Source organism: Nostoc sp. CMAA1605, assembly GCF_021596505.1.
In the GTDB taxonomy this organism is placed as follows: domain Bacteria; phylum Cyanobacteriota; class Cyanobacteriia; order Cyanobacteriales; family Nostocaceae; genus Trichormus.
Window position 1 is genome coordinate 1 of record NZ_PJIZ01000039.1, and the last position, 57,208, is coordinate 57,208.

59 protein-coding genes and 1 pseudogene (1 of these 60 cut by a window edge) are annotated in these 57,208 nt (G+C 40.5%); 28 read left to right on the forward strand and 32 right to left on the reverse strand.

Annotation, left to right across the window (positions count from 1 at the left end):
- Positions 1-67: 67 nt before the first annotated feature.
- Entirely contained in the window at positions 68-724 is a 657-nt protein-coding gene (locus CV014_RS14900; protein WP_236142750.1) for a hypothetical protein, read from the reverse strand.
- Positions 725-897: 173 nt separating this feature from the next.
- On the opposite strand from CV014_RS14900, the gene CV014_RS14905 reads away from it, so the two are divergent.
- Together CV014_RS14905 and CV014_RS14910 are read left to right on the forward strand one after the other, a co-directional pair.
- Positions 898-1,539 carry a PAP/fibrillin family protein gene (locus CV014_RS14905; protein WP_236142751.1) on the forward strand — a complete coding sequence of 214 codons (642 nt, stop codon included), beginning with the start codon at positions 898-900 and terminating at the stop codon, positions 1,537-1,539.
- A 129-nt stretch (positions 1,540-1,668) separates the two neighbouring features.
- Positions 1,669-1,908 carry a hypothetical protein gene (locus CV014_RS14910; protein WP_103136049.1) on the forward strand — a complete coding sequence of 80 codons (240 nt, stop codon included), beginning with the start codon at positions 1,669-1,671 and terminating at the stop codon, positions 1,906-1,908.
- Positions 1,909-1,976: 68 nt separating this feature from the next.
- On the opposite strand, the gene CV014_RS14915 is transcribed toward CV014_RS14910, so the two are convergent.
- Complete coding sequence (locus CV014_RS14915) at positions 1,977-2,846, reverse strand: PD-(D/E)XK nuclease family protein (protein ID WP_236142752.1); 870 nt, start codon at positions 2,844-2,846, stop codon at positions 1,977-1,979.
- Between the two features lie 107 nt (positions 2,847-2,953).
- On the opposite strand from CV014_RS14915, the gene CV014_RS14920 reads away from it, so the two are divergent.
- The 5 genes from CV014_RS14920 to CV014_RS14940 all read left to right on the forward strand — a co-directional run bounded on the left by CV014_RS14920 (position 2,954) and on the right by CV014_RS14940 (position 6,405).
- Complete coding sequence (locus CV014_RS14920; protein ID WP_236142753.1) at positions 2,954-4,378, forward strand: phosphoglucomutase/phosphomannomutase family protein; 1,425 nt, start codon at positions 2,954-2,956, stop codon at positions 4,376-4,378.
- A gap of 68 nt (positions 4,379-4,446) precedes the next feature.
- A complete protein-coding gene (locus CV014_RS14925) occupies positions 4,447-4,719 on the forward strand; it encodes a lipopolysaccharide assembly protein LapA domain-containing protein (RefSeq protein WP_103140585.1) in 273 nt (90 codons plus the stop codon).
- A 2-nt stretch (positions 4,720-4,721) separates the two neighbouring features.
- The gene (locus CV014_RS14930; RefSeq protein WP_236142754.1) at positions 4,722-4,931 is read left to right on the forward strand and encodes a BrnA antitoxin family protein; all 210 of its coding nucleotides are present in this window, start codon (positions 4,722-4,724) and stop codon (positions 4,929-4,931) included.
- Positions 4,932-4,972: 41 nt separating this feature from the next.
- The gene (locus CV014_RS14935) at positions 4,973-5,143 is read left to right on the forward strand and encodes a hypothetical protein (RefSeq protein ID WP_329608392.1); all 171 of its coding nucleotides are present in this window, start codon (positions 4,973-4,975) and stop codon (positions 5,141-5,143) included.
- A 206-nt stretch (positions 5,144-5,349) separates the two neighbouring features.
- Complete coding sequence (locus CV014_RS14940) at positions 5,350-6,405, forward strand: serine/threonine-protein kinase (protein WP_236142755.1); 1,056 nt, start codon at positions 5,350-5,352, stop codon at positions 6,403-6,405.
- A gap of 21 nt (positions 6,406-6,426) precedes the next feature.
- On the opposite strand, the gene CV014_RS14945 is transcribed toward CV014_RS14940, so the two are convergent.
- On the reverse strand, positions 6,427-7,218 hold the full coding sequence (locus CV014_RS14945) for an IS5 family transposase (RefSeq protein WP_236142756.1): 792 nt from the start codon (positions 7,216-7,218) through the stop codon (positions 6,427-6,429).
- Between the two features lie 182 nt (positions 7,219-7,400).
- Between CV014_RS14945 and CV014_RS14950 the strand changes: the two genes are divergently transcribed.
- Both CV014_RS14950 and CV014_RS14955 read left to right on the forward strand, forming a co-directional pair.
- Positions 7,401-7,631, forward strand: coding sequence for a DUF433 domain-containing protein (locus CV014_RS14950; protein ID WP_103136055.1), 231 nt, complete (start codon positions 7,401-7,403; stop codon positions 7,629-7,631).
- Positions 7,628-7,960 (forward strand): DUF5615 family PIN-like protein, encoded by a 333-nt coding sequence (locus CV014_RS14955; protein ID WP_236142757.1) that lies wholly within the window; start codon positions 7,628-7,630, stop codon positions 7,958-7,960. Before CV014_RS14950 ends, CV014_RS14955 begins: the two co-directional genes overlap by 4 nt.
- Before the next feature lie 20 nt (positions 7,961-7,980).
- Here the strand turns inward: CV014_RS14955 and CV014_RS14960 are convergent, their stop codons facing one another.
- Positions 7,981-8,661, reverse strand: coding sequence for a hypothetical protein (locus CV014_RS14960; protein ID WP_236142758.1), 681 nt, complete (start codon positions 8,659-8,661; stop codon positions 7,981-7,983).
- Positions 8,662-8,853: 192 nt separating this feature from the next.
- Positions 8,854-9,573, reverse strand: a complete 720-nt coding sequence (locus CV014_RS14965) for a Uma2 family endonuclease (protein ID WP_236142759.1) — start codon at positions 9,571-9,573, stop codon at positions 8,854-8,856.
- A gap of 161 nt (positions 9,574-9,734) precedes the next feature.
- Here CV014_RS14965 and CV014_RS14970 point away from each other — a divergent pair, with 161 nt between their 5' ends.
- Positions 9,735-9,881, forward strand: a complete 147-nt coding sequence (locus CV014_RS14970; protein ID WP_236142760.1) for a hypothetical protein — start codon at positions 9,735-9,737, stop codon at positions 9,879-9,881.
- A 269-nt stretch (positions 9,882-10,150) separates the two neighbouring features.
- The gene (locus tag CV014_RS30060; protein WP_268964709.1) at positions 10,151-10,273 is read left to right on the forward strand and encodes a hypothetical protein; all 123 of its coding nucleotides are present in this window, start codon (positions 10,151-10,153) and stop codon (positions 10,271-10,273) included.
- A gap of 64 nt (positions 10,274-10,337) precedes the next feature.
- On the opposite strand, the gene ndhD1 is transcribed toward CV014_RS30060, so the two are convergent.
- Complete coding sequence (gene ndhD1 / locus CV014_RS14975; protein ID WP_236142761.1) at positions 10,338-11,915, reverse strand: photosynthetic/respiratory NAD(P)H-quinone oxidoreductase subunit D1; 1,578 nt, start codon at positions 11,913-11,915, stop codon at positions 10,338-10,340.
- A 265-nt stretch (positions 11,916-12,180) separates the two neighbouring features.
- Here ndhD1 and CV014_RS14980 point away from each other — a divergent pair, with 265 nt between their 5' ends.
- Entirely contained in the window at positions 12,181-12,432 is a 252-nt protein-coding gene (locus CV014_RS14980) for a hypothetical protein (protein WP_236142762.1), read from the forward strand.
- An 11-nt stretch (positions 12,433-12,443) separates the two neighbouring features.
- Positions 12,444-12,770, forward strand: coding sequence for a type II toxin-antitoxin system RelE/ParE family toxin (locus CV014_RS14985; protein WP_236142763.1), 327 nt, complete (start codon positions 12,444-12,446; stop codon positions 12,768-12,770).
- 87 nt (positions 12,771-12,857) lie between these two features.
- Here CV014_RS14985 and CV014_RS30640 read toward each other — a convergent pair whose 3' ends face one another.
- The 4 genes from CV014_RS30640 to CV014_RS15000 all read right to left on the reverse strand — a co-directional run bounded on the left by CV014_RS30640 (position 12,858) and on the right by CV014_RS15000 (position 16,922).
- Positions 12,858-12,992: a pentapeptide repeat-containing protein gene (locus CV014_RS30640; RefSeq protein ID WP_442946915.1), complete on the reverse strand. Its 135-nt coding sequence runs from the start codon at positions 12,990-12,992 to the stop codon at positions 12,858-12,860.
- A 105-nt stretch (positions 12,993-13,097) separates the two neighbouring features.
- Entirely contained in the window at positions 13,098-15,188 is a 2,091-nt protein-coding gene (locus tag CV014_RS14990) for an NAD(P)H-quinone oxidoreductase subunit 5 (protein ID WP_236142794.1), read from the reverse strand.
- 250 nt (positions 15,189-15,438) lie between these two features.
- On the reverse strand, positions 15,439-15,825 hold the full coding sequence (locus CV014_RS14995) for a thioredoxin family protein (RefSeq protein WP_236142795.1): 387 nt from the start codon (positions 15,823-15,825) through the stop codon (positions 15,439-15,441).
- A gap of 380 nt (positions 15,826-16,205) precedes the next feature.
- Positions 16,206-16,922 (reverse strand): NnrU family protein, encoded by a 717-nt coding sequence (locus CV014_RS15000; protein WP_236142764.1) that lies wholly within the window; start codon positions 16,920-16,922, stop codon positions 16,206-16,208.
- Positions 16,923-17,121: 199 nt separating this feature from the next.
- On the opposite strand from CV014_RS15000, the gene CV014_RS15005 reads away from it, so the two are divergent.
- From CV014_RS15005 to CV014_RS15015, 3 genes are all read left to right on the forward strand, one after another.
- Positions 17,122-18,135, forward strand: a complete 1,014-nt coding sequence (locus CV014_RS15005) for a LysR family transcriptional regulator (protein ID WP_103136066.1) — start codon at positions 17,122-17,124, stop codon at positions 18,133-18,135.
- Positions 18,136-18,292: 157 nt separating this feature from the next.
- A complete protein-coding gene (locus tag CV014_RS15010; RefSeq protein WP_236142765.1) occupies positions 18,293-19,639 on the forward strand; it encodes a serine/threonine-protein kinase in 1,347 nt (448 codons plus the stop codon).
- A gap of 26 nt (positions 19,640-19,665) precedes the next feature.
- Positions 19,666-20,679, forward strand: a complete 1,014-nt coding sequence (locus CV014_RS15015; protein WP_236142766.1) for a PstS family phosphate ABC transporter substrate-binding protein — start codon at positions 19,666-19,668, stop codon at positions 20,677-20,679.
- A gap of 149 nt (positions 20,680-20,828) precedes the next feature.
- Here CV014_RS15015 and CV014_RS15020 read toward each other — a convergent pair whose 3' ends face one another.
- Genes CV014_RS15020 through ndhC form a run of 3 tightly spaced genes read right to left on the reverse strand, consistent with a single transcriptional unit; the run spans position 20,829 to position 22,439 of the window.
- Positions 20,829-21,356: an NAD(P)H-quinone oxidoreductase subunit J gene (locus tag CV014_RS15020; RefSeq protein WP_236142767.1), complete on the reverse strand. Its 528-nt coding sequence runs from the start codon at positions 21,354-21,356 to the stop codon at positions 20,829-20,831.
- Positions 21,349-22,086, reverse strand: coding sequence for an NADH dehydrogenase subunit K (locus CV014_RS15025; protein ID WP_236142768.1), 738 nt, complete (start codon positions 22,084-22,086; stop codon positions 21,349-21,351). The genes CV014_RS15020 and CV014_RS15025 overlap by 8 nt, the downstream gene beginning before the upstream one ends.
- Positions 22,077-22,439 carry a photosynthetic/respiratory NAD(P)H-quinone oxidoreductase subunit C gene (gene ndhC / locus CV014_RS15030; RefSeq protein ID WP_010997983.1) on the reverse strand — a complete coding sequence of 121 codons (363 nt, stop codon included), beginning with the start codon at positions 22,437-22,439 and terminating at the stop codon, positions 22,077-22,079. Before ndhC ends, CV014_RS15025 begins: the two co-directional genes overlap by 10 nt.
- A 327-nt stretch (positions 22,440-22,766) precedes the next feature.
- Here ndhC and CV014_RS15035 point away from each other — a divergent pair, with 327 nt between their 5' ends.
- From CV014_RS15035 to CV014_RS15060, 6 genes are all read left to right on the forward strand, one after another.
- Positions 22,767-23,102, forward strand: a complete 336-nt coding sequence (locus CV014_RS15035; protein ID WP_236142769.1) for a rubredoxin — start codon at positions 22,767-22,769, stop codon at positions 23,100-23,102.
- 160 nt (positions 23,103-23,262) lie between these two features.
- A complete protein-coding gene (locus CV014_RS15040) occupies positions 23,263-24,285 on the forward strand; it encodes a photosynthesis system II assembly factor Ycf48 (protein ID WP_236142796.1) in 1,023 nt (340 codons plus the stop codon).
- Between the two features lie 120 nt (positions 24,286-24,405).
- Positions 24,406-24,651: a cytochrome b559 subunit alpha gene (gene psbE, locus CV014_RS15045; protein WP_236142770.1), complete on the forward strand. Its 246-nt coding sequence runs from the start codon at positions 24,406-24,408 to the stop codon at positions 24,649-24,651.
- Positions 24,652-24,660: 9 nt separating this feature from the next.
- Complete coding sequence (psbF, locus tag CV014_RS15050; protein WP_236142771.1) at positions 24,661-24,798, forward strand: cytochrome b559 subunit beta; 138 nt, start codon at positions 24,661-24,663, stop codon at positions 24,796-24,798.
- Positions 24,799-24,818: 20 nt separating this feature from the next.
- Positions 24,819-24,938, forward strand: a complete 120-nt coding sequence (locus CV014_RS15055) for a photosystem II reaction center protein L (protein ID WP_071989460.1) — start codon at positions 24,819-24,821, stop codon at positions 24,936-24,938.
- A gap of 58 nt (positions 24,939-24,996) precedes the next feature.
- Positions 24,997-25,119, forward strand: a complete 123-nt coding sequence (locus CV014_RS15060) for a photosystem II reaction center protein J (RefSeq protein ID WP_103136073.1) — start codon at positions 24,997-24,999, stop codon at positions 25,117-25,119.
- Between the two features lie 279 nt (positions 25,120-25,398).
- Here CV014_RS15060 and psaI read toward each other — a convergent pair whose 3' ends face one another.
- The 6 genes from psaI to CV014_RS15090 form a co-directional block, all read right to left on the reverse strand.
- Positions 25,399-25,509, reverse strand: a complete 111-nt coding sequence (gene psaI / locus CV014_RS15065) for a photosystem I reaction center subunit VIII (protein WP_103136074.1) — start codon at positions 25,507-25,509, stop codon at positions 25,399-25,401.
- Between the two features lie 110 nt (positions 25,510-25,619).
- Positions 25,620-28,145 carry a hypothetical protein gene (locus CV014_RS15070; protein ID WP_236142772.1) on the reverse strand — a complete coding sequence of 842 codons (2,526 nt, stop codon included), beginning with the start codon at positions 28,143-28,145 and terminating at the stop codon, positions 25,620-25,622.
- 475 nt (positions 28,146-28,620) lie between these two features.
- Positions 28,621-28,866: a hypothetical protein gene (locus CV014_RS15075; protein ID WP_236142773.1), complete on the reverse strand. Its 246-nt coding sequence runs from the start codon at positions 28,864-28,866 to the stop codon at positions 28,621-28,623.
- Positions 28,867-28,869: 3 nt separating this feature from the next.
- On the reverse strand, positions 28,870-29,718 hold the full coding sequence (locus CV014_RS15080) for a hypothetical protein (protein WP_236142774.1): 849 nt from the start codon (positions 29,716-29,718) through the stop codon (positions 28,870-28,872).
- A 154-nt stretch (positions 29,719-29,872) separates the two neighbouring features.
- Positions 29,873-30,649, reverse strand: a complete 777-nt coding sequence (locus CV014_RS15085; RefSeq protein WP_236142775.1) for an RNA polymerase sigma factor SigF — start codon at positions 30,647-30,649, stop codon at positions 29,873-29,875.
- Between the two features lie 1,155 nt (positions 30,650-31,804).
- Entirely contained in the window at positions 31,805-32,638 is an 834-nt protein-coding gene (locus CV014_RS15090) for a photosystem II manganese-stabilizing polypeptide (RefSeq protein ID WP_236142776.1), read from the reverse strand.
- 383 nt (positions 32,639-33,021) lie between these two features.
- On the opposite strand from CV014_RS15090, the gene CV014_RS15095 reads away from it, so the two are divergent.
- Positions 33,022-33,378 (forward strand): hypothetical protein, encoded by a 357-nt coding sequence (locus CV014_RS15095; RefSeq protein WP_236142777.1) that lies wholly within the window; start codon positions 33,022-33,024, stop codon positions 33,376-33,378.
- Between the two features lie 68 nt (positions 33,379-33,446).
- Here the strand turns inward: CV014_RS15095 and CV014_RS15100 are convergent, their stop codons facing one another.
- Positions 33,447-38,438 carry an nSTAND1 domain-containing NTPase gene (locus tag CV014_RS15100; protein ID WP_236142778.1) on the reverse strand — a complete coding sequence of 1,664 codons (4,992 nt, stop codon included), beginning with the start codon at positions 38,436-38,438 and terminating at the stop codon, positions 33,447-33,449.
- Positions 38,439-38,640: 202 nt separating this feature from the next.
- Entirely contained in the window at positions 38,641-39,972 is a 1,332-nt protein-coding gene (locus CV014_RS15105) for an ATP-binding protein (protein WP_236142779.1), read from the reverse strand.
- Positions 39,973-40,514: 542 nt separating this feature from the next.
- On the opposite strand from CV014_RS15105, the gene CV014_RS15110 reads away from it, so the two are divergent.
- The 3 genes from CV014_RS15110 to ftsZ all read left to right on the forward strand — a co-directional run bounded on the left by CV014_RS15110 (position 40,515) and on the right by ftsZ (position 43,370).
- On the forward strand, positions 40,515-41,357 hold the full coding sequence (locus CV014_RS15110; RefSeq protein WP_236142780.1) for a cell division protein FtsQ/DivIB: 843 nt from the start codon (positions 40,515-40,517) through the stop codon (positions 41,355-41,357).
- Between the two features lie 235 nt (positions 41,358-41,592).
- Complete coding sequence (locus CV014_RS15115; protein ID WP_236142781.1) at positions 41,593-41,898, forward strand: hypothetical protein; 306 nt, start codon at positions 41,593-41,595, stop codon at positions 41,896-41,898.
- A 188-nt stretch (positions 41,899-42,086) separates the two neighbouring features.
- Positions 42,087-43,370 carry a cell division protein FtsZ gene (gene ftsZ, locus CV014_RS15120; protein WP_236142782.1) on the forward strand — a complete coding sequence of 428 codons (1,284 nt, stop codon included), beginning with the start codon at positions 42,087-42,089 and terminating at the stop codon, positions 43,368-43,370.
- 368 nt (positions 43,371-43,738) lie between these two features.
- On the opposite strand, the gene gshB is transcribed toward ftsZ, so the two are convergent.
- The 8 genes from gshB to CV014_RS15160 form a co-directional block, all read right to left on the reverse strand.
- Positions 43,739-44,707 carry a glutathione synthase gene (gene gshB, locus CV014_RS15125; RefSeq protein ID WP_236142783.1) on the reverse strand — a complete coding sequence of 323 codons (969 nt, stop codon included), beginning with the start codon at positions 44,705-44,707 and terminating at the stop codon, positions 43,739-43,741.
- A gap of 116 nt (positions 44,708-44,823) precedes the next feature.
- Positions 44,824-45,084, reverse strand: coding sequence for a glutaredoxin 3 (gene grxC / locus CV014_RS15130; protein ID WP_236142784.1), 261 nt, complete (start codon positions 45,082-45,084; stop codon positions 44,824-44,826).
- A gap of 302 nt (positions 45,085-45,386) precedes the next feature.
- Positions 45,387-46,484, reverse strand: coding sequence for a PEP-CTERM sorting domain-containing protein (locus tag CV014_RS15135; RefSeq protein ID WP_236142785.1), 1,098 nt, complete (start codon positions 46,482-46,484; stop codon positions 45,387-45,389).
- 828 nt (positions 46,485-47,312) lie between these two features.
- Positions 47,313-47,966 (reverse strand): 2OG-Fe(II) oxygenase, encoded by a 654-nt coding sequence (locus CV014_RS15140; RefSeq protein ID WP_236142786.1) that lies wholly within the window; start codon positions 47,964-47,966, stop codon positions 47,313-47,315.
- Positions 47,967-48,357: 391 nt separating this feature from the next.
- Positions 48,358-48,978: a TenA family protein gene (locus CV014_RS15145; RefSeq protein ID WP_236142787.1), complete on the reverse strand. Its 621-nt coding sequence runs from the start codon at positions 48,976-48,978 to the stop codon at positions 48,358-48,360.
- Between the two features lie 83 nt (positions 48,979-49,061).
- Positions 49,062-49,832, reverse strand: coding sequence for a pentapeptide repeat-containing protein (locus tag CV014_RS15150; protein WP_236142788.1), 771 nt, complete (start codon positions 49,830-49,832; stop codon positions 49,062-49,064).
- Positions 49,833-50,015: 183 nt separating this feature from the next.
- Positions 50,016-51,218, reverse strand: a complete 1,203-nt coding sequence (locus CV014_RS15155) for an AAA family ATPase (protein ID WP_236142789.1) — start codon at positions 51,216-51,218, stop codon at positions 50,016-50,018.
- Between the two features lie 134 nt (positions 51,219-51,352).
- Positions 51,353-51,793, reverse strand: coding sequence for a hypothetical protein (locus tag CV014_RS15160; protein ID WP_236142790.1), 441 nt, complete (start codon positions 51,791-51,793; stop codon positions 51,353-51,355).
- 750 nt (positions 51,794-52,543) lie between these two features.
- On the opposite strand from CV014_RS15160, the gene CV014_RS15165 reads away from it, so the two are divergent.
- A complete protein-coding gene (locus CV014_RS15165; protein ID WP_236142797.1) occupies positions 52,544-52,999 on the forward strand; it encodes a response regulator in 456 nt (151 codons plus the stop codon).
- A gap of 117 nt (positions 53,000-53,116) precedes the next feature.
- Here the strand turns inward: CV014_RS15165 and CV014_RS15170 are convergent, their stop codons facing one another.
- The 3 genes and pseudogenes from CV014_RS15170 to CV014_RS30065 form a co-directional block, all read right to left on the reverse strand.
- On the reverse strand, positions 53,117-54,220 hold the full coding sequence (locus CV014_RS15170) for a hybrid sensor histidine kinase/response regulator (protein WP_236142791.1): 1,104 nt from the start codon (positions 54,218-54,220) through the stop codon (positions 53,117-53,119).
- Positions 54,221-54,302: 82 nt separating this feature from the next.
- A pseudogene (locus CV014_RS15175) lies at positions 54,303-55,606 on the reverse strand (ATP-binding protein).
- Between the two features lie 436 nt (positions 55,607-56,042).
- Positions 56,043-56,165, reverse strand: a complete 123-nt coding sequence (locus CV014_RS30065; RefSeq protein ID WP_268964710.1) for a hypothetical protein — start codon at positions 56,163-56,165, stop codon at positions 56,043-56,045.
- A gap of 489 nt (positions 56,166-56,654) precedes the next feature.
- Between CV014_RS30065 and CV014_RS15180 the strand changes: the two genes are divergently transcribed.
- A protein-coding gene (locus CV014_RS15180) for a response regulator transcription factor (protein ID WP_236142792.1) crosses the window boundary here: on the forward strand, positions 56,655-57,208 show its 5' portion. The gene runs 169 nt beyond the window's last position; 554 of the gene's 723 nt are visible here — the first part of the coding sequence; its start codon is at positions 56,655-56,657; its stop codon lies beyond the right edge, outside the window.

Below are 57,208 nucleotides of genomic sequence, written 5' to 3' on the forward strand. Positions count from 1 at the left end.
TTAAAAATTAGTCATTAGCTATTTATATTTTTCTCCCTTGTCTCCCTTGTCCCCCTTGTCCCTTACCCTACCTATTCACTGTTGTGCGTGCTTGCACATCCAAGGCAATCTGCAATACTTGATTTAAAAGTAGAGAATATTCACTAGCTTGAGTATTAGCTTGTAAGGCTTGGATATTGGTCAAATTATTGACAGATAAATCTTCGTGATTAGCAAACAGTTGTTTATTATCCCGCAAAAGGCGATCGCTTTTGAAAGCGCGGACTAAATCTTCTCTCAGGAGTTGCAAACCAGTAATCACTCTATCTCTATCATTGAGACTATCATCTAGTTCCCCTGAGACTGCTAACTGATCATTGACATCGACAGCGACAATCAAGGCGTGATATTGATCAACTGCATCAAATAACTTGGTGAGATTTTTGGGAATCTTGAAACGTGAAAAGAGCAATCGCCCCAGGATGACCACAAAAAATACTATGATGAAGAGAATGATGCCCTGGGGAATCGCTGAACCGATGGTGGGCAAGATAATTAAACCATACACTAAACCCACAACCACAGCAGCGATAATCAGTGATGTCAAAATTTCATTTTGCCAAAATTTTAAACGTTGTTGAGGACTGGCGATCGTTGCAAGTCGCAAAACTTTATCGGGAGACACCCCACTCAAGCGTCTCAATTCTCCCTTGCTAATTTCCAACCCTATCAAATCCGGCTGCACAACTGGAAACTCCTGATAAAGTGCTAGTTGCGTCTTTATTTTAGTGCGGTTTGGGGTTGATGTTGATGCTTCCCAAAGACAATTTAGCCCACATGGGAATTAGTTAGGACGGGATTGTCATAGATGCAATTATCCCCTCAAAATGAATCCAAGTGATAATTGTGCTACGCCAAATGAATAATCGACTCTTATTAAAAGAACAATTACAAACCAAACTTGATCAGATACAAACTAAAAGTGATGGATCTCCTGTCACCAATTTACAGTTAGATCAATCCCTAGTCGCAGAACTAGAACAACTCACCACAGAGTTAGAAAACTGCAATCCCAATCCTCGCCCCCTATTGTATGCTACAGATTTGTTAGCAGGAGCTTGGCAACTCAAATATTCCACCGCCAGAGAAATCCGCGCTTTAGCTTCCCTACCGTTGGGATTAACAGTAGGTAAGGTATACCAAGTAATTAATGTTACCAACAAACAATTTTTTAATTTAGCTTTGGTTAAACATTCATTAGGTTTAATATCAGGATATGTCAAAGTCACAGCTAGCTTTGAGCCGGCGATGGAAGACGTATCACCCCCACTGAATAGACGTATCAATGTGGATTTTGACAAACGCTATCTAGCCATTGAAAAGATTTTGGGAATAAATACGCCACAACTCAACCCATTTAAGACTGTTACAGCGAATAATCCTCAAGGTAGAACTGCTACCCTTGACATTACTTATTTAGACGAAACCTTGAGAATTGGTAGGGGAGGCGATGAGAGTTTGTTTATTTTGAATAAATCTGCGGATATACCTGATGTGTGAAAATCCGTAGTTTACTGCTATCAGCATCGCCTCAAAAATCTTTGTACTTTTTTCTACGCTTTTGGGTGGATGAATGACTCCGTAAGGATGAGTAGAAATGAATTAAAAGCTTAACAAGAGGATAAATTCATGACTCAAGGTAATGGACATTCCCAAGAACCTATTAGCAACTTAGAATACGACTTTTTGACAGTTTTACATAACAAGGCGGAAGCAGTTAGAGCTTATGAAACTTATATTGAAGATGCAAAAGCAGTTAACTCTCAGCCTTGTGTAGACTTATTTCAAAAGTTGCGTCAGTCGGAAATTGAGCAAGCACAAGAAATCCGTCGTCATCTGCAAGCTGTAATGGAACGCGGCAAAATGTAATATTAAGTTTGTAGTAAGCACTTTAGTGCTGAGGTACTTGATAAAAGGACTAAAGTCCTTACTACGAATTAGGGAGTTTTGAGAGTTTTTCCGTGGGCTAATTTGATTTCTCCAGTATTTGGTGTTCCTGCATTGGCAAAATCACAGATTGATTGAAATGGACAAAACCGACAGTGATGTCCAGGATTTGGGGGAAATATTTCACTGAAACTTTGAGATGATTCTTGATATCTCTGGATATCTGATTGATGTTTTTGGGCAATTTTTACTAAGTCAACTTTCAAGGATTCTAATTCATTATTTTTGAGTTGAATTAATTCTGACTCTTGCCGCAGTTCTAAATTATAAAATGAGGCGACGGCTTCCCTACCAGGATATAAATAACTAGCAGCTAATAAATAAACTAATGCTTGTCTTTTATCAAAATTAGACTTGCCAGTTTTAAAATCTACAATATGTAAAGTTTGGGCATCTGATTCAATAAAAACACAGTCCATTGCCGCATATAAGCGAAAACTGTAATTTTTTTCCTCAACTAAAATTGGTTTAGGAAAACCTTCATCGCCGCGAGTTAATTGCAGAATTCTTTTCCCTAAAAGTAAGGGTGCTTCATAGTATTTTTTGAGAATTTGTAGGACGCGCTGTTGCACTTGCACAGCCGAATTACTCAATTTTAAAAGTTTAGCAACCTGTTCTACTCCATCGGAGCGCGTTAGCAGATGTCGATTATGATGAAACTCATAAACACCTTTTTGCGCTAGTAACCCGATGCGCTGGGGTGGAGTAGCATTCGCTAATAATGCTTTAACCTGTGGTTCGTGTTGACGCGCTTTAATGAACCCCCGTCTCATATGGCAGTGCCAACGTTCTTGCCCCCTCGCTGGGGCAACTAAAGACCAGAGGTGATAACTAACAAAAAGTCGTTCGGGGGTTGACATTGGTCAATCGCAGTGAGAAATAATACGGTGGAAGACGCTTGCAGCTACGCACGCTTTGCGGGAAGCTTCCTAATAGAGTTCACAAGATATGGGAGAAAGTGGCAAACATGAGTGGTAGCAATTCTAGCAAGATAAAATTTGGTACTGACGGATGGCGAGGAATTATCGCCGATGATTTTACTTTCCCCAATGTGCGGAAAGTAACAAGAGCGATCGCAAGTTATTTAGAAACAGCCTACTCAAAAGATAGACCAGTTCTGATTGCTTACGATACGCGCTTTTTAGCTGACCAGTTTGCCCAGACAGCAGCCCAAGTCTTAGCTGATTTAGGATGGAATGTTAAAATCACTGATCGGGATTGCCCCACACCAGTAATCGCTTATAATGCCCGTCACCTAAATTCGGCGGGGGCGTTGATGTTTACTGCTAGTCACAACCCAGCACCATACTGTGGGATTAAATATATCCCTGACTATGCTGGCCCTGCCACTCCAGAAATTACTGATACTATTGTGGCAAATATAGAAACTGCATCGGATGAATTGCCAAGTAGCAAACCATCAGGTTCTATTTCTATTTTCGATCCCAAACCAGACTATCTCCAATTTATCTATACATTGCTTGATGTGGAGCGAATTAAGAGCGCGCAGCTAAAAGTCAAGTATGATGCGTTATATTCTACATCCCGTGGCTATTTAGATGAAGTTTTGCAACAAAGTGGCACACAATTAGAAAGTTTCCACACTTGGCGCGATGTGCTGTTTGGCGGTGGAATGCCAGAACCCAAAGGGGAACAGCTAGTTGAATTAGTGGAAGCAGTGCGTCGAGATCATGCAGATTTGGGTTTAGCGACAGACGGCGATAGCGATCGCTTTGGTATTGTGGATGAATTAGGCAACGTCCTCACCCCTAACACGGTGCTTTTAGTTTTAGCGAGACATTTAATAAAAAACAAAGGTAAAAGCGGCGCAATCGTTCGCACAGTGGCAACAACACACCTATTAGATAACTTTGCGGCAAAATACGGTTTACCTCTTTATGAGACAGCCGTAGGCTTTAAATATATCGGTGAAAAAATGCGGGAAACCACTGTTTTAATCGGTGGTGAAGAATCCGGCGGTTTAAGCGTAGTTGGGCATATTCCCGAAAAAGACGGCGTTTTAGCTGATATGCTAATCGCAGAGGCGATCGCCTACGAAGGTAAACCCTTGAGTCAATTAGTCAAAGAAGCGATCGCAGAAGCTGACGGCCCGCTTTACAACAACCGTTTGGACTTACACTTAACAGAAGCCCATAAGAATGCCGTCATTGACTCCTACACCAAAAATCCGCCCTCTGAGGTAGCTGGAATTGCTGTGAAAGAAGTCGGACGCAAGGATGGGATTAAACTGTATTTAGCCGAAGGTAGCTGGGTGTTGCTGCGTCCTTCCGGTACTGAACCACTGGTACGCGTTTATTTAGAAACCAACTCACCTGAGAAACTTAGCCAACTCGCCCAAGAAATGGAAAGTGCGATCGCTAAGTTAGCATAGAAATTTAGACCGCAGATGCACACTGAGACATTTAGTGTACATCTGCATCTATCTATGGTTATATTTTTATGAAAAGCTTTGCTAATTTTTTGATATCTTTAATTGTGGCGATTTGGGTAGTAGCGATCGCCATTCTTTCCGTCCAAAATTTCGAGCCAGTATCGTTAAAATTCTTAACATTTCAATCAATTAAAATCCCAGTCGGTATAGTGCTGGCGTTTAGTGCTGGTGTGGGATTTGTTGGGGTGTCGATTCTACAACCCCTCTGGAATCTAGCCGATTCGGGTAACTCCCGTTTGGAAGAAGACGCAGAATTTTTCGTTGATGATGAAGATTTTTAACTATGGAAACTGAATATGATTTTAGCCAGGGTAAGCGCGGAGCAATTGAACCAAAAACAACAAACAAAACTCAAATTACAATTAGTCTAGATGATGAAATATTAGTATGGTTTCGTGAGAAAGTTCACCTAGCAGGTGGCGGAAATTACCAAACGTTGATTAACGATGCTTTACGCGAGTATATTCAGCAAAAGCGTGAATTGAGTCAATGAAATTTGAGACATCAAAAACAGATTGGAGTAGAATCGATGCGATGAGTGACGAAGACATCGATACTTCAGATATTCCACCATTGTCAGATGAATTTTTTGCTAAAGCACAATTGCGAATGCCTAAATCACCTGTAAAAGTCACATTTCATATCCTGAAACCAAGCAAAGGTTTCAGGCACAAGGGGAAATTGCGGAACAACAAATGGCTGTAGCATTGAAGATTTATACAGAAGCACACAAAGTTTATCTTAAATAATGAAATAAAACCAAACTTTGTAAAGAAAAGTAAATAAGGCTCAAACTCTTTCTCCCCCTGCTCCCTGCCACCCTGCTTTATCCCAACAATAATTATTTACATTGACCTACTTATGTATATTTTTTAATTAAACTTGAGATAAGCATATCTGGAGTTTATGAGATGGCGTGGGCATCTGGGCAGAAGTTGTATGGCGATCGCTATATCATTGAAAAAAAACTAGGTGAGGGTGGATTAGGTGTAACCTATCTTGCTAAAGATAAGAAAGGTAATCGAGTTGTCATCAAAACTTTGAAAGATGAAATATTCTCACGTCCCAATGTCAACTGGTATCAGGAAAAATTCTTCCAAGAAGCCGTACAGCTAGCTGTATTCCGCCACGCCAATATTGTAAGGATTGAAAATGTTTTTAAACAAGAACAACTACCGTGCATAGTCATGGACTACATTGAAGGGGAAGACCTGGAAAAGCTAGTTCTCAAGCGGGGTGTCCTTTCAGAAGTTGAAGCACTGCATTACATTAGGCAGATTGGTGAGGCATTAACAGTAGTCCACGAAAAAGGCTTGCTACATAGGGATATCAAACCATCTAATATCATGGTGCGTTCTGCCAATTATGAAGCCATTTTGATTGACTTTGGTTTAGCGCGGGGTTTTATCCCGGATTTTACCCAGCAGTTGACTGTGGGACTTACCCACGGCTTTGCGCCGCCAGAACAATACTATCAAGAAGGCAGATGGGGTGAATATACTGATGTTTACGCTCTAGCTGCAACTCTATATTACCTTCTTACTAAAACTAACCCTATTGCAGCTCCTATTAGAGCTTTAAATGCACCTTTCAAACAACCCAAAGAGATCAATAGCAGTCTTAGCAGCAAAGTTAATCAGGCAATTTGGCAAGGTATGGCTTTAGAAGCCACAAAGCGTCCCCCAACAATACAGCAGTGGTTAGAATTACTAAGTATTACTACACATACTGTTCAAACTCCTTTACAATCAACTAGAGGGATGTCAAATGATGCGGCAACACTCTACTGTCCCAATTGTCAGGCTGCTAACCCCCTGACTAATAAGTTTTGCCAGCAATGCTCCACACCCTTACCTCAACGTTATTTGTGGGTGGTTGAAGACGTTTCAGGTGTAGGTTCTCCTGGAGACTTATTAGCCGGTCGCTATTTAATCATTAATCCGTCCGTTGTTTTAGAGGGTGTTTGAAAAGTTTTGAAGGGTGAAAATTTATGCCAGTCGCTTCGCCATGACGCGAATCATGGCAAGATAAATAAAAGTCTCCGATGTTTCGGGTAATAGCTCATAGTCTCTAACTAATCGCCGACATCCCATCAACCATCCAAAAGTTCGTTCTACTACCCAACGTTTTTTGAGTACGGTAAAGCCCTTAGTTTGTTGTGGTCGCAGAACTACCTGCACAATCCAACGGCAAAAGTCCATTACCCACTGCATGAATGGCTCGCCATCAAAACCACCGTCCACCCAAATAGTGGTCAATCGACAGACTTGGTTGTGAGATTTTTTAACCTGTTTGAGAACTTGTTTGCCTCCTTCACGTTCACCGACATTGGCCGCAGTAACCAAGACCCGTAACACTAACCCCAAGGTATCAACTGTGATAAATCGCTTGCGCCCCTTGATTTTCTTACCTGCATCGTAGCCTACGGCTTTCTGCACCATTGCAGCAGTTTTCACACTTTGACTGTCGATAATTGCCTCGGATGGACTCGGATGACGTTCAATATCAATTCTCGTCCACTCTCGTAAACTATCATGGATGTTCAACCAAGTTCCGTCTTTACGCCAGTTGCGGAAATATGTATAAACTGTCTGCCAGGGGGGAAAATCACCAGGTAAGGCTCGCCATCGTATTCCTTCTACCAGGATATAAAAGATGGCATTCAAAATTTCCCACATATCAACTTCGCGAGGACGGCCACCTCTTTTTGCTTCTGGAATTAAATCAGTAATAAGTTCATATTGAACACGGCTCAGGTTACTGGGGTATGCTTTACTCATGTCACTCTCTCGGTGCTGTGTTTTTCACTATTCGCAGCTTACACTGAGAGAGTTTTTTTACAAACTACCCGACTTTTCAAACAACCTCTAAGAAAATTTAGAGGTGACAACCGTATTCAATCTGTAACCTTCCCTGATTTGAATTTAACTGCACAACAAATTTTCAACGCTAGTTTGTGATTATGGCTGTAAATTACCACAATATTATTACAATTGAACCAGGAAAAAGAGGCGGTAAACCTTGTATTCGCGGAATGCGAATAACTGTGTATGATGTGTTATCTTATCTTGCTTCTGGTATGACCTACGAGGAAATACTTGATGATTTTCCTTATTTAACGCAAGAAGATATTTTGGCTTGCCTCAGCTACGCAGCCGATAGAGAAAGGCAAATGCTTACTATGCCAGCATGAAATTACTTTTTGACCATAATCTCTCACCTCGATTAGTAGATCAATTGGCTGATATTTACCCAAACTCTCAGCACCTTTTTCTTATTGGTTTAGCTCAGGCAGATGATCGAATTGTGTGGGAGTATGCACAACAAGGTAAATTCACTATTGTGACTAGAGATGCTGATTTTAATGAATTAAGTATTCTTAGAGGATTTCCACCGAAAGTTATCTGGATTCGTCGTGGTAATTGTTCAACCAAACAGATTGCAGAAATCTTGCGATCGCATTTAGAAGATATCCAAGCTTTTACTCAAAATCCCAATCTAGGAGTCTTGACACTGTATTAACCTGAAAAAATGCTACGTTTTTAGCTATGGGTTAATTGTAGCTTGAGATAATCGATAAAATCTAACAGTTCAGTATCAGAGAGTTGATAGCGCGATCGCTTGCCATATTTTTGCTGTAAAAACTCTTTTCCCTGCTCTGGACTCCAATTTAATTGTGATAGATAATTATCAGTTTCAGCGATAAAACCTGCACGATTATCAGACGAAATTAACTCTTGATTGTAATTCTGAATATTGTGAACTTTCAGACTAACTTTTTGCCCTAAAGCTTGCAAATCTATTTCCTTATGTCCATCCCAGCTAACACCAACAGCACGATAAGTTACTGGATTATAGATAGTACAAAAGACAATTGTTTTATCACCAGGACTAACTGCGATTGTAAGAGGATGACACAACTGTTCATGTGTTAAAGCATCCAGAGAAAGTAACAAACTTTTAGAAAAATAAGATTCACTACCTGAGCGAACTATATAAGGCTTATCCGCCAAAATATGCAAATCAGTTTTTTCAGATTCACCGTGTGATGTCTCTACTTTCTTATTACATTCAATGCCTGTAATCAATCCTGTCAAAGCCCTATCATAAATCGGAATTGGCTTAGTATCATCCGAGAGCATATACCAACAATGATCACTTTCCTTACTAACAAAAACATACTGAGGCTTGGGGATAGAGCCGAACCCTAATTTAACATCCATAATTGTCAGTGTAGAATCTCCTTAATAGATATAATTCCCTAACAATCAAGCTAATTAACACTTAAAACACACCAATAAACCCTCCGCGCCCCTACCCTGCGGGTTCCGCTCTTGGCGGTATGCGTTAAAAAATAAAACCCCACTCCCAGCCAAAATCTCAGCCATGAAGTGAGGTACTCACGCAGATTAAATTCAAACTATAGTTTCCGGTTCATAACCCAAAGCCTTTAACCTACTTTCTAATTTCTGTACCCTATCTTCTGCTTCTAAACGCAGTTGTTCTTCTATACTTAACCGTGCTTCTGCTTCCATCATCCGTTCTTCTGGTGTGAGCAATCGGCGTTTTTGCTCATCATACCAGTACAACCATTCTCTTGCTATTCCTTGATAAAGACCTCTTTCTTTACCAATTCCTAAACCAATTTCTGGTAGCCAAATGGGATTTCCTGATAGTAGGAAATATTCCCCATCTTCTAGGCGATAGACTTCCAAAGGAGACTTTTTGCGCCGGAAAGGATTGTACACAACGTAATACAAAACTCCCATTTCAGCATAAATATCTTTTTTGGTACTGTATTCGCCTAAATGTTTGGGAGAAGCCACTTCTATAGCTAGCATAGGCGGATTTTCTTCTTCCCACAGCACATAGCTGAGGCGTAAATCCCCATGCACAAAACGCTTAACTCCGACACTTAAGAAACCATCAGGGACGATCACTGGCTTTTTTGGGTCATAATGAATACCCATATTTACACCAAAGTACCAATCCCATCGGTCTAACCAAACCAAAGCCAGTGCAGCTTTTAGTAAACTTGGAATTAATTCTTGTATTTCATTATCCACAGGCGTGTCCTCGGAGTTCGGTAGCTCTTCGGAAGATGGTAAACAGTGTAACGAGTTGTAGTTTAACATGAGAGTTTTTCTCTGACTCTAGTGTTTAGCTAGAGCAATTGATCAAGATCAATATACTTCTGTTCAAGTTGTCTGATATCAACCGCTAGTAGACTTTATCACAGGATAATAAAGTTAATGGGCAACGAGAAGATTTATATTTTCTTAATAGGAGTGTACTTATGAGTCAAAACCCTGTGAACATTACTTATTCACTAGAGGAAATCTTAGGACAAATCAATCAGAAGCTGGATACCCTACAAAAAGACGTTACAGAAATTAAAATCGGGCAAGTCAAGCTAGAAGCTGAACTCAAGGGAGATAAGTAGTCGGACAAAATTAAATTCACTCGTTGAGAGAGGGAACAGGGAACAGGGAACAGAAAAATCAGTTGTGTAATTAATTCTGTCTCAATACTTAATTAAATCTCTGGAAACGGAACTCAAGGGAGATATTAACTCTCAACTCGCACTGGGTTAAAAACCGGGTTTCTTGCAAATCCCTCAGCTTAGAAACATTAATCTTTCGTTCAGAAACCCGGTTTTTTAGGGCTTGTTGAGAATGGTGCAAGATATAAATTAAGGCTTTAGACACCGAGGTGAAAGGAATCGGTAAGCGGTTAGACACGCAAGAGTTTATCAATCGTTCTGTGGTGGTTGGCTTTGTCTTAGCGTTGACAGCCGGAGTCATCAAATTATTTTTTCCCAGTTTATCTAACTAGCAGAGAACCCCACCTTCTGCAAGAAAGCGGGGTTCTATAATCTCACAATGCTCACGAATCCCAATTAATTACCAATTGCTGGTGCATTGAAAGAAACTTCTGTAGTTTCTGTTTTTTGATCCGCTAAAGTAGGAACGGAATCGCGCAATCTAGCTGTCAGTTGTACGGTTGTAGCGTCGTACATCTGAGTCAGTAATTTGGGATAGAAACCAATACCAATAATTGGCACCAAAAGACAAGCAATGATAAAGACTTCGCGGGGTTCAGCATCAATCAACGCTTGATGAGAAACTAATTCTTCGTTTTCCTGTCCGTAGAAAATTTCGCGCAACATTGACAACAGATAAATAGGAGTTAAAATCACTCCCACTGCCATCAAGAATACTACGATGACTTTAAAAGTAGAGCTATAAGCGTCACTGGTAGCAAAGCCAACGAATACCATTAACTCTGCCACGAAACCACTCATCCCTGGTAGTGCTAAAGAAGCCATTGAACAAGCGGTGAACATGGCGAAAATCTTTTGCATCCGTTTACCAACACCACCCATTTCATCTAACATCAGGGTATGTGTCCGGTCATAGGTTGCACCCACGAGGAAGAATAAACTCGCCCCGATTAAACCGTGGGATACCATTTGCAAGACTGCGCCACTTAACCCTAAATCGGTAAAGGAAGCAAACCCGATAATTACAAACCCCATGTGCGAAATTGAGGAGTAAGCAATTTTGCGTTTGAGGTTGCGCTGGGCAAACGACGTTAAAGCTGCATAGATGATGTTCACTACCCCCAAAATTACCAAAGCTGGGGCAAAGTAAGCATGGGCATCGGGTAGCATTTGGGCATTCATGCGAACTAGGGCGTAACCACCCATTTTCAGCAGAATCCCAGCCAGTAACATATGCACGGGGGCTGTAGCTTCACCGTGGGCATCTGGTAGCCAAGTATGTAGGGGAATGATGGGCAATTTGACAGCATAAGCAATCAGGAAGCCACCGTAAAGTAACAGTTGGAAATTGAGGGCGTAATCTTTGAGGCCAAGCGATCGCATATCAAAGGTGACATTATCGCCATAAAAGGCCATTGTCAACGCTGCCACCAAAATAAACAGCGAACCGCCTGCGGTGTACAAAATAAACTTGGTGGCTGCATACTGACGCTTTTTACCGCCCCAAATCGCCAGCAGGAGGTAAACGGGAATCAATTCCAGTTCCCACACCAGGAAAAACAGCAGCATATCCTGCACGGCGAAGACAGCGATTTGTCCGCCGTACATCGCCAACAGTAAAAAGTAAAATAGCTTAGGCTTGAGGGTCACAGGCCAGGCTGCTAAAGTTGCCAAGGTGGTAATGAATCCAGTCAAAATAATCAGGGGCATAGACAAGCCATCAGCCCCGACTGACCAATTCAAATCTAACTGGGGAACCCAGGCATAACTTTCTACAAGTTGTAAATCGGGGTTAGAGAAGTCGTACCCAGTATAAAAAGCGTAGACAATCAGCGCAAAGTCTATCAACCCGACAATCAGGGAATACCAGCGCACGGTTTTGCCGTCTTTATCTGGGATAATGGGGATTAGTAGCGACGCTGCGATCGGTAACAAGATAATCGTCGTCAGCCACGGGAAATTAGCTGTATTCATTACAATTTGTCTGCTATCAAAATCATGTTTGCCAAAAAGCCACTAGTTATTAACTAACAGCTTTTTGACGATTTGGCATTTATTGTTAGTTTGATTTAATCAAGTGGGCAACCCCCGATTTTTCGCTTGGGAGTCTAGCCGTTAAACTTAAATTTTAACGATGCGATGGTATGGTGTAGCCCAGACATTGCTAAGATACACCATACTATTTGGTTGTGTCGAAAACAGCACCTTGGTATAAAAAGCTTTACAAGAGAACCAAATCATGATGAATCAAAAAAATTCCAGTCAGATTCGTTATGTCACCAATGCAGAGGGAAAAACCACAGATGTAATCATCCCGATAGAACTTTGGCAACAGATCATGATTTCCGTAAATTCTGTTCCAATCAGTGGTTTAGCAGTGATTGATGAACAAGAGCCAAAAACACAAATATTAGCCGATTTGCAAGAATCTTTACGGCAAGCAACAGCAGGAGAAACATTCCCAGTGTCAGAGCTTTGGAAGGATATCTAAAGCCGAGATTTATGGTAGAAGTTCGGTTTACACTCCCGTTCAAACGTCGTCTTAAAACTCTGGCTAAACGCTATCGCCAAATTCAAACCGATATTCAACCTATTATCGATGAATTACAGGTTGGAAATTTTATTGGTGATCAAATTTCGGGGATAGACTTGACTGTTTTTAAAGTTCGCGCCAGAAATAGTGATATCCCCACAGGTAAAAGTGGTGGATATCGCGTGATTTATCAAGTTGTTTCACCTGATTTGGCTTTACTTCTACTCATTTATGCAAAATCGGATCAGGCAGATGTCAGCTTAGAAGAGATTGAAGATGCAATTAACAAAGTATAGCTATATTGCTGAGTTGTTTAGGCGTAAAAATAATCATAAATACGTGTTTTTATATCTATACTTTCTCACAGTTTATTTAGGATTACGTTATTTACTTTCAAGACTTGTTCCCTGGAGATTTGCACCTTGAAGATTTGCATCTTGAAGATTTCCTAATGTAAGATTGGCATTTGGAAAATTTGTATTTGCAAGATTGCTAGCCACCAGATTAGCAAATACCATTTGTACTTGAATTGTTGATTTACTGAACTATTAACCAAAAAAAAGGAGTCTAAATTAAGACTCTAAAAAAACTTAGGGGCAGACGCGTGTCCACCCCTATGAAAATCAGGTGACACCAAAGAATATGACTAAACCCAAAACAGCCCCAAAGACGATGAGGGCGTAAAATTGAGCGCGACCATTTTCTAGGTATTTCAGACCTTCACCACTGACGAGGGTGAAAAAGCCTGTTAGGTTAACTGCACCATCAACAACGCGGAAGTCTACTTCCATGACTTGTCTAGCTAGGCGGCGTAAGCCGAGAACAAAGACACGGTGGTAAATGTCATCGAAGTACCACTTGTTGAGGGAGAGTTCGTAGAGTGGTTTGATTTTAGCAGCGATCGCAGCTGGGTCGATTTTACGCTGCCAGTACATCAAAGAAGCTAGGGTAATCCCAATTAAGGATACACCTACTGAACCACCCGCCATGATGTAAAACTCATGGGGGTCAAACTCGGCGGCTTTTTCGATGATTTCCGCCAAATTTTCATTTGGTGAGAAAATAAATCTCTCGAAGTAGTTGTTGTAGGGTGTACCTACTAAACCAATCAAAATTGAAGGTATAGCTAACACTAACAAAGGTAGGGTCATTGTCCACGGTGATTCATGGGGCGAATCACTGTGATGTCCGTGACCATCATGATGACCGTCTGTAGCTGCTAGTTCCCCTTTCTTCATTGCCCCAGGGCCAAAATTAACGGCGGGTGCGGCTGATTCTAGTTCCAGAACAGTTGATGCTGCTTTTTTGAGCTTGTCTTTGATTTTCTCGTCATTTCCTCGGAATTTACCTTCAAATGTCGAGAAATACATCCTGAACATATAAAAGGCAGTAATCCCGGCAGTCATCCAGCCGATAAACCACAGCAGAGGGTTAGCCTCATAGGCTGCACCAAGAATTTCATCTTTTGACCAGAAGCCAGCAAAGGGAGGAATCCCCGAAATTGCCAAACAACCAATCAAAAAGGTGAGTCCGGTAGCGGGCATATACTTGCGTAGTCCGCCCATTAAGCGCATATCCTGGGCTAAAACTGGGTCATGACCAACTACCCCTTCCATACCATGAATCACTGAACCAGAACCAAGGAACAGCATCGCCTTAAAGTAGGCGTGGGTCATCAGGTGAAATAAACCTGCACTGTAAGCACCTACTCCCATCGCCATCACCATGTAGCCTAACTGGGAGATGGTGGAGTAAGCCAAACCCTTTTTGATGTCGTTTTGGGTAATGGCAATGGTTGCCCCCAAAAACGCTGTGAACGCCCCAGTAAAGGCAATGACATTCATCGCTGCTGGGACGTGTTCAAAGACGGGGTACATCCGGGCAATTAAAAATACCCCAGCTGCCACCATTGTGGCGGCGTGAATTAAGGCAGAAATAGGAGTCGGGCCTTCCATCGCATCTGGTAGCCAGACGTGGAGAGGAAATTGGGCTGACTTAGCGACGGGGCCAAGGAAGACTAAAATTGCAAACAGAACTGCCAGGAAATTGCTCAGAGAACCCGTTTGTACCAGTTCTCCTAAACGTTCGCCCATTACAGTGAAATCGAAGCTGCCTGTTGCCCAAAATAGCCCCAGAATCCCCAGGAGTAGACCGAAGTCACCCACCCGGTTAGTCACAAATGCTTTTTGACAAGCATCTGCTGCTGATTTGCGATCGTACCAAAAGCCCACCAGCAAGTAGGAACACATCCCCACCAATTCCCAGAAAATATAAATCTGGACTAGGTTAGGGCTGACAACTAGACCCAACATTGAAGAGCCAAATAAGCTCAGATAAGCGTAAAACCTCACGTACCCTGGGTCATGAGCCATGTAGCCATCAGTGTAAACCATGACTAAGAAGGCTACCGTTGTGACAATCACCAGCATGAGGGCTGTGAGATTGTCGATAGTGTAACCCATGCTCAGATGGAAATTACCTGCTGCTGCCCATTCCAGAGTACGTAGATAGGTTGGGTGTCCTTGGAGTTGACTCCAAAGTAAGGCAAACGACAAACCCATCGCTGCGCCCATTAGGGAAATGATCAACACAGCATTGAGCTGCCGCAGGCGGTTTGTCGTTTGATTGAAAGAAATTAAGCCTAGACCAACTAGCATTGCCCCCAAAAGTGGCAATACGGGAATTAGCCAGGCGTACTGATAGATTACTTCCATCACTGACGCGTACTTTTAGGATTTTTGACTATCTTTGGACTTTACTGTACAGTTTTCGCCGTCAGCAACTATCCATGTCGTAACTGTTAACAATTGTGACACACACCCTAGATGATAAAATACCCCACTCGAACACTTTTGAGCAGGGTCGTTAAGCATGGTTTTAGATTTGGGGACTGGGGACTGGGGACTGGAAGGGAGATTTTACTTTCAATGCCCAATGCCCAATTCCCAATGCCCAATTCCCAAATTATGCTAAGTGCAATTCTAGGTCTGATTTTTTAGAGCCACTGTAAGCTTTAGGACGGTGAGTGTAGTTGAGTTTGATCTCTTCTAAAGCCAGACGGAGGTCATCTCTACCACGAAAACCCTCAAGACGATGCCGAACCACGCCATTTTCAATTAGCAGTAAGGTTGGCAAGGACTTGAGGCGATACGTGTTAGATAGCTTGAAGTTCTCATCTGCATTAATCCCAACTAGCTTAATTTGGTCTTCACACTGACCTTGAAATTGCAGCAGCAAAGGGTGAATAATGCGACATAGACCACACCAAGGTGCTTCAAAATTTACTAAAACCGGAATTGGCGATTCTAAAACTTCTTGAGTAAATGTCCGCTCACTAACCGACAACACCATGATGCCTCTAGAATTATAGGTTTTTAATATCAAACTGGCTATCAGCAAAAGAATTTAGCAAGCTAGTCAAAGCTTTATTGCAGTTATTTTTCAAAAGTTATTGTGGGATCTGACACAAAAGTCAGCATGATTTTAACGACAAAATTTGGGTTATTCAAGTCCTGGCAATGGTTTGCCTAATAGTTGTTTTAAGTGCTGCGCTGTATAATCCCCCACAAAAGTAATTGTTGATTGATTCACAAAATGTACAGGTATGAAAACCTATGACCTCACCCTGACTAACAGCTATTTCTATTTATCCTACATTGATTTGGTAGCATTTGATCAGTAGAATCTTTTACTAGGTTAGTATTTTTTTGGGTTTTGGGGATCACTCAAAACTACCAACTGACGCTACTGGTGGCCACGATTAACAAGGGATGCGCCCACCACAGTAGCCCAACAAAAATCGCCACACCCAAATAGGCAGGACGAAGAAATTCTTGCCAGTGAAGAGATTGACGACCATCAATAACTGCGAGAAAGGGGATAATCGAAGTGCGTTGTTTGACAATTTCAAAGGCTTCTCCATAGCGATGGTGTAAGCGGCGATCGCCATGCCAAACCCCAAATAAATGATGCAATACTAACCCTATCGATGTCACTAGGGTAAAACTTGTCCCCAACCACAGGGTATGGGCAATACACCAAATAATTTGCCCCACCATTTGTGGGTGACGGGTAATCCTGATAATCCCTGTCTCATAGAGATGCACTTGGGGCTTTTGAATAGCAGCAATTTCTAGTAGATTGAAGGTGGCAGGATACAAAAATAAAAATGAAATCGCTGACAACACCCAAACCACTGCTTTTATGCCTGGTACATCCTGTACCTGCCACAATTGCCAGCCATCATAACGGTGATTAAAAAAATAGGTAATTACTACGACAGCCAAAGGTAAACTAATTAATGCAAAAACTATGCGATAAAGCCTTGGCCCGATGTGCTTCTCTGCCCAAGGTCTCAAAGCAGCTCCCCCACTGTGGGCGATCGCAAAAATTAACAATAACCCCAGCATCACCAAATGACTCGGAGCTAACCCAGGATTGAGCATCATAATCAACAGGTAAAGTAATTTTAAGAAAAGTTAACCATATACAACCAATACCACAAAGTATTCAACAGGAGACTTGCATCAAAATGTTGTGGTACTGTCTTGTTCGAGTCAAGCCTCCGAATCTTCAATGTAATTAATCACGTCTATTGATGATTAGTTATTTAAATTCGCTCCTTTCAAAGTTTGTGGGTTGAGCCTTATGTCTGACCTTCCATTCACTTTAGATCAGTTACGTATTCTCAAAGCGATCGCTGTAGAAGGGAGCTTCAAGCGTGCTGCTGATAGTCTCTATGTCTCCCAACCGGCCGTGAGTTTGCAAGTGCAGAACCTAGAGAGACAGCTAGATGTCCCTCTATTCGACCGTGGAGGACGGCGCGCTCAATTAACCGAAGCAGGGCATCTACTATTGAGCTACGGGGAAAAAATTCTCAGTTTATGTCAAGAAACCTGTCGTGCCATCGAAGATTTACAAAATCTCCAAGGTGGAACGTTAATTGTGGGTGCTTCTCAAACCACGGGTACTTATCTTTTACCCAAAATGATTGGGATGTTCCGCCAGAAATATCCTGATGTCGCGGTACAACTTCATGTCCATTCCACTCGCCGCACTGCTTGGAGTGTCGCCAATGGACAAGTAGATTTAGCAATCATTGGCGGCGAAATCCCCGCAGAACTCGCAGAATCGCTAGAAATTCATCCCTATGCTGAAGATGAACTGGCGTTAATCTTACCTGCATTCCACCCTTTTGCTAAACAAGAATCCATTCAAAAAGAAGATTTATACAAATTACAATTCATCACCCTAGACTCCCAATCAACAATTCGCAAAGTTATTGATCAGGTACTAGCGCGCTGTGAAATTGATACCAGGCGGTTCAAAATTGAGATGGAACTCAATTCCATCGAAGCCATTAAAAATGCTGTGCAGTCTGGTTTAGGTGCAGCATTTGTTTCCACTAGTGCGATCGCCAAAGAATTACAGATGGGTGTACTCCACTGCACCCCGATTGATGGCGTTGTCGTCAAAAGGACACTATGGCTGATATTTAATCCCAATCGCTACCGTTCCAAAGCCGCAGAAGCTTTCAGTCAAGAGATATTACCCCAGTTTGCAACTCCTGAATGGCATCAGGAGATTTTTAACCTGTCACAAAAAAAACTCATGCTACCCCCATTAGATGCAGTGTTACCAAACTCTAGTAATGAAGGTTAATCCCTAAATTATTAGTCATAAGTTATTAATATGTCAGTTGCTCATGGGAAAAATACTCATGAGCAATTGGCTAGATTATAGCTTCAGTAGTTATGATTAAAAATTGTTAACTATTGGCTGTCAAACTAATGACATGACGATTGACTAACAAAATCAAATGGAAGTCTACTGCACTCGTCCTAATTGCCCACGTCCACAAAACTATTTTCCAGATTTGGATGACACAACTAAACTCAAAACAGCACAGCAAAAATACTGCGTTAGTTGTGGGATGCCTTTAATGCTAGATGGGAGATATGTCCCAAAAAAGTTATTAGGAAAAGGAGGCTTTGGATCGGCTTTTTTGGCAGGCGATCGCCGAATTCCAGGGATGCGTCCTTGTGTAGTGAAACAGTTTCAACCTGCTGGTAACTTAACACCTCAACAACTAGAGATTGCCGCTAAACTTTTTGAAAGAGAGGCAGAAGTATTAGCAGAAATCGGTAGAGAACATGAGCAAATACCAGAACTCTATGCCTTTTTTCCGATGATCGTTCCTAGTTGGCAAGGCACAACAGAAGATCAGTTTTTTTATCTAGTGCAAGAATATATTGATGGGCAAACCCTAGAAGCCGAACTAGCTCAAGATGGCCAATTCTCCGAAGATAAAGCTCTAGAAGTCTTACAAGAAATTCTTAAAATACTGCAATTTATCCATCAAAAAAATATTATTCACAGAGATATCAAACCTTCCAACATTATGCGCCGTCAGGATGGCAAACTCTTTCTTTTAGATTTCGGTGCAGTTAAACAAGTTACTAACGTCTCAGGAGTTGTCAATGGTACTTCAACTGGTATTTATACTCTAGGATTTGCGGCTCCTGAACAAATGGCCGGAAATCAGGTCTTTCCTGCTACAGATTTGTACGCTTTAGCCGCAACTGTGCTGAACTTATTGACTAATCAAGAAATCGCGAAATTGTTTGATTCCTATATGAATAGGTGGATATGGCGAGAAAAAGTTAATATTAGCACTCACCTAGCTGATATTTTAGACAAAATGCTGTTGCCTGCTGTCCATGAGCGTTTTCAATCGGCTCACGAAGTGCTAACAGCTATTTCACCGTCTCCGACACATCTAACAATTTCACCACCAGCACCACCGCCAAGGATAGTAACACCAAAAGCAAATTTCTCCACCTGGGAATTATTGATGGGTGCCGCATTTAGTGGTTTTGAGGGAGGATTAATGGCGATCGCACTTTTTTCTTTCACTCAATCCCCAATCCTGACTTTGGTTTTAGCTGCTATCATTTTGGGTTTATTGATATTTGCTCAAACAAAACGATGGATTGAAAAATTTGACTTACTAATAATTGCCATAACTAGTTTGACTATTGTGTTTTTTATTCCTGGAATCGTTAGAGAACAACTTGTAGTTTTATCTGTTGCAGCCGCTTTAGTGGCTATCTCAGCCACAGCACTGTTTCGTTTGATTTATAAATTACTGTCTCGAATCATTTAAAACAGTTCTGGCGTTCAGGTCTACCCATGTCAGAGAAAAACGAAACACTGATACTTTTTTTCGCCAGTATTATTCCCATCGGTTTAGTTTTGGGTGGATTATGGTTTGTCTTTGGCAAAGGCGGATCAATTTCCCAGCCCACCACTCAACAGTTGAATTCCAGTAATAAATGTGATGTAACTAACCTCCCAGAAGGCACATTTAATTATGGTGGTAGCACTACTTGGGCTACTATTCGGAGAGATGTAGACCCAGTATTACAACAAAAATGCCCTAAGTTTGTTTTAAGATATCTTGACCCCCCATCAGGAAAACCTGGCTCTGGAACTGGGATCAAAATGTTGATTGATAATCAACTGGCATTTTCCCAATCTTCACGTTCCTTTAAACCAGAAGAGAATCAAGCCGCTCAACAAAAAGGGTTCAGCCTGAAAGAAATTCCCATCGCCATTGATGGAATTGCGATCGCAGTTAACCATAACCTCAATATTCCTGGTTTAACCGTTGCCCAAATCAAAGACATCTACACTGGTAAAATTACCAACTGGCAACAAGTTGGAGGTGTTAACTTACCCATCACACCCCTCACACGTCCCAAAGAGGCAGGTGGCACAGTAGAATTTTTTATAGAGAATGTACTTGAGAAAGAAAGTTTTGGTAAAAATGTCCAATATATTGGCACTACTACTGAAGCACTCAGAAAAGTAGATGCCAATCCTGGTAGTATTTATTACGCTTCTGCGCCAGAAGTAGTACCTCAATGTACTGTTAAATCTCTACCAATTGGCAGAACAAATACAAAGTTCATACCTCCCTACAAAGAACCCCAGGTTTCTCGTTCAGAGTGTCCTGCTAAACTTAACCAGTTAAATGCTGAGATGTTCCGTAGTGGTGAATATCCCATTACCCGAAATTTATTTGTCATTGTCAAGCAAAATAATCAAATAGACCAACAAGCTGGGGAAGCTTACGCTAATTGGCTCTTGACACCCCAAGGTCAACAACTACTTGAGAAGACAGGATTTGTCAGAATCAAATAGTCAATCAACTTAAAGTTAAATTTTGAATTTTGAATTTTGAATTTTGAATTTTGAATTGATCAGCCCCTCTCCGCCGCCGGAAAGGGGTTAAAGATGAGATAACAAAATTCTCACAAGCTGATACTCAGCACTTAGGACTTCCGCACTACCTAATAAGCATCTTGCAACTCGTAGAAATCAGGTGAAACGTAATCCTTGCGTAAAGGCCAGCCCACCCAATCTTCAGGCATGAGAATGCGCTTCAAGTTGGGGTGTCCTTCATAGATAATGCCGAACATATCATAGGATTCACGTTCTTGCCAGTCTGCGGTTTTCCAAATCCAGTAGACCGAAGGAATTCTGGGATTCTCTCTGGGCAAAAATACCTTTACCCGCACTTCTTCAGGTTTATCAGCATTATCACCCACCTTAACTAAGTGATAGACACTAACTAAATCTTCACCAGGGCCAAGGTCGATACCTGATTGAAACTGAAGATAGTTAAACCCATAAGCATACAAGGCTGTAGCAATGGGTAACAAGAAATCTGGTTCGACCTTAATAATTTCTACCCCATTTTTATCGGGGGCTAAAGACTCATGGGCAAAGCCATTTTCTGACAACCAGCTAGAAATGGGGCCAGCTTGGACTATAGCTTCTGTCTGGGCTGGTACTGGTTTTACTTCTTCATCAGCCACGTTTTTGTTCCTCCGTCTGAGTCTTTGCTGTCAACAATGCAGGTGGAACTGGTAAACCAATTGCTTCTGTCAATTCTTTAGGTGGTGTAAAGCGAGTTTCCGACTGCATATATTTGCCAGTTAATATTTCTGGTACTGGTTTCAAATTATGCGTAGTGCTGTAGAAACGGTGGGTTTGCTTAATTTGACCGCGTTCTTGCATCGAATCATTAGCAATCTTTTTCCGCAGCTTGATAATTGCGTCAATAATTGCTTCTGGACGGGGAGGACAACCAGGTAAGTAGACATCCACAGGAATAAGCTTATCTACACCACGTACAGCCGTGGGAGAATCAACGCTAAACATCCCACCTGTAATTGTACAAGCCCCCATTGCAATTACATATTTTGGTTCGGGCATTTGTTCATAAAGACGCACCAATTGAGGAGCCATCTTCATGGTGATTGTCCCGGCTGTAATAATCAAATCAGCTTGACGGGGACTAGAACGGGGAATTAATCCAAAGCGATCGAAGTCAAAACGTGAGCCAATTAAAGCTGCGAATTCAATAAAGCAGCAAGCTGTACCAAACAGCAAAGGCCACAAACTAGAAAGCCTAGCCCAGTTATAAAGGTCATCAACCGTAGTCAAAATGACGTTTTCTGACAAGTCTTGAGTGACTGTCGGACGCTCAACAGGGTTAATGATTCGTTCTTTGTCCTGGGTGGTTAAATTAGAATTCAAGACCATTCCAAAGCTCCTTTACGCCATGCGTAAACTAGGGCAACTACAAGAATTGCAATGAAAATCAGTGCCTCAATAAACGCCAATAACCCTAAACGATGAAAAGCTACCGCCCAAGGATAAAGGAACACCGTCTCTACATCAAACACTACGAAGACCAGTGCAAACATATAGTACCGGATGTTGAACTGAATCCACGCACCGCCGATGGGTTCCATCCCAGATTCATAGGTGGTGCGACGTTCCAGACTATTACCCGTGGGTCTAAGGAGCTTGGACGCTGAAAGTGCTAAGGCAGGTACTAGGCTACAGATAATGAGAAAGCCTAGAAGGTACTCGTAACCGCTAAGGACAAACACAATGAATCTACCGCTTATGGAGTATTTTAGGTGGAGGCTGGGGACTGGAGACTGGGGAGGTCAAAAGTAAAGAGTTAAAAGTAAAAAGAAAAAGAGTTTTTTACCTTTTGTCTTTTTAATTTCCAATACCCAATCCCTAATTCCCAGTACCCAATCCCTAGAACTGCGTAACTTTCTTTTACATTATATCTGTTTAGTTTTTCTGAAATCTGTGAAACAAACGGATTTCAGGTATTTGATTCGTTTGTAGAAGTGATAGAAAAGTCTAACGAATATGTCATAATTTTTAACGTATATTTAAGAATTCTTCTCTGCGAGACCTAAGTCATGAGCGAACCAGCTGTTGAAACTACAGTGTTAGACCGCTACGAGTGTCGCGCCTGCGGTTATGTTTACGAACCTGAAAAGGGTGACGATAAGCATGACATTGCTCCAGGGACACCTTTTGCAGAATTGCCTGTGAATTGGCGTTGTCCTGTTTGCACGGCCAAAAAAGTTGCTTTTACTAATGTTGGGCCAGCCGGTACAGCATCGGGGTTTAAAGAAAACCTCAGCTATGGTTTAGGTGTAAACACGCTCACCCCTGGTCAGAAAAATATCCTGATTTTCGGTGCTTTAGTGGTAGCATTTTTGTTTTTTATGAGTCTCTATGGATTGCAGTGAGGCAGCAGGAGGCAGGGGGGCAGGGTGCAGGGGGCAGGGGAGAGAAACTCATGACTCAGCACTCACCACTCAGCACTCAGCACTCAACTGCATTAAGTAACCCGTTGAGAGCGACCTTACACAAATTTAGAATACAAATACAAAAAATCTCATGCGATCGATGGTTATTGTGAAAAGTTGGCAGAAAATCTTTGCTTTGTTAATGGTCGTCTTTTTGTGTCTGGGTTGTAGTAAAGTGCCGTCTAGCAGCTACAATCCTTGGGCAGTCATTTCTGTACCAACTGAGGCCAAACTTTTAGATATTGCTTTTACTGGAAATCCCCAGCATGGTTTTTTGGTTGGTAGCAATACCACCCTTTTAGAAACCAATGATGGTGGTGATACTTGGAAACCACTGGAATTGGCTTTGGATGACGATCGCTATCGTTTTGATGCCGTCAGTTTTGCTGGTAAAGAAGGTTGGATTGCTGGTGAGCCTTCTTTGTTGCTACACACCACCGATGAAGGTCACTCTTGGTCACGTATCCCCCTCAGTTCCAAGCTACCAGGCAATCCCATCTCTGTTCATGCTTTGGGTGAAAACACAGCTGAAATGGCTACTGATGTCGGCGCAATCTACAAAACCACTGATGGTGGTAGAAACTGGAAGGCGCAAGTAGAAGCAGCAGTTGGGGTAGTGCGTAACCTAGAACGTGCTGCTGATGGTAAATATGTAGCTGTTTCTGCTAAGGGAAGCTTTTACTCCACTTGGGAACCTGGACAAAATGCTTGGGTTCCCCATAACCGTAACAGTTCCCGCCGCGTAGAAAATATGGGATTCTCTGAAGATGGGCAATTGTGGTTACTAGCAAGAGGTGGTCAAGTCCAGTTTAGCGACCCTAATGAGCCAGAAGCATGGCAAGAAGCGAAAAGTCCTGAATTTTCCACTAGTTGGGGTTTATTGGATTTGGCTTATCGCACACCCGAAGAAATCTGGATTGGTGGCGGTAGCGGTAACTTATTGCTGAGTACCGATGGCGGTCTAACCTGGTCAAAAGACCGTGATGTCGAAGAAGTTGCGGCTAATTTTTACAAGATCGTCTTTTTTAGCCCAGAACAAGGATTTATCATTGGCGATCGCGGTGTGTTACTCAAATATCAACCCAATGTGGCGAAATCAGACAAAACAGCAGCGTCAGCTTAGTGATAATCTAAGTTTTCAGTATCTGCCAGTTTTATGAGAAGCAAGTTGCAACTTGTAACTGTTTCTAAACTTTGTAGGATAATAAACTCAATAACGTCTTTATAAAGGTAGGGAATCTCAATGTCAGGGACTACTGGAGAACGGCCGTTTTCCGATATTGTTACCAGTATTCGTTACTGGGTAATCCACAGTATCACCATTCCAGCATTATTCATCGCTGGTTGGTTGTTTGTCAGCACCGGTCTAGCTTATGACGTGTTTGGTACTCCTCGTCCTGATGAGTATTACACACAAGCACGCCAAGAGCTGCCAATTGTGAATAATCGTTTTGAAGCGAAAAAACAAGTTGAACAGTTTATTAAGTAATTTGAAATCATGACTAGCGGCAACAACGTTAACCAACCAGTTACCTATCCTATTTTTACAGTGAGATGGCTGGCAGTTCACACACTAGCTGTGCCTACCGTCTTCTTTTTGGGCGCGATCGCCTCGATGCAGTTTATTCAACGCTAGTTAACTACTAGGAGTTAATCATGGAAAGAACGCCCAATCCTAATAATCAACCGGTTGAACTAAACCGGACTTCTCTTTACCTGGGACTACTACTAATTTTCGTTCTAGGTATTCTATTTTCCAGTTACTTCTTTAACTAACTGGAACTCTTGTTTGACATCTGTTTTGATTTAATTTATTCAGAGAGGAGCAAAAGCTGTGTCTGCTGGAACTGGGAGAATTCCCCTGTGGGTCGTCGCTACGATCGCAGGATTAGGTGTAATTACTGTTGTAGGTATTTTCTTCTATGGAGCCTACGCTGGACTTGGTTCTTCAATCTAATTTGAACATATTGAACCAGTTCAACTAGCAGTTGTTTAAAAAACATCAATAAAAAGCCGCCTATCTTCAAGAAGACAGGCGGTATTTTAATTGACTGATTAGCAGCAAAATCCAGTTAATTGCTGATTAATCACGGGTAAAAAATAATCAACTTTGGATTTTAGATCCATAATTTTCGAGCCATACTGCCAAATAGCAGGAGCTTTGAGCTTGCTCTTGAGACAGGATTGGCAAACAATCCACAATCCAAAATTAACTACTTTGTGCCTAATTAATCAATTAACCAATATCATCGCGTTCAATGTACAAGAACATAAACGCCATTGTTGCGGCTGAGAAAACTAAACCAGTCAAAGGAACAAAGATAGAGGGCAAAAATGATGCTGCCATAGTAAAGAGTCCTGTTAAATTACACAACAATTCAAAAAGAGCTTACTGCAAATCTAACCGGATTTTTGCAAATTCTAAAGATTTTTAACACAGATTTCCGCCAGAACAGATCATAAACCGAGCAGTTCGTCTAGTGGGATATTCCGTAAATCTGGGGGAATTACGGTTCTTAATACCGTAACTTTGTGACTTTCTTGTTGAGTAGCTCGATTGAGAGCGATCGCTTCTATACGGATCTCTAAACAGCCAAAGGGAATGTTTAAGGGAATCATGACTTCCATTCCCCCAGAGGAATTAGGTAGTAAATCTGTCAGTAAGTGAGGGCCATCCAGTAACCAGCGAGTTTGACAGTCTTCTACCCATAGCTTCACCACAACTTGTGGCGGAACTTTAGGTAATTCCACTCTTACCCTCACGGAATTACCAGCAATCAACTCGCCTTCCGGTACGTGAAGTTTCGGTACTGGTAAAGGCTTAATTGGTTCGTCACTCAAAGACGTAAAAATTGATAAACTCGCATTTGTGGGATTTTCGATGATCGAACTAGAGACGTTACTGAAATTGACTACGTCTTCACTGAAAATATCGTCAACCACAATTTCTTGGTCTATCCAATTAACAGGTGTGTCAATAGCTACCGTCGGCTCGAACTGCGTCACAGTTACTAAATCTGTAGATTCTGGTTCATCTACTGGATTCTCTATCTCTGGGACAGCTACAGTATCTATCAAAGTCACTTCACTGACAGCATCCCCACTTACTAGTGAAATCTCAGTGGTGTCTTCCACAGTGTTGACAGGCGGCTCATCATGTACACCTTCCTCATCCAGTACATCTTGATGGGGATATGGTAAATCAACAGGTTCGGGTAGGGAGTAGCCCTGACTTTGCATCCACTTTCTGATTAGAGGTGATGAATGAGCAATTGTGACTTCTGGTGCATGATCTCTAAAATCATCGTCGGTTTCTGATGTAGATACTGGTTCCGGCTCAGAATGAGGATCAGAGACTACTTCCTCTGTGGATAAGTTTTCCTCTGTATATTTAGTATCTTCATTAATATCTTCTTGAGTATTTTCTAGTATATTTAACTCTGCTGGTAATAGATTATGAGCTATTTGAGGTTCAGATATATCAGCAATTTCGTTATTTTCGGTGACGCTGGGAGTAGGAGAAGATTGCAGGGGTTTCAGGTAGGGAAAACTACTGCCCATTAACCGCGATCGCCGATTTTTGATCACCAGTTGTTCCAAGTTAATGGGAGCCGGATTCGTGGGGACTGTAATTTCATCCTCAGTTAACTCAGGGGTTTCAGGAACAGATACTATTGCTGTCTCCATAACAGGCTGCATCTGATCTACTGCGATCGCATTATTTACTGGCTCAGGCAATTTGGGTAACTGTAATCCCCGAACATCAGCTGTTTTTTTGGTAGATGTGGGTGCAACTGGCTGTGGTATGGGTGTACTTGGTAGTGGAGAAGTCACTAGAGATGGTTCTGTAGGTGAAGATTTCACCAAGTTGAACAGTTCTAAATCCAGGCTAATTGAGGGTTCAGGCGTAGGCGTGGGTGGTGTGCTAGCCTCAACCTTGGGTGAAGGAATGGTAACAGTCAGCAATTGAGTGACATCCGCCGTAATTGTGAAAGATTGGCTAGCTAAGAGAATTACCTCCCCACCATCTGTGAGAGAGCCATACAAACTAATATCAGCTAGTATCAGTTGTGATTCGCACTTAGCCGGGATATCAATCGCAGAACGTAAAGTCAAAGGTAGCAATTGATCAGCCAAAGATTGCCGGATTTGGGTCAAGATTTCTAGACTTTGGGGCGATCGCAATTCTGTCCTCAACTCCAAACCATAAAGACGATTAGGCAAGGATTTTTGATTTGTGGGATAATTTTCTGCTACCTCCACACGCCCATGAATTGTCAGAACGTGTCCCCAACGCGTCACATAAGTTTCCCGATCTAAAGTCAGAGCCAAAGGACATTTCGGCTTTTCTAGAAGTAAAGCCTCATGTTTGACATCTTCTGCTAACGGATCAGAAGTTGGTAATGCTAAATCAATTAAATTCTGTAAAATCTGCTCTGCTGTTTCACCCTTTACCCACACAGGGCTAACAGGTTCATCAATTAGCACTTCTTGTTCAACATTCGTCGCTAAAAGGGTGCTGGGGTTGGCAACAGTGATTTCTGTCAACCCATTCGTTTCTAAATTGATATTTGGTAAAGATTGCAGAGCATGAGGTGATTCTGTGACTGGCGCAACATTTGCGGTGTGGACTTCCTCAGACAATACCTGTAAATAAACACCACATTCCCAGGATTGCCCTAACATATCTGACATCAAATCCCCGAAACAGCGCAATTCCCAGATTCCTGGCTTGAGGTACGTAAAAGGAATCACCGCCATTAAACCATCAGCGTTAGTGCGCCTTAGCCGCTTCTGTACGCGCCGTTTAGGAGGTTTTTCTTGACGAGAAAAGTAACTAATACGTACTTCCACATCTGTATTTGGCAGTTGTGATAGAGCCAAAACTCTATACCTACCTTCCAAAATATCCGTGCTTGGCGATTCTAGAGCTTGCCATGAGCGATCGCCCTGTTTCTGAATCAGAAATTGCCAGTTTTCCATTGTGAGTGATGCCCAGACCAAAGAGCAGCTGAGAAATTTTTTGCATTATATTGCTAGCCAGTTTACCTCAGCAACTTTTAATTGCATCACTCAAATGTAATTTTTTGCTTTAGATAGTAATAGTATTGAGTTTGAAGACTAAAATATTGATTTAAATATACTCAGTTATCAAAAGACCATAGTAAATTAATATGTACGTCTAATGTGAATTTAAATCAGGTAACTCCGTAGAAATTTGTAGGGGCGGGTTCACCAAGATCATCGTTAATTGTTCATGATATTTGATTAACCCGCCCCTACCGAGTCTCATTAGCTTCAAGCATAGCTATTTTTTTGATATAGAGGGCTTTCCTAATTCACATCAGGCTTTATGTATAAAATTAGGCTCATGTATCTGAGCCAAATAAAAATTATCAGGATTGCTCAGATTCAGCCAATCCCGATTTTTTCCAAAAGACAGCTTTAACTCACAGCATCAAATAGCGTAGCGTTTTTGGTAGTAGGCTAATATTTGCTGTACACGTTGCCGACTTTCCTGATGCGAGTTTGCTGACCACGAAATGTACAAGCCAGCAATTTGACTTTGCTGGTAGTCAAATTGATCAGCAGACTGAGGAATTAAACTCACTTCTACTCCCCTAACTTGACGAATATGAGCCGCTATCTCTCGATATACGGCTAATGGTAAACCAGCAAACTCTACTTTCTCTTGAGTCTCCATCCTTTACGAAGCTCCCACACTGACTGTATTTGAGGTAGGTGTGGTGAAAGAAACAGGATTTGTAGTTGATGATACTGTACCTGTTGGGGCTTCACCTACTGTTCTAGCTACCTCAATACCGTATTGTTCCAGAATTACAATCGGATTGGAACCCTCATTCATTTCAATTCGTTTGACCAAAACCCCGTTCGCCAGTCTTTGTCCCGCTTCCACATAACGACTTGCTATTTCATTGGGGATTTTGATGATGGCTTGGGGGACTTTACCCACAATCACAACTCCAGTCACCATCACAGCCCTAGCTAAGTCAGGTTGTGCTTTTGGTGGTAGAACGGAAACTAAAGTGGAATTGGGAACTACCTGTGGCAGAACTTTCGGTAACACAGGAGTTAAGCTAGGTGGTTTAACAGCCCGTGCTAATTTGTTTTGATTATTGGGCTTGGGCTGATTTTTGTTGGTCGTACTGCTGCTACCCTTTTGTGGCTTTACACCATTAGGTAAAGGGGGTAAAGAAGGTACTGCTTTGGGAGTTGTGGTTTGCGAACTTTCAACAGGAGTTGCTTGTCCAACAATTTGAGCAAAGGGGTCAATTCGCCCTTTAGAAAATACAACTATTCTTTCTGTGGCATTCGTGGGTTGAATAAGATTAGAATTCCCCGCAGCTGGCTTTGTTTGTGGCTGACCGGGAATTACAGGATTATTAAAAGATTCAGCTGCTGGTGGAGATTTAGCAACAGGAGCTGGTGCTGCACTCGGAGTTGGATTAACAGCTTGTGGTGTTTGTTCTGAAGCGCACCCTGCGATCGCTACAGACATCATAGCTGCAACTACAATTTTTGATCTTATGTCCATTAGCTGTTCTCAAACGCTATAGGAAAATTGATAAACACTAACTCTGCTGATATTTCAGACAAAGTATCGTTATCTTTATAACCTAACTTTTGGATTTTCAGGATTTTTTTTTACATTATTTTCTCAGTGGAAATACTGTTTAATCCCACCTGAATTAATCATCGGCTGTACACATAAGATGCTTCAACAAATCCAGTCCTTTTTTGACTCTGCGAGAAACAGTAACCACACTAATGCCTAAATGTTCTGCTACTTGTTTTTGTGTCAAATCGTGGAGAAACACACACTCTAAAACTTCACGGGTGCGCTGTTCTAATTGAAACAAAGCTTGTTGAAGACGAATTTGATCTTCTTGTGCTAGTTGAAAACTACGGTAGTGATGATCAGGAACTAATTCTCCTAAACTTGTAGATCCTTCTTCACCATCTTGTACAGGAACATCTAAACTCAACGGCGCACGATTCACCCAAGCAAGTTTAATATCTTGCCATTCTTCTAGGGAAATTTCCAATGCGTCCGCTAATTCCGCGTCAGTTGGTTGGCGATTGTACTTTACGCGTAAAGAACGGGAAATGCCTATGGCGCGTTGTTGTAATGCCAAGTACCGTCGAGGGATTCTAACTGTAACGCCTTTATCTCTGAGATAGTGTTGAATTTCACCACGAATATAGGGAATAGCAAAGGAACTAAAAGCGTGACCTTTGCTAATTTCAAATCTTTCAATCGCCCGAATTAAACCCAAACAACCAACCTGAACCAAATCATCATAATTTTCACGACATTGATTCATCCAATAGTGAGCTTCTTTTCTCACTAGCCCAAAATTTAGCTGCACCAGTTGATTGCGAACAGTTTCGGAGCGAGATAGCTGATATTCTCGCAACAACTGCCAAATTTCGCACTTTAGTTCATTGGTAGTTGAGGTAGGCATAACACCGCAGTGATTAATTTAATCAAGAGACAACCAGAACTCATTTTTAAATTTGGCTGTGATTGGGTGATATCAAAGCAAATGTCCTGCTATTAATGAGAGGACAAGTAAATAATTGTTGACAGATATTATTTTTTGAATGCAATGAAATTAACAATCCAGCAAAATTAAAAGGAGTGAAAATTCTTTTGTATTGAGAACTCAAAGCTCAGAACTGACAATACTTGTGAGTAATAGATTCATCGCCTAGAAACTTTTTCTCCCATGACTTCTATAGCTACAAGTATGGTTAATTCTGAATTAGGGATTCTGAATTCTGAGTTTTTTTGTTTTGTATATTGATTTGGCGTTTTTGATGTAGGTTTGTTGCATCTACATACAGACAAAATATATAATTTTCGGTTACATTTAAAACCGAAATTGTACTTAATTTAGCTACTTAACAATAATTGTGGCTCTTGCAGAGACTTGGGTAGTTACTGAAGTTTAATTTTCAGTAAGGTTACGAAAGTATTGCAGAGTTATTTATCTGAACTTTAAACTTGAAAATTTTCTGGCTCGTAAATCAACATAGTTATCAAGCTGAAGAGCCACATTTAAGGGGTATTATTGGGTACTTATAAAGGAGCCGTAGTCTTCAATCAGATTAAGAAAACTTTACTTTTCGTCTCTTGGGTAAGATAGTTGTTGATCATCAAAGGTTAGACAGCCGCAGTAGAGGTGCGTCAGGACTACTCATACCAATTTTGGATTTTGGATTCCAAGCCTGGATTCATAGCCTATTCCAGTTCGGCATCACAGAGGAAGAGTTCCAGAACTGACGGACGGATCACAATTGACGGTTGGTGCGTGACGCTATAAGTCTTATAACTACGTTCAAATTCTTTCACAGCGTCACACACCCGACATAAAAATATGCTATTTGCGTAAGTCCTAAGTTTATTTTCTGAAAATTCCTAAGTTAACAGTGTGAAGACAAACAAAAAAGGGCTAATAGCCCTTTAAAGGAAATATGAATTTTATGCTCATTATGATCTGAAATCATTTAACTAATGAACCCCTAATAAGTTAGGGGCATTAGTTAAACCTCTACAGGAGGTAAGCTAGACAAAATTTTGTCCTCAGTTTTGACAAGATTTGAGCAATCAAAAGCTTTTAGCCACGATTGGGTTCAACTCTGGCGTAAAACAGACCACGAATTTTGACTTCTTTGGGTTCAGCAGAGCCTAAATCGGTATCAGATGGCTGTTCACTCTCGAAAGTACCAGCGATTTCACCACTAGAGCTATCAACTTTAGCTACTTGTAAGGAAATTTTACCTTTGAGAATTTCTGCACGCTTGACGTTGGCGCGGGTTAATTCTTCATCATCAGCTTGTGCTGGTAAAGCAACAGCATTGTCATAGCCGGTGACGATACCACGACCTTTGGGGTCAAGGAAAGCAGCACCACGATAGGAAGGTACTTTAAAAGTTCCTTCAAAGTCTGTGGAAGTATTTACACTAGTTAAACCAGGTTGAGTTTGAGCAACTAGGTTCTTAATAGTGAATAGGAAGGGAACTCGCTCACCACCAGGTAATTGTACGGTAATGGCTTGGAAGTCAAGACCATCTTGTTCCTCAAAAGTCAAGCTGTTATCAGTGTTGATTTTCAGCGCACCGGAAACTTGATCAATGGTGGAAGTATATCTAGTCAACAATTTGCCAGCTACGAATTCTGCTGATTGACGTTTGTTAGCAGGCTCTTCTTTGACAAAGAAATTGGTGGGTTCTAAGCAGAGTTCTTTGATGGCGTAGGACTGGCTAGAATCCAAGGGAATTGAACCACGGCTGGTTTCTGCAAGTTGAGGGCATTTGTTAGCCAAGCCAGTGCCTCGAATTTGTTCGTAAGTCAGTATATCCCTACTGCTAGCAGCAGGCGCGTCACTACAAGCGGTGAGTAGCCCCAAGCATACAGCTAAGAATGCAGCAATTAAAGCTCGATACCTCATGGTCAACCTCAATGTCAAAAATTAGTATCTAAAGGGTTTGGGTGCATGGGTGAATACACCTTCAGATCGGGGCATAGTGCTTCAATGGCACGAAGATTGGCTTTAGCTTCGCGCTTGGCAAATGCTATGAACATTTGCGATGTCGCCCAAGTCGTTCTGTAATATGTATGTATTACTATTACATACAGCCCATTGCTTTATAAGTAAATCAGCCAGATCATACGATTTTTTTTAACTCAAAATCAAAGCACTCTCATTTCAAATAATTCGCTTGGATCGCATCTAGGTACGATAAAGTCCTTGTAAAACGTTACTGCTCACGGAATGAAAGCCAATAATCTTCGGTAAATTGAAGTAGATTTAGTTGTAATGAAGAGGGTGGGATGAGCAAAAACAGTAGTTCTGACTCAGAAGAATTATCCGCACAACTACAAAAAATAGCAATTGTGGTACATGATGTGGCGCAAAGTTGTCAAGGAAATGTAACAGCTTTGTTGAAATTGTTACGTCAGCTGGAACAGTTGCATAGAGAAGTTAGAGATAGTTCTTTTCAGGAGAGTTTACCGAACAACCGTCAGCAACTCTATGCACTGCTCAAGGATATTGAGTCAGAAGGTGGTTGGCCTTATATCGAACGGATGAGGCTGCAAGCCTTTTTACAAAATTTGTTACCGGAGGAGAATGATCACACAAGTGAATTAGAACCCTTTGATGAAATTTTAGATAGCGATCGCCCCTAATGCCAATTTTGGATTTTGGATTTTGGATTTTGGATTAAAAGCCTAGATTCCCCGAAAATGATCAGCATCTAGTAATTTTCGGGAACGCCATCACAAAGAGAGCGATCGCTAGGTGCGACGTTGTTGTTGTGTTTGAGATAATCATTGAGCCAATGACAACTACGAGATAGTAGATCATCCATATGCAAATTCCAGAGAATGATCGTATTGTCGTCACTAGCCGATGCTAATGTTTGACCATCGGGGCTAAAACTAACGCTTAGGACGGGGGATTGATGTCCGTTGAGGGTCTTAATTAATTTACCCTCACGGCTCCACAGCTTGACTGTACTATCCCAATTGGCAGAAGCCAGAATTTCTCCATTGGGGCTAAAAGTAACGGCGTTGACGCTATCACCATATCCCTTCAATAAGGTCTGTAATAGCGTCCCATCCCGTCGCCAGAGGCGGATTGTGTTGTCCCAACCGGCAGAAGCTAGTAATTGGTTATTTGGGCTAAAATTCACGCCTAAAACCCAACTATCGTGGGGTGCGAAAGTTTTGATGTAGGTGCCGTTGCGCTGCCAGAGTTTGACGGTTTTGTCATCGCTAGCAGAAGCTATCACTTGACCATCGGGACTGAAACTGACGCTGTTGATTCTGGCCTGATGACCTTCTAGGGTTTTGAGTAAAATGCCGTCACGAGTCCAAAGTTTGATGGTTTTGTCTCTGCTAGCTGAAACTAACAACTCACCATCGGGACTAAAATTCACACTGAGTATGCCGTCACTATGTCCTAGTAACGTTTTCAATAAAGTACCATCACGCCGCCACAGCTTGACTGTGTTGTCATAACTACCAGAAGCAATCATTTCGCCTTTGGGGTCAATGCTGACGCTATTGACTATGTCGGTGTGACCTACCAAAGTTTTGTAAATATTTGTTTCAGTTTGACCATTTACTACTTCTCGTCGCCACAGTTTGACAGTGCGATCGCGGCTACCAGAAGCCAACATTTGACCGTCAGGACTCCAAGCAACGCTCAAAACTCGCCCTTCATGACCTCGAAGAACTGGTAAGGTTGGTGATTCCAGACTCCATAGTCTGACACTTTTGTCATAGCTGCTGGATGCTAGGGTTTTGTTATCTGGGCTAAAGGCGACACTAACAACCGCATCACTATGACCCTTCAAGGTTTTGATGAGAGTTCCTGCTTGACTCCAAAGGTTTATGGTATTGTCATCGCTGGCGGAGGCTAGCTTGGTACTGTCACTGCTAAAACTTAGACTCCAGACTGTGCTGTTATGTTGGGTTAAAGTTTTATATGGTTGAATATCTTTAATCTCCTGATTGGCGCGTTCAATTTGCCAAAGTTTGATGGTTTGGTCTCGACTAGCTGAAGCTAACAGTTCACCATTAGGGCTAAAAACTACAACTGTTACGCCCGATTCATGGGCTGGTAAGGTTTTCACCAGACTGCCATCTCTGCGCCAGATTTTCACTGTCTGATCTTCACTAGCTGAGGCTATGAATTGACTATCAGGACTAAAACTCACCCAATTAACTTTTTTGTTGTGTCCCTTGAGGGTCGTGACTAAGCTACCATCTCGTCGCCAGAGTTTGACAGTTTTGTCTTTACTAGCGGTAGCGATTAACTCACCATCAGGGCTGAAGGTGACGTTATACACCCAATCTCCCACATTGGATAAGGTGATGGCGGGTGTAGGGTCAAATTGCTCTGTAATTGGGTCTTTGCGCCAGATGAGAACAGTTTTATCCAGGCTAGAAGAAGCTAGACTTTGACCATCTGGACTAAAGCTAACACTAGTTACCGGACTGCTATGACCGACAAGAGTTTGGCGTAAAGTTCCATCGGGTTGCCATAATTTGACTGTTTGGTCGGTGCTACCCGATGCTAATAATTTGCCATCAGGGCTAAATGTCACACCCCAGACAATATCAGAATGTCCTTCCAAGCGATTTAACTCTGTGACTCCATAGACTGCCTGTTGCAAGGCGGCGACAACGCGCATTTGAGTTTCTGGAAGAATACCTTGTGAATGTTTCAGTTTTCGCCAAGCCCGCATACTTTCTAGCAAAGCATCAAATTGCTGATTGGAAGTGTAGAGGGCTTCACTAGATGAGGCGATCGCACTAATTTGCAAGTTGGTTTCACTACGTTCAGCGCGGATTGTTTGCAGTTCTGCGGTTCTTCTTTGGATATCAGCTTGCCACCACAGAGCAGCTATTGTACTACCCATGACGGCTAATAATACCCCCGCAATCCGTGCTTCCCTTAAACGCCTTCGTAAAACCAAATTTAGCTGTTCTTGAGATACCTGTTGAGCGACTTCAGCTTGCTTTTTTTCAGATTTGACTTTTTCTAGTTCCGCTACTATGCCGTGATTATTTTTTTGGCGAATAGGTTCTACTAGATAATCATGTACTAATTGGTAGCGATCGCCTGTTTCGTCTCGCCAACGCAATACCAGTCCAGAACCCACTAAAATTTCTAAGATTAATTCCCCAGAGGAATCAGGTTCTGTTGTTGGCTCACTATGATTTCTCAGAACTTTTGCCAAATCTATGTCGGTTTTGAGTGGACGTGTCCCTTTTTCATCTGTTAATTCAAATAATAATTGCCAACTTAAATTTTCATTTTCAGCACCGCAATCTTTAATAACTTCCTCTAACCACCGCCCCACTAATTTTTTTGAACCGCCACACAGGTTGTACTGTTGTAAGGTGGTAATATTCTCTGTCTGTAATTGCGCTCCCACTATTTGCAGTTCAATGGGATGTACTTCTCCTGTCTCTCCTGCTAAATCTTGGACTAATTTGTTGATTAATTCAGCACTCATTTCATAATGAGAGTTTTGTCGGAAACTGCAAACGATACCCAAAGCATCTTCAATGGAGAAATTGCCTAAATAATAACGAATATCTTTGTCGAGGATATTTTTATTGATGACACCCAAGTCATATAATTTTTCCTCATTATTTTTGCTAAATCGCTCAAATTCTAATAAACAATGTATATAATCTTCTCTTAAAGAAATAATAGTTTTAACATAGGGAATATTTAAGCATTCACTAAAAAAACAATAAAAATTAATTCTTTGATCAGCACTATTCATAAAGAAGAATTCTTCAAACTGATCAAATATGAGAATGATTGTACAATTGCGCTCAACAGCTAGGCGGATTTTTTCTATCAGAATACTGGGGGTAAATTCAACAGCGATGGGAATATCTATTTGGGCAATAGCTTGATTAATCAAGTGACCTAAAGTTGTTACCCAATCTGTGTACCCAGATATAAAAACTGGTAAAGGAATCCGTTCACCAATCACTTTTCCTCTTAGAAAGGGCAGTAAACCTGCTTTCAGAAGGGAACTTTTACCCACTCCTGACGGTCCATGAATAATTGTCAGTTTATAATCAGCCCGTGTCAGTCTTTCAATTAATCTATTAATATCTTGCTGTCTACCAGATACAGATATTTCCTGGGCAATTTCTTCAGGGATGGATTCAATTTTTTGTGCTGCTAGTGCTTGATTGATTCTGTAGCGTTGCGGTTGTAACTGACTAGCACCGATGAAAGCGCGAAATCCATATTGATGTTCTATTTGAATTTTCTCTTGCTTGAGTTTGAAGGCTTCTAGATAATCATGACGTTCGATGCAATAAAGCGATCGCAATTCTTCTAAAATTTCTAAATATAATGCAGGCTCATACTGTAATTCACAAACTACCTTCGCCCATTCGAGATTGCTAATGGCTTCTTCCCAATTACCTAAATGCCATTGTGTTTTGGCTAAGATTAATAGATATCTACTTTCTTGAGGCTGAGAAATATCTGTGGCTTTTTCTGCGATCGCTAGGGATGTATTAGCTAATTCATGCGCTAATACCCAATTCGATTCTGTAATCGCCACTGTAGCTAAAAAACTATAATCTTGGGCAATTTGGGCGGCATTACCATATTTTTTATGTAATTTTAAGGCTTTTTGCGCTAGTTCTTTAAGTTCTGTCCAACCTTGTAAATTTTGGAGAATTTCACAAGCAGCAATAATAAACTTGGCAGTTAAATCTTCCCTTTGTACTTCTGTCAATATCTCCAAACACTGTTGAAACCACGATAAAGCTCTTTGCCAATAACTAGTTTTATTCCCTCTGTGTAAATCTGCCATGCGGCGATAGCAAAGACCTAAATGAAATGATATGGTTGCCTGCCACAATTCATGGACATGACTACACTTCAGAGCATTTAAATCTTTAACCTTTCTTAATTCTTGTTGCCATAAAGCTAAACTTTTTTGATAGTGAGATAAACTACTATTGATTTGGTCGTTAGCATATTTATCTCTGCCGAGGACGAATTCTAAACTAGCTTCTAATCCAGGTTCTAGTTTTACACTGTACAACCGTAGTAAATCATTTCGGGCAGATTCAATTTCGTGGCGATGCTGAGATTTAGGGTCTAAATTTAAAGCGGCATTGGAGATGAATTTCTCAGCCCCAGTTTCTAAAATTTTGGCAAATAAAGATTCTGTTTCTTGTCGGATCAAGGCAACTAAATCTTCCTTAGACATTTCAAATTTAATTGTAGTTGCTGCCCAACTTTTAAAGTCAGGTGCTAATTTGGAAAGCACTGATGCAACTTCATCCTGTAACCACAAAATTAGAGGAAAAGAAAAACTGGCCGCATAGATATCTCGTGCTTGATTAATCCCAATAATTAAATCATCTAGGGCAATAACTGATTCTAAACCAAAAACCATCACGGCTGATGGTAAGGAATCTGTACCCACAGCAGGATGATCTAAAAATAATGCTGATGATATGGTTGTATGTAAGGAGTTAGTCGAGGATGAGAGATAGATTTCTCTGAGATTAATGTCTTGAGTGTGAGAGCGTAACTCGGCAAGCATTTGCTCTCGGAGATGACTATAATTACACCGTACTAAAATTAAAGCGAAGTGACCTTGAGAGAGATTAATAGCTCTAATTAATCTCTGTAGTGAGTTCAAATTATTAGGTGTAATTTCTGTTGTCAACTGATATGATGTGGAAAGCATATTTTTTTAAGAATTATAGATAATCAAAAAAACACAAAATACATTTACTAAATGATATAAACATGGAAAGATGTATATCAAAAAATAAATTATTTTGCGGGATATTTCTAACTATTTCAAAAACATGATAATTCAAACATTAATAAAGTTTAAACTTATAAGTTTGAACTTTTATTGTTGAATTACTGAAGCTATTATTGGCTTACTTAAGTTGTTGCCAAGCGACGACTTTTTCTGTTTCTGCTAAGGCTGGACTAATACCAAACCAACGGCCTCTAGGGTCGCGATATTCAAATAAGTACATACTTCTGAGTAAGCTTTGGTAGTCTGATTCACCTTTAACGCTTTGCTGTTGTACGACTTCAAATAATAATTCCCATTGACATTCATCAATAGCTAAGAGCAAATCATCACGATAGTCTTTAATCACAGCTTCTAAGCAGTCTCTAGAAAAGGGTGGATCTTGTCTTTGCAAGCAACTGTAAAGTAAACCTAGTAAGTTACGTATGTGTCCACCACTGACGCGACATAAACGATCTAAAGTTTCAGAAGCATCAAATAACTCTGTAATGAATGTTTCTCTTTGCTCCGAGGGGAATTCTGGGAAGGCTCTGGCTAGAACTAATTGACGTAGCAAGGACATTCCTGGGTCATAATCACTACCATCTCTTTGTCGCACTAATACCATCGGTAAAACTTTGGGTGCGATACCTCCACCTAGACGATTTTTTAGTGCTTCGTATTCATTGGAGAAAATTAACGCTAGTGGAATCGTGTAAACTACGTGACATTTTAGCCTTCTGAGTTGTTCGCCTCTATCAATGAAGAGATATTCTGGTTGTGTGCGTCCAGAGGCCATAGGACGCATATCGACTCGATCTAAGTTGTCTACAATGACTACTAGTCCTTTTTGTCCCCGTAACTTCAGCTGTTCGGTAGCTTTTTCTAATATCTCTTCGTTAATTGCTTGCAAAATGCTGTTGGTACGAGGTTCGAGATATTGTCTGAGTTGATTACGTAGTTGAGTGCTGTCTTTGGTTTTGGCGGTAATTTTAGCAATACCCAAGGAAAATTCGGCTTCTCCAGATAGTTCTATGGGTGTTTGTAAAAAATCCCCTATTTCTTTGAATAAATTGGTGAAGTAACCAGCTTTCGGCTTGACTCCAATGGCTTCTAAACTGACACTAACTTGACGAGCGACACTTAGTAAGATGTCACTGATGTCAATATCTGCCATATCTAAGTCTTGGCTAGACTCAAAATAAACTACGTGAAATCCTGCTAATTCTAGCTCTGCTTTGAGGCGTTGTAATTCTGTTGATTTGCCACAACCTATATGACCTGTAAATAATTGACAAGTAGGCTCATCAGGAGAAATCCGGCTGATGGTACGTTGTAGTTCTTCGACAATCTTGCATCCACGCACATCAGAAAAGTCTATATAGTATTGCCGATCTAATATTACACCCATGTTTAAGGTGTAACTAGGATTACAGGCTTTATAGAAGCGTGACAGATTTAGTTTATTTCCCATTTTGAAAAGGTAGATGCTATTTTTCGACTTCCTGGATTCTTATTATCGCCAAATTTCAGCATCTATTTCTATGTATTTATGCGTATTTTATTGTTTATTTGTCATAAAAGTTATAGCTACAAGTTTTGTTCTGACTCGGAAGTAGCTGGCGGTTAACAAGATTTTTCTCACAAAAACATTGACAATAAATGATTGTTTTGTCTAACTAGAAGCTGACTTGAAAAAGGGGTGTAGAGGTGTAAGGGTATAGGGGTGTAAGGGAAAGACTTGTCATGTTTTCTTGTGTACGCAGTTCATGATAGCTACTTAGTAGATGTTTGATGCCAAAACAAATTAATCAACATTTGAAGTCTCAACTGACTAGAGCGATCGCATCACTCAACCGCGCAGTACCTGCATTTTATAAGGGTTGCTGTAAAGTGTTACTAGCAATCACACTAGTCTTCCATGGAGCAACTATTTCATGGCAGTATTTATACTGAAGTACATCAATCATCCCCATCTGATAATCCATTTAAACTGCAATCAACAATGAGGTATGAATGCCTGACATCGTATCTGTTTCTCAGAAAGATTTAGCTCAACGCCGTCAAAAATTACGCCGACAACGTCGAGTCCAAATTTTGCAAACAATTTGGCGGACTGTTGCTATCAGTGGATTAGCTGGCGGTTTGCTGTGGGTGGCTGTTCAACCCATATGGGTACTAAAAACACCGAAACAAGTATTGATGCGCTCTGGTGAGCAATCACTTTCACCAGAAGCAGTTCAAACACTCCTACCCTTGTCTTATCCTCAATCTTTGTGGCGAATTCAGCCTTCAGTGATTGCTGAATCTTTGAAGAAACAACCAACTATTGCACAAGCAACCGTCAATCGTCGTCTTTTCCCTCCAGGATTAATTATTGAGATAGAAGAAAGAGTTCCCGTAGCTCTAGCACAAAAAACTAAAAATCAAACCAATAATCAAAAAGAAAATACGGGTTTAATCGACACTAAAGGGATGTGGATACCTTTAGAAAAATACACTCTGATGAATCCGAATGAGACTTTACCTAGTCTCAAAGTGATTGGATTACCGGAACAATACGCCCAATACTGGAGTCAGCTATATACTTACGTTAGTCAAAGCTCCGTTAAAATTACGGAAATTGATTGCCAAGATCCCACAAACATCAAGTTGAAAACAGAAATAGGCAATGTTTATCTAGGTGCTTTTAGTCCCCAGTTACCTGAGCAAATTAGTTTACTAAATAGAATTAGAAACTTACCTAAAAAAGTTAATCCGAGTGACATAGAATATATTGACTTGACCAATCCTGAATCACCCTTAGTACATATGATCCAGAAAAAGGCAGATGAATCTGCTAATTCTACTAATCCTTGATGGAGTTAGTCATTCACTGTTCTATAACTGATATACATATAATCCCTGATCGCGAAATTTCTGGATAAACAACAGTTATAGAACTAAATTATTGACGAAATCGGGAAATATACCCAATTGCGAAACCTATCAACTATATTATTAAGTCAGATCAAAAGTTCTGTACCTGCTTTTTGGCAGCTATGTGATCATCTAAAAACCTGACGGATGTATTATTTGTATTTTTATTAAGTGTATGTTGAATTGCCTAGATTTAACCCCTAAAACTAATCATCAGGGGATGACAGCCATTTATTCTCAGTGTTTAATTTTAGTAAATCATCAAAAAAAGCACAGCAAAAAAACCGTACATGATACGGCAATTCAGATTAAAACCAATAAAGTGAATAGTAATATTGATGATCAATCCTTAACAAAGGAAGTGTATCGTCTATGCCAAGGATATACTATGCAAAATCAGCAATGTGGCAAAAATCTTGATGTCTTGTGGAAGTTATACAGATCAATTTTAGGTAAATATAGGTATACTTCTCTAGAATAATTAGCTGTGTGAGCAGCTGCCTTCATTGCTTATCCCATAGCAAAATGCAGCACTGACAATCCTGTTCAGGTGAGCAGTAGAGACAACAATCTAATAACATTGCCGTAAATTTGGGCGGTGTGTCACTATAGTTGATTTCTAGACAAATAACATCTGCATAAAGTCGTTTATCTACCTTTCTGAATCCAATGACACTTGATAATAACCAAGAGCTTACCTATAAAAACTCCCAATCGTTAGGGCAACCAGGTTTATCTCTAGCCGTTAACTCCTCTAACCCCTTTAATCACTCTGGGCTGAATTTTGGACAAAACCACGACAGCAAGAAGATTATCACAGAAGCTAGCAGAATCGGAGAGATTGTTCCAGGACGAGTCGCCAATATTAAAGTCATAGGCGTAGGTGGTGGTGGTGGTAATGCGGTTAACCGCATGATTGAATCTGATGTTTCTGGGGTGGAGTTTTGGTCAATTAACACTGATGCTCAAGCTTTAACTCTAGCAGGCGCGCCTAGTCGCTTACAAATTGGACAAAAACTCACACGAGGATTAGGTGCAGGTGGTAATCCTGCTATTGGTCAAAAGGCGGCGGAGGAATCTAGAGATGAAATTGCTACCGCTTTAGAAGGGGCTGATTTAGTGTTTATTACTGCGGGAATGGGGGGCGGTACAGGTACAGGTGCGGCTCCCATTGTTGCGGAAATAGCTAAGGAAATGGGTGCTTTGACTGTAGGTGTAGTGACACGTCCTTTTGTATTTGAAGGTCGTCGCCGGACTACTCAAGCAGAACAAGGGATTGAAGGACTCAAAAGTCGGGTGGACACGTTGATTATTATCCCTAACAATAAACTTTTGGAAGTGATTCCGGAACAAACACCAGTGCAGGAGGCTTTCCGGTATGCAGACGATGTATTGCGTCAAGGTGTGCAGGGGATTTCCGATATCATTACTATTCCTGGGTTAGTTAACGTAGACTTTGCTGATGTGCGGGCTGTGATGGCTGATGCTGGCTCGGCGTTGATGGGAATTGGTGTGAGTTCTGGAAAATCGAGAGCGAGAGAAGCCGCGATCGCAGCTATTTCTTCACCACTGTTAGAATGCTCTATTGAAGGTGCAAGAGGTGTTGTATTTAACATCACTGGAGGTAGTGATTTAACTCTCCATGAAGTGAACGCCGCCGCCGAAACTATCTATGAAGTAGTTGATCCCAACGCTAATATTATTTTTGGTGCGGTGATTGATGACAGGTTACAAGGTGAGGTGAGAATTACCGTCATCGCTACCGGATTTACTGGGGAAGTACAAGCAGCACCTCAACAAACTACTGCTAATACACGCGTTACACCAATGGCAAAACGGACTTCTCCCCAGCCACCGCCTACTACCCCTCCCGCCACCACTCCAGAACCTAAAGAAAAAACTGGTTTGGATATTCCTGAATTTCTCCAAAGACGACGACCGACAAAAAACTAGGGGGTTGGTAGATTTGAGATTATTAAAATTTATAGTCTTAGGTCAGGCTGAGTGCTATTGACTACTCTGCCGCAATATATTTTGATTAGCACTCTGCACCAATTGGGAATGAAAAGCATTGATTCTGAGAATTTGCTAGCAGCAAACAGAATCATCCGCACAGTTACAATCTACAAGACAGGCGCAGTTGTGTATCTACCTTTTTGATGTGTATAACTCACAGTAGAAAATTAATGCAAAATTCAACATCAATCAAAAAAGTTAGATTGATGTTGAATCTTGATTGATCAAGGTGAAGTGCAGCTTTTGCAACACCAAAGGTAGATCAAGTCAAAAGCATAAGCGTAAATGTCAATTATTTTAGTTTTTTATTTTTGCAAAGTTTCTGCAATCCATTGAATGACTTGCTGTCCTAGTCGAGTACCATCAAGTCTGTCGATTTCGCGTACACCAGTAGGACTAGTGACATTGACTTCTGTTAAGTAACCACCAATCACATCAATACCGACAAAAATTAAGCCGTCTTGGCGTAACTTGTTAGCCACTTGCTGACAAATGTCATACTCCCTGGGGGTAATTGCTGTTGATGCGACTGTACCACCAGTGGCCATGTTGTTGCGGAAATCGTTGCCACTCGATAATCGATTGAGTGCGCCAATAGGCTCTCCATTCAGCAGAATAATTCGCTTATCGCCGTCTTTAGCTTCTGGAAGATAGGTTTGTACCATTACAGGTAATCGCCCCTGTTGGGTGCTGAGTTCGACAATGGAGTTAAAATTGCGATCGCCTGATTGTAAAAATAAGATTCCTTCCCCAGCTTTGTTACCCAATGGTTTGATAATTGCTGCTCCCTTGGCTTCCACAAATTGCCGAATGAACTGCTTATCAGCACTCACAATAGTTTCGGGAATAGCATTGGTAAACTGGAGAGCATACATTTTTTCGTTGGCACTGCGGATACCACTGGGATTATTGATTACCAAAGTGTTAGTTTGGTCAATGTAATCCAAAACGTAGGTAGCGTAAAGGTAAGCATCATTTACCGGTGGATCTGTCCGCATAAATACAGCATCCATCGTTTCTAGAGAGATCAAAGAACGCTGGCCTAACTTATACCAAGGATTTGCTGCTATCCAGCGTCCTTCTACCAACTGGATGGGAACTAATTCCACCTGCTGCAAAATCGCCCAAGCTTTGCTTTCTACTACACTCAGCCAATTGGCTTGAGTTACCCAGACTTCATGACCTAAAATTTGTGCTGCTTCCATCAATGCAACACTGGTATCATGACAAGGGTCAAGCTGATGGATGGGGTCAATAATAAAAGCCAGTTTCACACTTTTTGCCTCAATTGCCAGAACATTCCCAGGATATTTAATTTACATTATCTTTTGATGATCTGATTGATTGACGATTTGGGGTAGTGGAAAAGTCCCATCTCCAGTAAAATCGATTATCCTGCTAGTAGCTCATCTAGCTTACCTTTAGCCTCTAAAGCGTGGATATCATCACAACCACCTACATGGCGATCGTTGATAAAAATTTGTGGTACAGAACGTCTACCATTGGCTCTGTCAGACATCTGATCTCTTGCTTCTTCGTCGCCATCAATACTGTATTCGATAAAGTCAACACCCTTACGCTTCAGCAAACTTTTGGCACGAATGCAAAATGGACAACTCGCCCAAGTGTAAATTTCTACCTTAGCAGCCATAAAATCCTCAATTTTATTTCATACTTTTTAATTCTAGAACTTAATTCTAGAACTTTTTTATCTGTTCTAGTGACTGTAGCCTTTTTTGGTAATCAAAACGTATATTTACATAAATCTGGGAACTGAGGCTGTTGTTCGAGAACCCTTGTCAAGTCAGAATTTCTCAATTGCGATCTTCATAGCTGGGAGGGAGGATGATTGCGAATTGATGTTAGTTCTTGCAGTCACAAAAAGTGGGTTCAGAAGTGTTTGTGTACTTCTGAACCCATATCTCAACTAGTTTGAAAATTTAACAGTGTTATTTACTCTTGTGAGTCATCGTCTTGCTTTTTCTTTGTCAGCCTGAAAGCACCTAAACCAAATAGACTTAGAGCTGCGATCGTACCAGGCTCAGGTACTTTCCTTGGTGGGGGAGCAGGTGGTTGATAGTAAGTCGTTGAAGGAGGTGTAACTGTTGGAGTCGGGGTTGGGGTTGGGGTTGGTGTTGGAGTTGGGGTTGGAGTCGGAGTTGGGGTTGGAGTCGGTGTTGGAGTCGGTGTCGGAGTTGGTGTTGGTGTTGGTGTTGGTGTTGGAGTCGGTGTCGGAGTTGGTGTTGGTGTTGGTGTTGGGGTTGGAGTCGGTGTTGGGGTTGGAGTCGGTGTTGGTGTTGGAGTCGGTGTCGGAGTTGGAGTCGGTGTCGGAGTTGGGGTTGGAGTCGGTGTTGGGGTTGGAGTCGGTGTTGGTGTTGGAGTCGGGGTTGGAGTCGGTGTTGGAAGACTTACGAAAGCTTCACTACCACCATTACTGAAGGCTTGAACGTGGATACCAACACGCAAACTACCATCTTTTAAACTTTTAATGATGTCGTCAAAAATTACGTCACAGTCCAAATCAAACAGCACACTAACCCATTCTCCAGGATTCACACCCCTTTGTGAAACTGGTGTATTCGCCTTAACGGAAAAGTCAGTGGTAAATTTTTGGGCGAGAGAATTGCCACCAGGCAGATTAGAATTGTTGGCTGCTGTACTAAAGCTTACGTTATTACTGCCATTAGTATCGCTATCGGTAATTGATTTGATACCGTTTAGCAGGCTTTTGGTTTGGTCAAAATAGATTTGGGTGATGGAAGAAGCTGCTGTACCCAGATTACTTAACTTGAATATAACCTGGTCTGAACCATTCTTAGTCACATCTAAAAATAGTTGACTTTCACCTGCTAAAGCATTGACAGCACTATTGTTAGTGATGTTATCAAATCCAAAACGTACAGTAGTCGCTGAAGTAGTTGTTGAGGTGCTGGAAGAAGTGCCGCTAAGGGTAGCAGCATATGCAGGCGTAACCTTCGCTGAACCTATCACAGCGAAGGTTATGATACCAACTGCTATATAGCTTAATTTTGAGTTTAAATATTTTGACATCTTCGCTGCTTCTTTTAGATTGATGCTGAAATTAACAAAACGCTTGCAGATTTCTTAGAAAATTCTCAATACAATTTGGCATAAACAAAATATTTTTGAAAGTTTTTAGACACCGCTTTATCAAAGTTTTAATGGCTAATAAAAAAGCCAAAAATATGCCATCAGATACAGCTATTCGATGTTTTATTTTCTCTGTCAAGCCAAGAAAATATACTGATATTTTTGCGTTCAGCGAATCTATTTCAATATTTTTTATCAGTTAATTCTACATAACAGACTTGTGATTTATATATTTAAAGTAATTTAAATATGAATTTGCGTTAAATATAGAAAAAATACGTAGATTTTCAATCAATTTTCAAATAAATATTTATGTAAATCTAGCAACTTACTAAATCAAACATAATTTTTGATTCCTCTAGCATAAATCTTTTTTGCTGCACACATCAGAACTACTTGCAGTAGAAGCAACTACAAGGCAAAAACGCAACGAAAGACGCTAGTGGCGTGTCTAGACTAAAATGTTGTAAAAAAATTGTAAGGTTGGTTTGATGTAAGGAAACCCAACACCAACATCTATAGGAATCCGCTTTGATTCCTGAAATTATTTGCGTAGGGAGGGAACAGGGAACAGGGAACAGGGAACAGGTAAGAAGGAACAAAAGTGTACGGAGTTTTTTTCAGAAATCAAATATGAGTCCTATATAGTGATACGGTTCAGTTAAGGATAAAATTTGGGAAGTTCGTAGTAAGGACTTCAGTCCTTACTACAAACCTTTAATTATCTACACCGTTCTACTTAGTAGTCAGTATTTATGCTTTTTAATATCAACGATGAACCCAACCGTTGACAGTAAAACGACTATCAGCAAAATCTTGAGATGGGCAACTTACAAGTAGAACTTCGTGCATATATCGGCTGAGGAAAAAGACGATGCTGTTATTACGAGGTTCAACAGTTTTGTAAGACTCAGCTTGCACGTAGTAGTTATTTTCAATTTTACTATCGTAGATTAATAGTTCTCCGCCCGAAAATCGTTTTGGTTCTTGGTAAAAGTAATAAACATATGTTAGTTCTCTTTTAGCAGTATCTGGACTGCCATTATCGTTATGAATTTTGTAATAATTGCCGTCATTATGTGCTGTGATTTGCCCTTCTATTTGAGATATATTAAAAGATGGTATGTTTAACTTGCTTGTAATGTCGGGAACTATATTTTTAATTTTATTGATGATTAATTCATAAAATTCAGGAAATGAGTAAAGTACCATTGATCGTCGGTAGTTTTCATCACTTGTAGAAGTGCTGGTAGGAATAAAATGAGATGCTCTAGCTAATACGTACTGAATTAGCTGTTCATGCTCACTTGATGAGAGGAAATTATCTATTTGAATATAATGAGAATTTAAAATATTAGAATCTATAGAGTTATTATTGTTATTATTGTCTACTTGTTGTAGCCAAACAGGAGGTTCTGTCACTACACCAACAAGTTGATCACTAGAAAAACATAAGACTGCATGACCTTCGTTGATAGGAATTTGAAATAATTTTGCACTGGCCGATTCTTGTTTATAAGCACGAGCAGCTATTGTTGTTAAGAGGCTATGGAAGATAGTTGTATCTGAGTTTAAGTAAACAGTATACTGATGTCCTCCAGCTAAAAGAAGCTGGACTTTGATATTTGAGATGTCGATGGCTGCAAATTCTGTTGTATAGACATTTGATTTGGTATTTTTTGATAGTTAAAATTGTGGTTAAAAGATAACAAAAAGACTGATTTTGGCGTTAATTGGGGAGTGTATTTGACATATTTACTAATGTCATAGTTCCAGCACGCCTATCTTGGGAGGGCTATCCAATAAATGTTGTTTACATCATCCATGCAGCTTGGAAAAAATCGTATTCGCATAACATGGCATAGCGATATGTGGTGTGAGTTGAATTGTCAGCTTTGGCATAATTATTGACGACATTTTCTAATTGCTGTGCCAATGGAGCGAAGTCTGCACTGCTGTAAGTCTCAATCCAATTAGTATATCTATGATTGGGAATACCATTACTGGCTAATTGTTCTCCTAAATAAGCATACAGTCGCATACAAGGAGACATAGCCGCCGCAGTTAACCCTACCTCTGCACTCCAAGCTGTGGCTAGTAAAAAGTCAGTGTAGCGGCGGGTAGCCATTCCAGGTTCTACAGTGGTTAAATCAACACCCCATTGATGAGCATAATTTTGATGCAGTTGTAGTTCTGCTAACACGCCTCCGGCTAAGGCGTGAAATGTTGCAAAACCATGCCAATTCGGTGCTTTAGCCGCCGCTACACTATAAGCACAAGCGAAAGATTCTAGAAAAAATGCGTCTTGTCCTACATAGTAAGCAAATTTGTGCTGTGCTAACGAACCGTCACCAATACCTTGGACGAAGGGATGTTGTAGACAGGCTTGTGCTAAGTCTTGATTTGCTTCCCATAATTGAGTAGATAGGGTCATTGTTAGTCATTAGTCATTAGTCATTAGTCGTTAGTTGTTAGTCATTAGTCATTAGTCATTAGTCGTGAGTTTGGTGTCAGCATTTAGAATGGTAGGAATTGTAGTAATACTGAACCAAGGCTACCTATAAAATCGGTAAAGGTGGGTTTACCTGCGGTGACTTTTTCTGTGTAGGGGGTTTGCACTTCTTTGATAAAGGCTTGTGATGTTTCTATTCCGGTGGTGTTTTGCTGGCTGGTAAAGAGTTTTTCTGCTGTTTGAGCGTCTTGAAATGCTCCTTCCCTGTCTAACATTTGATATTTGGCGACACCACGAGCTAAGTATGCACCTGCATATTCTGGTTTGATGGCGATCGCTTGATTAAAATAAGTAATAGCTTGACGTTGATTACCTTTTTGACCTTCTGCTACTCCTAACGCATAGAATTCATCGGCGGTGGCGATTTGTAATGGTATACCGACGGCTCCTTGAAAGTTAGCACCAGTTACGTAAGCACCTGTAAATTCTGTATTCCCTAGATAGCTACTTCGCAAGTCTGCATTTGCTAGATTTGCACCACCTAGTTTTGCTGCATTTAAGTTAGCACCAAATAAACCTGCACCACTCAAGTTTGCACCCCGTAAGTCCGCACTGCTTAAGTTGGCACGGCTAAGATTAGCACCTGTCAGGTTAGCACCACTAAGGTTTGCTCCTGATAAATCTGCCATTACTAAGCCTGCATTAGATAGGTCACAATTTTGACATTGCTTGGTCGCTAATAGCTGTTTTAAATGTTCAGGATTGACTGCTTGAGCCGTATTAGTCAGGCTAAGGGTAGTTAAAAATACGGATGTGGCTAAAATTATATTTTTCATATTGGTTGAGCAAACTTTTTCTTCGGCACTCAAATCAACTAAGACAAATTTATACTTGAGCTTATGATAAGCGTATCCTCAGAAAATTGCCCTCAGTGAACCAACGAAACAGTAATAAAGGGTATAGGGATGTAGGGGAAAGATATCTTTCCCTTTGGGGATGGGAACTTGCTTGATGTTGAGTTAGACAAATCGTTGAGCAAATTCATACATTAAATCAACTCTACCTTTTCTCAGCATTGCTGGATCTAGTCTTTCAGTGGTGTTACAAGTCATTAATACTACTAGTCGCTGTTTGCTGTGAATTCCTGTGTCGTCAATTACGCTTTGATATAAGGTGCCATCCAATAGACTCAAAATGTGTTCTGTTTTATTGTTATATTGGGCTACTTCTGAAGCGCGATTTTGCGCTAGGTTGTCAGCTTCGTTAATAATGATGCAAATTCGCTCTAAATATGTGGGTGGAACAAAGTTAGCGATCGCATCATGATCCAAAATAAAAATGACGAATCCTAACGGTACCAGAATTTCTTGTGCTACTGCTTGTGTCCACGCTGTTTTTCCTGTACCTGGTTCACCATGAACTACCACCGCTAGCTGCTTTTGATTGAGGATGGCTTGCTGGACTGTATCTGTGAAGCTTTGAATATCTGTAGGGAAACTGCGAATGGGGTATTGGCTGTGAACCTTACCCACACGGCTTTGATAACCACTCAACATCACAGCTAGGTCGTAGGTGGCTTTGTTGATGAGTGGCGACATATCTCTAGACATGAGGGTATATTGTCGCCGTCCGCGATCGTACGCTTCAATTTGTAGCCAAACATCCTGCTGTGACCAATAAGCATATACTGTATTGACCACATCTATTCTTTCCCAGTTGATAAATTTTTCTACAGGATAATAAAAATCTCTTTCTAGATAATGCTGAGTAATGATATCAGGCCGACCTAAGACGTTTAAAACACGTAAAACTGTGATTTCTTGTAAGCGATTTAACACATAGTCAATGGGAATACTATTGCGACTCACAAATTGCAATATAGGAGTTTCCGTATTTAAGACATCTTTGTAACGATAATCTGGGGATTGTGGTTCTGGTGTAATATAGTGCCAAAACTTTTCTATTTCGTAGCGAGTATTTTCTGAGGCTAAACTTAAGATATTTGCCCACCATGTATAATTATTTCTACCTAGAATTTCCGCCATCCCACTAGCTAAATTTAAGGTTTTTTGCGTCAATTCTTTGGTGTCTTGATTAAACAGTTCCCATAAAAATTGCCAATTTATTTCTCGTTGTAATGGTCGCCAGCCACTAGCCAGTAAGCTTTGGCGGTTTTGATTTTTTGGTGTACTATCATAGCGGCTAAAATATTCAAATTCCATATCTTATATTTATGTAAAGGTAGTAGTCTATAAACAAATTATGAGAGGTGATAGAATCCCGATTTTTTGAAGAATTCGGGTATATCAGCAATCGTAGTCCGTCAAACTCTCTCAAGTAGAGTAGTCATCATTAGTCAATATTCAACATCTATTTTTTGCAAATCTGGATTTACCCAGTTTTGCCTAGCATTCCCAGACCTGATTAATTCTTTACTATAGTAGTCAAATATTAAATCTTTGTTACCATAATGATGAATCAATTGATTAGTCATGGTTAATAACCTAGTATTAATGTGAATCTGTTTTAAATATCTATTTACTAGATAGAGCCAAAATAACGTCATAGTTTCATGATAACCACGATTATTTGTGGTGGGAATATTCAGAGATTTATTATATTTTTTTATACCCTCACGAATTAAGTGGATAGCTTCTGCTTGCGGGTAATGGGTAAGATACCATAGAGCAACGGTTAAATGGGCATGATGATCCCAATGGCTACAGGGTAAGGTGCAGTTGTGGAAAGATTCAATAATATATTTGATTTCCTCAACTGTTTGATATTGATCTGGCATTGATTATATAGAATTAAAGATTATGCTGCTTACTATAGTAGTCATATTTGATGTCTGAAAAAACTCGGTACACCTCTGTTACTTCTTTTCCTGTTCCTCCGCTCAGACTTCTCTCTGTTCCCTACCTACGCAAATCATTTCAATAATCAAGTCGGATTCCTATAACTTGGGTATGGAGTATGACCACTAACTAATTTATGAATTTTAGCTAATAAATAATATTTGTTATAGCAGTCCTATAGGATTTCTAGTTGATTTTTGAACAGATATGTTGTCATCAATGATTGAAGACTGCTATGTTTAGCTGCAAATATATTATATGCTACAAATACTACATAAATAAGAACTATATATATTTTTACAAATTGTTATATTTAATTAAATAAATCTCAATTATTTAATACACAACCATTCAGAAAATTTGTTTACAAAACTGTATATTTTAGGTTACTGAGAGAATTTAAACCAGAGATTATACGGTCTTACAAGAAAAGATATATTAAGCTATTATGAATATATGCAAAAAATATTCCGTAATGTTGCTGAAAATCAGCAAATGTATGATATTTGTGTAGGAATTATTTTCTCCAGAGAAAACTTTCTGCTAATGAGGATTTCTGGCGTATTTAGAGGGAAATATCTGCTATCTTAAATCGACTTTTTGCAGTGAGAATCGTTTAATTTTTACCAATAAGAGACTTTATCTGTGTATAGGAATCGTGAACGTAAATTTTCGTGGAATCTTCTAAAATGTATCTGGCAAAATCATTCATGAGTGAGCATAAGCAGCACAACCCTCAGCAGCCGTTAATTTTAGCAGTGGAAGACCACGATGACAGTCTACTGCTGATTAGTTATGCTCTGGAATCACTTGGCTGTAGATTTATTTGTCAAAAAGATAGTGCAACTACTGTACTAGTAGCTAAAGAGTATCAGCCAGACTTAATTATGTTGGATATTTTGTTACCTAGTATTAATGGAATTGATGTGATGGGGTACTTAAAACAAGAACCTCTCACTTGCAAAATTCCTGTGGTTGCTGTCACTGCTTTAGCGGATAGAGAGGATCAAGAACGGATTATGCAGGCCGGATTTGCGGGATATCTGTGCAAACCCTACATGATAGAAGAGTTAGAGTTAGTAATTCGCCGATTACTATGGGGTAAATTCAAGTTTTTCTTACCCTATCAGTTATGTCAAGAATAAGAAAGTAGGGAACAGGTTATACCATTTCAAAATTTAAAATTCATCTGGGGAAGTTTGCAAGGATGGGGAGAATCCCTGCAAGCAACTTTCCGCAAAATTCAAAATTGTGTGATTAATCTACTTTTTGGGTAGTTGGATTGTAAATGTACTACCCCGTCCAACTTCAGATGTTAGTCCGATTTTACCTTGATGAGCTTCAATAATGCGGCTAGATAAGTGTAATCCTAAGCCGCTACCTGATCTTTTATTTCTACCTTGGCGAAATCGCTCGAAAATAGTAGCTTGGTCTTCAGGTGCAATTCCATAACCTGTATCTGCTACTGCAACATTTACCCAATGTTGATTTTCCCAAATTTTAATGCTTATGCCGCCTGTGTCGGTGAATTTGATGGCGTTACCTACTAAATTATGTAGAACGCGCCTTAACTCTAAAGCATCACCCATGACGTAAGCAGTATTTTCTCCTGAATTGTCTAATTGACTAATATCAAGTTTGAGACTGATATTTTTTTCGTCAGCTAATGGAGTGAGTTCGCTGACTACTTCGGTGGCGATTTCTGGTAGGTTGCAGCTTTCATAGTTTAAGGTTTTTTTACCTGCCTCAAAGCGATAAACTTCTAGGAGAGTATTGACCATTTGCATGAGATTTTTATTACTGCGAATCATCACAGCGATCGCTTGTTTCATTTCGGGGGAAATTTTGCAAAAGGTTTCTTGTTCAAATAACCCCAGCATTCGATCAGCTGCTACTAAGGGTGTGCGTAAATCGTGAGTCAGACGAGAGACAAAGTCTTCTCGTTGACGCGCCATTTTGCGTTGTTCGTCTAGACTGTGCTTGAGGCGGAGAAGCGATCGCACTCTAGCTAAAAGTTCATCTGTATCAAATGGTTTGCGAATAAAATCATCAGCACCAGCATCTAAACCTTCTACCACACTAGATTCGTGAAAAGCCGTAATTAACAAAATCGGTATGTAGTTGAGATGGGGATTATTGCGAATGCGTCGAGTTACTTCATAACCATCCATTCCTGGCATCATCACATCTAGGAGAATTAAATCAGGTGGAGATTGAGCGATTTTTGCTAAGGCTGAAATCCCATCTGAGACTAAATCAATCTCATAGCCTTCACTTTCCAGAATTGTCTGAACTAAAATGAGATTATCTCTAGTATCATCAACAGCTAAAATGCGATCAGTTTGAGAGTTTTCCACAACAGACATGATAATCAACTGGTTAAGAATTTTTTTGTTTAAGAAATTTTTTAAACCTTTTCGCAATTTTCAGACTAAGGTGGCAGAAATTCTAAGTGCGCGATTCTGAGTTCTGATTTCTGCTTTTCTGCACCGTAGATAAAATTCCTGAACCATCAAATTGTACACCTTCAGAGGTTTTATTTGTGGTAGATAATGATATTTGTCTTGGTAGTTCTATTTTGAACATTGAACCTACTCCTATTTGACTTTCCAAAAGAATTTTACCTCCCATCATCTGTACTAAAGAGTTGATAATGGCTAAACCCAAACCTGTACCCGGATATTTGCGGGTAATAGTTTGATCAAGCTGTCGGAAAGCTTCAAAAATATGCTGAAAATCTTGGGATGATATACCTATACCCGTATCGCGAACTGCGATCGCAATGCGATTTTCTTGTAGGTTTTTTACTTCCACCCAAATACTACCAGACTCAGTAAACTTAATCGCATTAGATAATAAGTTCAGTAATATTTGTTTGACTCTGATGGGGTCGTTAAACACTACAGGGTTATCTATATTGATTTTGACTATCAAAGATAACTTTTTTGTCTCTGCTAGAGAACGCACTTCACCAACTACTTTTTTAGTCAAGTTAGCTAAATCAAAAAATTCTGGTTGTAGAGCTAATCTTCCTTCCTCTAATTTAGCAAAATCGAGGACTTCATTCACCAGCAGTAGTAAATGCTTACCATTATTGAGGATACGTTCTACCATATCTGCTTGTTGGTATGTGAGTTTACCAAATTTAGGGCGCAATAGGATTTGAGCAAACCCGATAATAGCATTCATGGGGTTCGCAACTCATGAGACATGGTAGCTAAAAACTGTGATTTTAGCTGAGAAACTTCTAGCAGTTTTAAATTTTGTAGCTGTATTTGTTGTCTTTGCTTTTCTAGTTCTTGATTTTTCCGTAGTAATTGTTCATGACTTTCCTTGAGTTTTTGATGTGCGGAAGCTGCTTGCATTTCCACTTGGTGGATGCGGATTGCATGGCGTAAAACCTGAGTTAAGGTTGCTGAAGATAATCTAGATTTATCAAGATAATCTGTAGCACCAGATTTCATTAATTCGACGGCGATTTGTGCATCTCCTTGTTCTGTGATGACTACTATAGGTACTTTAATTTCCGCATCACGCAGCTTTTTAATTAAGCTTATACTATCTTGGTCTGGTAAGCGAGCATCCAAAAAAATGCAGTCAAAAGTAGTATTTCTTAAGATAGATATAGCGGTTTTGGCATCACTTACCTCAGAAATTTCTATGTTTACGCCTGCTTGGGTGAGAGCTAAATAAACTGTTTGGCGGTCTAATTCATCATCGTCGGCGACCAAAATTCTCAACGTTTCGTTCATTGGTCTTGATTTTCGCTGTTAAATACAGGGTGGTATCAAACATATCTTGTGTAAAGGATCAAACTAAATGATGTTAAATGTTGAGTTGGTTGTTTCCACAAAATGCTAAATTTTAGACTTCAGATGAGACTATTTAAACTGAAAACCAATTCTGAATCTAAATTAGAGTCAGTTTAATAACTAAAGGTATTAGGTTCTATTTTTTTGCTACAATTGTATGAACATACTTCAAGATATAGATTTCCCAGTTAGCTATTTTATTTCATGTTTAACTACCCGTGAGTGAACGATACTCTATTAATTAAGAGTGAATAACTGCCAAAAAAAGCTAGCAGAATTCCCAAGTAAAATAAAATACTTTATTAAACTTAACTACAATTCTAAAAGAATGAGTGAAGACCCGTCCTCACCCATTGGTGAGAGTTGGGAAGGAACATTATTTACCGTTGGTTTGAGCCGTTTCAAGGTCGCGATCGCTTGTATTGGAGTCAGGAAACGCCTCTTGTGTAAAAATTCCGCCACAGCTAAATCTGATGATACCTTTGAGACTCAGATCCATGAGTGGTGATCGTCACATCTACACCTGTATTGATTGGGCGATTGCTAGCTATGAGAGTTGACAAAAGTCACAATTAACGATAAGTGGAGGCTCCGTAGATCCCAAAGTCATAATCTGTCAAGGTCAAATTGTGGTATTCATCCAGCCTGCGCTAGACTAGAGGAGCATAATATTAGCCAAAAAGGAAGTTTAATTTAGTTGGAATTTTGCTTCACCCATTAAAATAATTATTTTCACCTCCTCTCAGGATGACTGAGCAATCAATTCATCACATTGAGTCAAAAATTAATATATCCCCAGCAGGATTTTTAGCTCAGTTAAGCCTCAAAAGACATCACAGTGATTATTTCTATCGGTGGATGCAAACCTATGCAAATAACATCTATCTTTGGTTTGGAAAACTCATAAAAAGCAAATTAAAAACAACTAAAACAATTTAATTTGTCAGTTTAGTTTGTCAGTTGTAGAGGGAGAAGAGTGGGTGAAGCAATGAACGATATCAGCATTATTTTAATTGAAGACCATGACCTGACAAGGATGGGGCTAAGAGCTGCATTGCAGTCCCACGGCGGATTGAAAGTAATTGGTGAAGCTGCTAATGCTACCCAAGGACTCAAACTTTTGGAAACAGCCAAGCCAGATGTTGCGGTGGTAGACATTGGCTTACCCGACATGGATGGAATCGAACTCACCCGTAAGTTTAAACGCTATCAAGCCGAAAGTGGGCAAACAAGTACGAAGATTTTGATCCTGACAATGGATCACACAGAGGATGCGGTGCTAGCAGCCTTTGCAGCCGGTGCAGACTCTTATTACATGAAAGAGACAAGTATCAGTAAGTTGACAGAGGCGATACAAGCTACCTTCGCCGGTAACTCTTGGATTGATCCAGCGATCGCCAATGTAGTATTACAGAAAATGCGGCAAGGTATCCCTGTAGAAACTCAATCCGCAGATAAGCCAAAAACAGTCAAAATTGAAGCCTTACCTTCAGAATACGAGCAAGTTTTAGAAACATACCCCCTCACCCAAAGAGAGTTAGA

Coding starts and splice junctions, on each gene's coding strand:
- CV014_RS14990 (WP_236142794.1), bottom strand. CDS start 15,188: ATGGAAGTAATCTATCAGTACGCCTGGCTAATTCCCGTATTGCCACTT.
- CV014_RS15145 (WP_236142787.1), bottom strand. CDS start 48,978: ATGACCCTATCTACTCAATTATGGGAAGCAAATCAAGACTTAGCACAA.
- psbE (WP_236142770.1), top strand. CDS start 24,406: ATGTCAGGGACTACTGGAGAACGGCCGTTTTCCGATATTGTTACCAGT.
- CV014_RS15115 (WP_236142781.1), top strand. CDS start 41,593: ATGTTGAATTGCCTAGATTTAACCCCTAAAACTAATCATCAGGGGATG.
- CV014_RS14985 (WP_236142763.1), top strand. CDS start 12,444: ATGGTAGAAGTTCGGTTTACACTCCCGTTCAAACGTCGTCTTAAAACT.
- CV014_RS15025 (WP_236142768.1), bottom strand. CDS start 22,086: ATGGTCTTGAATTCTAATTTAACCACCCAGGACAAAGAACGAATCATT.
- ndhD1 (WP_236142761.1), bottom strand. CDS start 11,915: ATGAATACAGCTAATTTCCCGTGGCTGACGACGATTATCTTGTTACCG.
- CV014_RS15015 (WP_236142766.1), top strand. CDS start 19,666: ATGTCAGAGAAAAACGAAACACTGATACTTTTTTTCGCCAGTATTATT.
- CV014_RS14995 (WP_236142795.1), bottom strand. CDS start 15,825: ATGGTGTTGTCGGTTAGTGAGCGGACATTTACTCAAGAAGTTTTAGAA.
- CV014_RS14920 (WP_236142753.1), top strand. CDS start 2,954: ATGAGTGGTAGCAATTCTAGCAAGATAAAATTTGGTACTGACGGATGG.
- CV014_RS14965 (WP_236142759.1), bottom strand. CDS start 9,573: ATGTTAAACTACAACTCGTTACACTGTTTACCATCTTCCGAAGAGCTA.
- psaI (WP_103136074.1), bottom strand. CDS start 25,509: ATGGCAGCATCATTTTTGCCCTCTATCTTTGTTCCTTTGACTGGTTTA.
- CV014_RS15100 (WP_236142778.1), bottom strand. CDS start 38,438: ATGCTTTCCACATCATATCAGTTGACAACAGAAATTACACCTAATAAT.
- CV014_RS15010 (WP_236142765.1), top strand. CDS start 18,293: ATGGAAGTCTACTGCACTCGTCCTAATTGCCCACGTCCACAAAACTAT.
- CV014_RS14935 (WP_329608392.1), top strand. CDS start 4,973: ATGAGTGACGAAGACATCGATACTTCAGATATTCCACCATTGTCAGAT.
- CV014_RS14980 (WP_236142762.1), top strand. CDS start 12,181: ATGATGAATCAAAAAAATTCCAGTCAGATTCGTTATGTCACCAATGCA.
- CV014_RS15155 (WP_236142789.1), bottom strand. CDS start 51,218: ATGGAATTTGAATATTTTAGCCGCTATGATAGTACACCAAAAAATCAA.
- CV014_RS15000 (WP_236142764.1), bottom strand. CDS start 16,922: ATGATGCTCAATCCTGGGTTAGCTCCGAGTCATTTGGTGATGCTGGGG.
- CV014_RS15170 (WP_236142791.1), bottom strand. CDS start 54,220: ATGTCTGTTGTGGAAAACTCTCAAACTGATCGCATTTTAGCTGTTGAT.
- CV014_RS15035 (WP_236142769.1), top strand. CDS start 22,767: ATGAGCGAACCAGCTGTTGAAACTACAGTGTTAGACCGCTACGAGTGT.
- CV014_RS15005 (WP_103136066.1), top strand. CDS start 17,122: ATGTCTGACCTTCCATTCACTTTAGATCAGTTACGTATTCTCAAAGCG.
- CV014_RS15165 (WP_236142797.1), top strand. CDS start 52,544: ATGTATCTGGCAAAATCATTCATGAGTGAGCATAAGCAGCACAACCCT.
- CV014_RS14955 (WP_236142757.1), top strand. CDS start 7,628: ATGAAATTACTTTTTGACCATAATCTCTCACCTCGATTAGTAGATCAA.
- CV014_RS15080 (WP_236142774.1), bottom strand. CDS start 29,718: ATGGACATAAGATCAAAAATTGTAGTTGCAGCTATGATGTCTGTAGCG.
- CV014_RS15090 (WP_236142776.1), bottom strand. CDS start 32,638: ATGAGGTATCGAGCTTTAATTGCTGCATTCTTAGCTGTATGCTTGGGG.
- CV014_RS15085 (WP_236142775.1), bottom strand. CDS start 30,649: ATGCCTACCTCAACTACCAATGAACTAAAGTGCGAAATTTGGCAGTTG.
- CV014_RS15075 (WP_236142773.1), bottom strand. CDS start 28,866: ATGGAGACTCAAGAGAAAGTAGAGTTTGCTGGTTTACCATTAGCCGTA.
- CV014_RS14910 (WP_103136049.1), top strand. CDS start 1,669: ATGACTCAAGGTAATGGACATTCCCAAGAACCTATTAGCAACTTAGAA.
- CV014_RS15150 (WP_236142788.1), bottom strand. CDS start 49,832: ATGAAAAATATAATTTTAGCCACATCCGTATTTTTAACTACCCTTAGC.
- CV014_RS14940 (WP_236142755.1), top strand. CDS start 5,350: ATGGCGTGGGCATCTGGGCAGAAGTTGTATGGCGATCGCTATATCATT.
- CV014_RS30640 (WP_442946915.1), bottom strand. CDS start 12,992: ATGGTATTTGCTAATCTGGTGGCTAGCAATCTTGCAAATACAAATTTT.
- CV014_RS15095 (WP_236142777.1), top strand. CDS start 33,022: ATGAGCAAAAACAGTAGTTCTGACTCAGAAGAATTATCCGCACAACTA.
- ftsZ (WP_236142782.1), top strand. CDS start 42,087: ATGACACTTGATAATAACCAAGAGCTTACCTATAAAAACTCCCAATCG.
- CV014_RS15160 (WP_236142790.1), bottom strand. CDS start 51,793: ATGCCAGATCAATATCAAACAGTTGAGGAAATCAAATATATTATTGAA.
- CV014_RS14925 (WP_103140585.1), top strand. CDS start 4,447: ATGAAAAGCTTTGCTAATTTTTTGATATCTTTAATTGTGGCGATTTGG.
- CV014_RS30065 (WP_268964710.1), bottom strand. CDS start 56,165: ATGGATCTGAGTCTCAAAGGTATCATCAGATTTAGCTGTGGCGGAATT.
- psbF (WP_236142771.1), top strand. CDS start 24,661: ATGACTAGCGGCAACAACGTTAACCAACCAGTTACCTATCCTATTTTT.
- CV014_RS14930 (WP_236142754.1), top strand. CDS start 4,722: ATGGAAACTGAATATGATTTTAGCCAGGGTAAGCGCGGAGCAATTGAA.
- CV014_RS14905 (WP_236142751.1), top strand. CDS start 898: ATGAATAATCGACTCTTATTAAAAGAACAATTACAAACCAAACTTGAT.
- CV014_RS14945 (WP_236142756.1), bottom strand. CDS start 7,218: ATGAGTAAAGCATACCCCAGTAACCTGAGCCGTGTTCAATATGAACTT.
- grxC (WP_236142784.1), bottom strand. CDS start 45,084: ATGGCTGCTAAGGTAGAAATTTACACTTGGGCGAGTTGTCCATTTTGC.
- CV014_RS15110 (WP_236142780.1), top strand. CDS start 40,515: ATGCCTGACATCGTATCTGTTTCTCAGAAAGATTTAGCTCAACGCCGT.
- CV014_RS15105 (WP_236142779.1), bottom strand. CDS start 39,972: ATGGGAAATAAACTAAATCTGTCACGCTTCTATAAAGCCTGTAATCCT.
- CV014_RS14950 (WP_103136055.1), top strand. CDS start 7,401: ATGGCTGTAAATTACCACAATATTATTACAATTGAACCAGGAAAAAGA.
- CV014_RS15055 (WP_071989460.1), top strand. CDS start 24,819: ATGGAAAGAACGCCCAATCCTAATAATCAACCGGTTGAACTAAACCGG.
- CV014_RS15040 (WP_236142796.1), top strand. CDS start 23,263: ATGGTTATTGTGAAAAGTTGGCAGAAAATCTTTGCTTTGTTAATGGTC.
- CV014_RS14970 (WP_236142760.1), top strand. CDS start 9,735: ATGAGTCAAAACCCTGTGAACATTACTTATTCACTAGAGGAAATCTTA.
- CV014_RS14915 (WP_236142752.1), bottom strand. CDS start 2,846: ATGTCAACCCCCGAACGACTTTTTGTTAGTTATCACCTCTGGTCTTTA.
- CV014_RS15135 (WP_236142785.1), bottom strand. CDS start 46,484: ATGTCAAAATATTTAAACTCAAAATTAAGCTATATAGCAGTTGGTATC.
- CV014_RS15070 (WP_236142772.1), bottom strand. CDS start 28,145: ATGGAAAACTGGCAATTTCTGATTCAGAAACAGGGCGATCGCTCATGG.
- CV014_RS14960 (WP_236142758.1), bottom strand. CDS start 8,661: ATGGATGTTAAATTAGGGTTCGGCTCTATCCCCAAGCCTCAGTATGTT.